At 65.1% G+C, this 56,161-nt stretch carries 56 protein-coding genes (2 of these 56 only partly in view); 29 read left to right on the top strand and 27 right to left on the bottom strand.

The genetic code is table 11. The features are described 5' to 3' along the window. Positions 1-1,010, bottom strand: partial view of a glucosamine kinase gene (locus ACZYYX_RS20760; protein WP_463816472.1) — the 5' portion only. 208 nt of this gene lie to the left of the window's left edge; the window shows 1,010 of its 1,218 coding nt (coding positions 1-1,010); the start codon lies at positions 1,008-1,010; the stop codon falls past the left edge of the window. Beyond that, a complete protein-coding gene (locus ACZYYX_RS20755) occupies positions 1,007-2,311 on the bottom strand; it encodes a glycosyltransferase (protein WP_463816471.1) in 1,305 nt (434 codons plus the stop codon). Before ACZYYX_RS20755 ends, ACZYYX_RS20760 begins: the two co-directional genes overlap by 4 nt. 172 nt (positions 2,312-2,483) lie before the next feature. Here ACZYYX_RS20755 and ACZYYX_RS20750 point away from each other — a divergent pair, with 172 nt between their 5' ends. Further along, positions 2,484-3,308, top strand: a complete 825-nt coding sequence (locus ACZYYX_RS20750; protein ID WP_463816470.1) for an alpha/beta fold hydrolase — start codon at positions 2,484-2,486, stop codon at positions 3,306-3,308. 107 nt (positions 3,309-3,415) lie between these two features. After that, positions 3,416-3,721, top strand: coding sequence for a hypothetical protein (locus ACZYYX_RS20745; RefSeq protein ID WP_463816469.1), 306 nt, complete (start codon positions 3,416-3,418; stop codon positions 3,719-3,721). A 137-nt stretch (positions 3,722-3,858) separates the two neighbouring features. Here ACZYYX_RS20745 and ACZYYX_RS20740 read toward each other — a convergent pair whose 3' ends face one another. From ACZYYX_RS20740 to ACZYYX_RS20715, 6 genes are read right to left on the bottom strand one after another with little or no spacing between them, the layout of a single operon-like run. After that, on the bottom strand, positions 3,859-4,374 hold the full coding sequence (locus ACZYYX_RS20740; protein WP_463816468.1) for a DoxX family protein: 516 nt from the start codon (positions 4,372-4,374) through the stop codon (positions 3,859-3,861). Further along, positions 4,371-5,888 (bottom strand): acyl-CoA synthetase, encoded by a 1,518-nt coding sequence (locus tag ACZYYX_RS20735; protein WP_463816531.1) that lies wholly within the window; start codon positions 5,886-5,888, stop codon positions 4,371-4,373. The genes ACZYYX_RS20740 and ACZYYX_RS20735 overlap by 4 nt, the downstream gene beginning before the upstream one ends. Further along, complete coding sequence (locus tag ACZYYX_RS20730; RefSeq protein ID WP_463816467.1) at positions 5,885-6,658, bottom strand: SDR family NAD(P)-dependent oxidoreductase; 774 nt, start codon at positions 6,656-6,658, stop codon at positions 5,885-5,887. The genes ACZYYX_RS20735 and ACZYYX_RS20730 overlap by 4 nt, the downstream gene beginning before the upstream one ends. A gap of 1 nt (position 6,659) precedes the next feature. Continuing rightward, a complete protein-coding gene (locus ACZYYX_RS20725; RefSeq protein WP_463816530.1) occupies positions 6,660-8,240 on the bottom strand; it encodes an AMP-binding protein in 1,581 nt (526 codons plus the stop codon). A 51-nt stretch (positions 8,241-8,291) separates the two neighbouring features. Continuing rightward, entirely contained in the window at positions 8,292-9,029 is a 738-nt protein-coding gene (locus ACZYYX_RS20720; protein ID WP_463816466.1) for a GntR family transcriptional regulator, read from the bottom strand. Further along, on the bottom strand, positions 9,026-10,603 hold the full coding sequence (locus ACZYYX_RS20715; RefSeq protein ID WP_463816529.1) for a virginiamycin B lyase family protein: 1,578 nt from the start codon (positions 10,601-10,603) through the stop codon (positions 9,026-9,028). Before ACZYYX_RS20715 ends, ACZYYX_RS20720 begins: the two co-directional genes overlap by 4 nt. A gap of 200 nt (positions 10,604-10,803) precedes the next feature. Between ACZYYX_RS20715 and ACZYYX_RS20710 the strand changes: the two genes are divergently transcribed. The 6 genes from ACZYYX_RS20710 to ACZYYX_RS20685 are packed head-to-tail and all read left to right on the top strand — an operon-like array spanning position 10,804 to position 18,158. Beyond that, positions 10,804-11,649 carry an SDR family NAD(P)-dependent oxidoreductase gene (locus ACZYYX_RS20710; protein WP_463816465.1) on the top strand — a complete coding sequence of 282 codons (846 nt, stop codon included), beginning with the start codon at positions 10,804-10,806 and terminating at the stop codon, positions 11,647-11,649. A gap of 25 nt (positions 11,650-11,674) precedes the next feature. After that, complete coding sequence (locus ACZYYX_RS20705; RefSeq protein WP_463816464.1) at positions 11,675-13,060, top strand: aromatic ring-hydroxylating oxygenase subunit alpha; 1,386 nt, start codon at positions 11,675-11,677, stop codon at positions 13,058-13,060. A 1-nt stretch (position 13,061) separates the two neighbouring features. Further along, positions 13,062-14,243 carry an LLM class flavin-dependent oxidoreductase gene (locus ACZYYX_RS20700; RefSeq protein ID WP_463816463.1) on the top strand — a complete coding sequence of 394 codons (1,182 nt, stop codon included), beginning with the start codon at positions 13,062-13,064 and terminating at the stop codon, positions 14,241-14,243. After that, positions 14,240-16,090, top strand: a complete 1,851-nt coding sequence (locus ACZYYX_RS20695) for a flavin-containing monooxygenase (protein WP_463816462.1) — start codon at positions 14,240-14,242, stop codon at positions 16,088-16,090. Before ACZYYX_RS20700 ends, ACZYYX_RS20695 begins: the two co-directional genes overlap by 4 nt. Next, a complete protein-coding gene (locus tag ACZYYX_RS20690; RefSeq protein ID WP_463816461.1) occupies positions 16,087-17,007 on the top strand; it encodes an SDR family NAD(P)-dependent oxidoreductase in 921 nt (306 codons plus the stop codon). Before ACZYYX_RS20695 ends, ACZYYX_RS20690 begins: the two co-directional genes overlap by 4 nt. Then, positions 17,004-18,158, top strand: coding sequence for a CaiB/BaiF CoA transferase family protein (locus ACZYYX_RS20685; RefSeq protein ID WP_463816460.1), 1,155 nt, complete (start codon positions 17,004-17,006; stop codon positions 18,156-18,158). Before ACZYYX_RS20690 ends, ACZYYX_RS20685 begins: the two co-directional genes overlap by 4 nt. 4 nt (positions 18,159-18,162) lie before the next feature. Here ACZYYX_RS20685 and ACZYYX_RS20680 read toward each other — a convergent pair whose 3' ends face one another. From ACZYYX_RS20680 to ACZYYX_RS20665, 4 genes are read right to left on the bottom strand one after another with little or no spacing between them, the layout of a single operon-like run. Further along, positions 18,163-19,179 carry an acyl-CoA dehydrogenase family protein gene (locus tag ACZYYX_RS20680; protein WP_463816459.1) on the bottom strand — a complete coding sequence of 339 codons (1,017 nt, stop codon included), beginning with the start codon at positions 19,177-19,179 and terminating at the stop codon, positions 18,163-18,165. Beyond that, on the bottom strand, positions 19,176-20,366 hold the full coding sequence (locus tag ACZYYX_RS20675) for an acyl-CoA dehydrogenase family protein (RefSeq protein ID WP_463816458.1): 1,191 nt from the start codon (positions 20,364-20,366) through the stop codon (positions 19,176-19,178). The genes ACZYYX_RS20680 and ACZYYX_RS20675 overlap by 4 nt, the downstream gene beginning before the upstream one ends. Beyond that, complete coding sequence (locus ACZYYX_RS20670; protein WP_463816457.1) at positions 20,363-21,301, bottom strand: acyl-CoA dehydrogenase family protein; 939 nt, start codon at positions 21,299-21,301, stop codon at positions 20,363-20,365. The genes ACZYYX_RS20675 and ACZYYX_RS20670 overlap by 4 nt, the downstream gene beginning before the upstream one ends. Continuing rightward, the gene (locus ACZYYX_RS20665; RefSeq protein WP_463816456.1) at positions 21,298-22,446 is read right to left on the bottom strand and encodes an acyl-CoA dehydrogenase family protein; all 1,149 of its coding nucleotides are present in this window, start codon (positions 22,444-22,446) and stop codon (positions 21,298-21,300) included. Before ACZYYX_RS20665 ends, ACZYYX_RS20670 begins: the two co-directional genes overlap by 4 nt. Before the next feature lie 45 nt (positions 22,447-22,491). Here ACZYYX_RS20665 and ACZYYX_RS20660 point away from each other — a divergent pair, with 45 nt between their 5' ends. Next, positions 22,492-23,295, top strand: a complete 804-nt coding sequence (locus ACZYYX_RS20660) for a FadR/GntR family transcriptional regulator (protein WP_463816455.1) — start codon at positions 22,492-22,494, stop codon at positions 23,293-23,295. Here the strand turns inward: ACZYYX_RS20660 and ACZYYX_RS20655 are convergent. Next, on the bottom strand, positions 23,265-24,335 hold the full coding sequence (locus ACZYYX_RS20655; protein WP_463816454.1) for an NAD(P)H-dependent amine dehydrogenase family protein: 1,071 nt from the start codon (positions 24,333-24,335) through the stop codon (positions 23,265-23,267). The two genes, ACZYYX_RS20660 and ACZYYX_RS20655, sit on opposite strands and share 31 nt — an antisense overlap. A gap of 91 nt (positions 24,336-24,426) precedes the next feature. Here ACZYYX_RS20655 and ACZYYX_RS20650 point away from each other — a divergent pair, with 91 nt between their 5' ends. Next, the gene (locus tag ACZYYX_RS20650) at positions 24,427-24,921 is read left to right on the top strand and encodes a nuclear transport factor 2 family protein (protein ID WP_463816453.1); all 495 of its coding nucleotides are present in this window, start codon (positions 24,427-24,429) and stop codon (positions 24,919-24,921) included. A gap of 158 nt (positions 24,922-25,079) precedes the next feature. After that, positions 25,080-26,534 carry an aldehyde dehydrogenase family protein gene (locus ACZYYX_RS20645; protein WP_463816452.1) on the top strand — a complete coding sequence of 485 codons (1,455 nt, stop codon included), beginning with the start codon at positions 25,080-25,082 and terminating at the stop codon, positions 26,532-26,534. A gap of 26 nt (positions 26,535-26,560) precedes the next feature. Here the strand turns inward: ACZYYX_RS20645 and ACZYYX_RS20640 are convergent, their stop codons facing one another. The 3 genes from ACZYYX_RS20640 to ACZYYX_RS20630 are packed head-to-tail and all read right to left on the bottom strand — an operon-like array spanning position 26,561 to position 29,210. After that, a complete protein-coding gene (locus ACZYYX_RS20640) occupies positions 26,561-26,863 on the bottom strand; it encodes a hypothetical protein (RefSeq protein ID WP_463816451.1) in 303 nt (100 codons plus the stop codon). Then, positions 26,860-28,365: a class I adenylate-forming enzyme family protein gene (locus ACZYYX_RS20635; RefSeq protein WP_463816450.1), complete on the bottom strand. Its 1,506-nt coding sequence runs from the start codon at positions 28,363-28,365 to the stop codon at positions 26,860-26,862. The genes ACZYYX_RS20640 and ACZYYX_RS20635 overlap by 4 nt, the downstream gene beginning before the upstream one ends. Further along, positions 28,362-29,210, bottom strand: a complete 849-nt coding sequence (locus ACZYYX_RS20630; protein WP_463816449.1) for an SDR family oxidoreductase — start codon at positions 29,208-29,210, stop codon at positions 28,362-28,364. Before ACZYYX_RS20630 ends, ACZYYX_RS20635 begins: the two co-directional genes overlap by 4 nt. 218 nt (positions 29,211-29,428) lie before the next feature. On the opposite strand from ACZYYX_RS20630, the gene ACZYYX_RS20625 reads away from it, so the two are divergent. From ACZYYX_RS20625 to ACZYYX_RS20610, 4 genes are read left to right on the top strand one after another with little or no spacing between them, the layout of a single operon-like run. Beyond that, positions 29,429-31,021, top strand: coding sequence for a methylmalonyl-CoA mutase family protein (locus ACZYYX_RS20625; protein WP_463816448.1), 1,593 nt, complete (start codon positions 29,429-29,431; stop codon positions 31,019-31,021). A 31-nt stretch (positions 31,022-31,052) separates the two neighbouring features. Beyond that, positions 31,053-31,454: a cobalamin B12-binding domain-containing protein gene (locus ACZYYX_RS20620; RefSeq protein WP_463816447.1), complete on the top strand. Its 402-nt coding sequence runs from the start codon at positions 31,053-31,055 to the stop codon at positions 31,452-31,454. Continuing rightward, positions 31,454-32,410 (top strand): LLM class F420-dependent oxidoreductase, encoded by a 957-nt coding sequence (locus ACZYYX_RS20615; protein ID WP_463816446.1) that lies wholly within the window; start codon positions 31,454-31,456, stop codon positions 32,408-32,410. Before ACZYYX_RS20620 ends, ACZYYX_RS20615 begins: the two co-directional genes overlap by 1 nt. Then, positions 32,407-33,498, top strand: a complete 1,092-nt coding sequence (locus tag ACZYYX_RS20610) for a CaiB/BaiF CoA transferase family protein (protein ID WP_463816445.1) — start codon at positions 32,407-32,409, stop codon at positions 33,496-33,498. Before ACZYYX_RS20615 ends, ACZYYX_RS20610 begins: the two co-directional genes overlap by 4 nt. Here ACZYYX_RS20610 and ACZYYX_RS20605 read toward each other — a convergent pair. After that, entirely contained in the window at positions 33,486-33,821 is a 336-nt protein-coding gene (locus tag ACZYYX_RS20605) for a 2Fe-2S iron-sulfur cluster-binding protein (RefSeq protein WP_463816444.1), read from the bottom strand. The two genes, ACZYYX_RS20610 and ACZYYX_RS20605, sit on opposite strands and share 13 nt — an antisense overlap. Before the next feature lie 99 nt (positions 33,822-33,920). Here ACZYYX_RS20605 and ACZYYX_RS20600 point away from each other — a divergent pair, with 99 nt between their 5' ends. The 4 genes from ACZYYX_RS20600 to ACZYYX_RS20585 are packed head-to-tail and all read left to right on the top strand — an operon-like array spanning position 33,921 to position 37,997. Further along, the gene (locus ACZYYX_RS20600) at positions 33,921-35,351 is read left to right on the top strand and encodes a class I adenylate-forming enzyme family protein (RefSeq protein ID WP_463816443.1); all 1,431 of its coding nucleotides are present in this window, start codon (positions 33,921-33,923) and stop codon (positions 35,349-35,351) included. Beyond that, positions 35,336-36,151 carry an acyl-CoA dehydrogenase family protein gene (locus ACZYYX_RS20595; protein ID WP_463816442.1) on the top strand — a complete coding sequence of 272 codons (816 nt, stop codon included), beginning with the start codon at positions 35,336-35,338 and terminating at the stop codon, positions 36,149-36,151. The genes ACZYYX_RS20600 and ACZYYX_RS20595 overlap by 16 nt, the downstream gene beginning before the upstream one ends. Next, positions 36,138-37,226 carry an acyl-CoA dehydrogenase family protein gene (locus tag ACZYYX_RS20590; RefSeq protein ID WP_463816441.1) on the top strand — a complete coding sequence of 363 codons (1,089 nt, stop codon included), beginning with the start codon at positions 36,138-36,140 and terminating at the stop codon, positions 37,224-37,226. Before ACZYYX_RS20595 ends, ACZYYX_RS20590 begins: the two co-directional genes overlap by 14 nt. Before the next feature lie 6 nt (positions 37,227-37,232). Further along, entirely contained in the window at positions 37,233-37,997 is a 765-nt protein-coding gene (locus ACZYYX_RS20585; protein ID WP_463816440.1) for an enoyl-CoA hydratase/isomerase family protein, read from the top strand. Between the two features lie 10 nt (positions 37,998-38,007). Here the strand turns inward: ACZYYX_RS20585 and ACZYYX_RS20580 are convergent, their stop codons facing one another. Then, entirely contained in the window at positions 38,008-38,772 is a 765-nt protein-coding gene (locus tag ACZYYX_RS20580) for an SDR family NAD(P)-dependent oxidoreductase (protein WP_463816439.1), read from the bottom strand. 75 nt (positions 38,773-38,847) lie between these two features. On the opposite strand from ACZYYX_RS20580, the gene ACZYYX_RS20575 reads away from it, so the two are divergent. From ACZYYX_RS20575 to ACZYYX_RS20555, 5 genes are all read left to right on the top strand, one after another. Continuing rightward, complete coding sequence (locus ACZYYX_RS20575; RefSeq protein WP_463816438.1) at positions 38,848-39,999, top strand: thiolase family protein; 1,152 nt, start codon at positions 38,848-38,850, stop codon at positions 39,997-39,999. An 11-nt stretch (positions 40,000-40,010) separates the two neighbouring features. Further along, positions 40,011-40,892: a methylmalonyl Co-A mutase-associated GTPase MeaB gene (gene meaB / locus ACZYYX_RS20570; protein WP_463816437.1), complete on the top strand. Its 882-nt coding sequence runs from the start codon at positions 40,011-40,013 to the stop codon at positions 40,890-40,892. Positions 40,893-40,971: 79 nt separating this feature from the next. Next, positions 40,972-41,385 (top strand): Zn-ribbon domain-containing OB-fold protein, encoded by a 414-nt coding sequence (locus tag ACZYYX_RS20565; protein WP_463816436.1) that lies wholly within the window; start codon positions 40,972-40,974, stop codon positions 41,383-41,385. A 43-nt stretch (positions 41,386-41,428) separates the two neighbouring features. Next, positions 41,429-42,574 carry a thiolase family protein gene (locus ACZYYX_RS20560; protein ID WP_463816435.1) on the top strand — a complete coding sequence of 382 codons (1,146 nt, stop codon included), beginning with the start codon at positions 41,429-41,431 and terminating at the stop codon, positions 42,572-42,574. A gap of 55 nt (positions 42,575-42,629) precedes the next feature. Continuing rightward, positions 42,630-43,532 carry an enoyl-CoA hydratase gene (locus tag ACZYYX_RS20555; RefSeq protein WP_463816434.1) on the top strand — a complete coding sequence of 301 codons (903 nt, stop codon included), beginning with the start codon at positions 42,630-42,632 and terminating at the stop codon, positions 43,530-43,532. A gap of 93 nt (positions 43,533-43,625) precedes the next feature. Here ACZYYX_RS20555 and ACZYYX_RS20550 read toward each other — a convergent pair whose 3' ends face one another. Both ACZYYX_RS20550 and ACZYYX_RS20545 read right to left on the bottom strand, forming a co-directional pair. Continuing rightward, complete coding sequence (locus ACZYYX_RS20550; protein ID WP_463816433.1) at positions 43,626-44,465, bottom strand: mycofactocin-coupled SDR family oxidoreductase; 840 nt, start codon at positions 44,463-44,465, stop codon at positions 43,626-43,628. Between the two features lie 198 nt (positions 44,466-44,663). Further along, positions 44,664-45,320 (bottom strand): TetR/AcrR family transcriptional regulator, encoded by a 657-nt coding sequence (locus ACZYYX_RS20545; RefSeq protein WP_463816432.1) that lies wholly within the window; start codon positions 45,318-45,320, stop codon positions 44,664-44,666. Positions 45,321-45,504: 184 nt separating this feature from the next. Here ACZYYX_RS20545 and ACZYYX_RS20540 point away from each other — a divergent pair, with 184 nt between their 5' ends. Next, positions 45,505-46,677 (top strand): acyl-CoA dehydrogenase family protein, encoded by a 1,173-nt coding sequence (locus ACZYYX_RS20540; RefSeq protein WP_463816431.1) that lies wholly within the window; start codon positions 45,505-45,507, stop codon positions 46,675-46,677. 27 nt (positions 46,678-46,704) lie between these two features. On the opposite strand, the gene ACZYYX_RS20535 is transcribed toward ACZYYX_RS20540, so the two are convergent. Genes ACZYYX_RS20535 through ACZYYX_RS20505 form a run of 7 tightly spaced genes read right to left on the bottom strand, consistent with a single transcriptional unit; the run spans position 46,705 to position 52,479 of the window. Further along, positions 46,705-47,478: an acyl-CoA dehydrogenase family protein gene (locus ACZYYX_RS20535; protein WP_463816528.1), complete on the bottom strand. Its 774-nt coding sequence runs from the start codon at positions 47,476-47,478 to the stop codon at positions 46,705-46,707. Positions 47,479-47,501: 23 nt separating this feature from the next. Continuing rightward, a complete protein-coding gene (locus ACZYYX_RS20530; RefSeq protein ID WP_463816430.1) occupies positions 47,502-48,632 on the bottom strand; it encodes an acyl-CoA dehydrogenase family protein in 1,131 nt (376 codons plus the stop codon). Next, positions 48,629-49,075 carry a nuclear transport factor 2 family protein gene (locus ACZYYX_RS20525; RefSeq protein WP_463816429.1) on the bottom strand — a complete coding sequence of 149 codons (447 nt, stop codon included), beginning with the start codon at positions 49,073-49,075 and terminating at the stop codon, positions 48,629-48,631. The genes ACZYYX_RS20530 and ACZYYX_RS20525 overlap by 4 nt, the downstream gene beginning before the upstream one ends. Further along, positions 49,062-50,291: a metal-dependent hydrolase family protein gene (locus ACZYYX_RS20520; protein ID WP_463816428.1), complete on the bottom strand. Its 1,230-nt coding sequence runs from the start codon at positions 50,289-50,291 to the stop codon at positions 49,062-49,064. The genes ACZYYX_RS20525 and ACZYYX_RS20520 overlap by 14 nt, the downstream gene beginning before the upstream one ends. 2 nt (positions 50,292-50,293) lie before the next feature. Next, positions 50,294-50,623, bottom strand: a complete 330-nt coding sequence (locus tag ACZYYX_RS20515) for a hypothetical protein (protein ID WP_463816427.1) — start codon at positions 50,621-50,623, stop codon at positions 50,294-50,296. Further along, positions 50,616-51,947: an aromatic ring-hydroxylating oxygenase subunit alpha gene (locus ACZYYX_RS20510; protein ID WP_463816426.1), complete on the bottom strand. Its 1,332-nt coding sequence runs from the start codon at positions 51,945-51,947 to the stop codon at positions 50,616-50,618. Before ACZYYX_RS20510 ends, ACZYYX_RS20515 begins: the two co-directional genes overlap by 8 nt. A gap of 4 nt (positions 51,948-51,951) precedes the next feature. Further along, positions 51,952-52,479: a carboxymuconolactone decarboxylase family protein gene (locus ACZYYX_RS20505; protein ID WP_463816425.1), complete on the bottom strand. Its 528-nt coding sequence runs from the start codon at positions 52,477-52,479 to the stop codon at positions 51,952-51,954. 338 nt (positions 52,480-52,817) lie between these two features. Between ACZYYX_RS20505 and ACZYYX_RS20500 the strand changes: the two genes are divergently transcribed. The 4 genes in view from ACZYYX_RS20500 to ACZYYX_RS20485 are tightly spaced (at most 10 nt apart) and all read left to right on the top strand, a layout consistent with a single transcriptional unit that may run on beyond the window. Next, entirely contained in the window at positions 52,818-53,984 is a 1,167-nt protein-coding gene (locus tag ACZYYX_RS20500) for an acyl-CoA dehydrogenase family protein (RefSeq protein ID WP_463816527.1), read from the top strand. Beyond that, positions 53,984-54,748, top strand: coding sequence for an SDR family NAD(P)-dependent oxidoreductase (locus tag ACZYYX_RS20495; protein WP_463816424.1), 765 nt, complete (start codon positions 53,984-53,986; stop codon positions 54,746-54,748). The genes ACZYYX_RS20500 and ACZYYX_RS20495 overlap by 1 nt, the downstream gene beginning before the upstream one ends. Positions 54,749-54,758: 10 nt before the next feature. Further along, positions 54,759-55,976, top strand: coding sequence for a CaiB/BaiF CoA transferase family protein (locus ACZYYX_RS20490; protein ID WP_463816423.1), 1,218 nt, complete (start codon positions 54,759-54,761; stop codon positions 55,974-55,976). Then, positions 55,973-56,161, top strand: the 5' end (the start) of a protein-coding gene (locus tag ACZYYX_RS20485; protein ID WP_463816422.1) for an enoyl-CoA hydratase/isomerase family protein. Its footprint extends 654 nt past the window's final position; the window shows 189 of its 843 coding nt (coding positions 1-189); the start codon lies at positions 55,973-55,975; the stop codon falls past the right edge of the window. The genes ACZYYX_RS20490 and ACZYYX_RS20485 overlap by 4 nt, the downstream gene beginning before the upstream one ends.

Below are 56,161 nucleotides of genomic sequence, written 5' to 3'. Positions count from 1 at the left end.
ATCCCCCGCATCGTCGATTCGACCGTGTGAAGCTCTCCGGGGTCCAGCTCGGTGTACCGACGGGCCACGATCGCCACGTGCGCCAAGGACTGCATCATGCCGGCGACGTCGACGACCGCCGGGATGGGGTACATCCGTTCGGGCGCGGTGAGCACCGGATTGCCGTCGAAATCGGTGACGACGAGCCTCTCGTCGCTCCGCAGGATCTGTCCGACGTGCAGATCGCCGTGCCCGTCGATGACCGTGGTGCCTGTCAGTGACGACAGGACCGCCAGCTCTGCGGCCACCTCCTCCCGACGTGTGCGCAGAACGGCAACGCTCTCGGATTCGGTGAGCGCACAGGCTGTGTCGAGCGTGGTGAGCGCAGCGGCGTGCCACCGGTCAGCGTCTGCGGAGCTGGCGGTCGATGCGGTGGACGCCAGCGCGGCGTGCATGTCGGCGATGAGCACTCCGAGCTGACCGGCCGTCGCCGCGGCCTCGCCCGGGCCGCCTCCGAGCGCCGCAGTGGTCATCACCTCCACGGCCCAGGTCCATCCGTCGAGCGCGCCGGGAAGGTACTGGTCCACATAAGCCGCCACGGTTTCCGCGCCGTCGGGCGGCTGCCATGTGATCAGGCCCCACGGTTCCGGAATCCCTGTGAAGCCCGCTGCGCGGAGCGCGGTGATGCGTCGCGGCGCGGGGTGCGGGCCCTCCTGCAGGTGGACTGCCCATTTGACGACGGCCGCATCACCGACGATCACCGACTCGTTGGTCTGGTCGACGTCCATCGGCCGCTCACCGTCGGCCGAACGTGCTGTCCACGATCGCACCCGGAAGTTCCCGTGCTGACGTTGTCCCGGTTGCGCAGCAAGCACTTTCAACAACGCAACCGACGTGCCGTCGCCGGGACGTGCGCGCCGGGAGCTGTCGGTCATCGGTAATGCGGACCGGGCGGATCCGTCGGCTACGATGGCGAGTCGATGGCCGTCCGACAGGTCCAGCCAGTCCACCGGGTCGGGCAGCGCGGTCACCGGTGGGTGTTACCCACCCGTTCGATGACATCGGCGCCGACCCGCAGCCCGTCGCGCTGCCGAATCGCCTCACCGAGCGAGGCGAGGCGTTCGCGGAGTGCCGTGTCGGCCAGCAGACGGTCGGCGGCGGAAATGAGTTCGTCGTCGCTGAACCGGTAGGTGTCGAGCCGGATGCCCCAGCCGAGTTCGTCGACCCGCTGCGCGTTCTCGTACTGATCCCAGAACAGGGGAAGCACGATCAGCGGTTTGCCGAAGTGCAGTGTCTCGGTCACGGTGTTGTTCCCGCCGTGCGAGATGACCAGGTCGACCTGGGGGATGACCTTGGTCTGCGGGAGCATCTGCTCACCGACCATGTTGTCGGCCAGAGCGATTCGATCGGCTTGTGGCCCCTTGCTGACGATGTAACGATGCCGGGTGGTGCCCAGGACATCCACGAGCCGCTGCATGAGGTCGACGTCGGCACCGCCGAGAGACCCCAGGGACAGATAGATCAGCGCGCTGTCGGCAGGCCGGTCGGCGACCTGCGCGGGAATCACGTAGGCCTCGTCGGTCTCGCGGACGCTGGAATCCATCCGGGTCCAGGTGCCGTCGAGCGGGCGCAGGTCCACGTAGTCGGCTTCGGCGGGATAGACGTACAGGTTGGCCGCGTTGTCGCGCGGCATGAACTCCAGCTCCGGCAGGGCTGCGGCACCCTGGTCTCGCGTCCAGGCGTCGAACTCGGTCCACATCGGCCGCAGGGTCCGATCGAATTCCTCACGGTAGGAACGCCATTGCGCGGGATCGTTGCTGGGCAGCCCGGAGAACGGCGGCGGTACATCGGCGCCGGGGACCTCCAACGGGCTGCAGGACACGATGCGGACGAACGGAACCCCCGCGGTCGTCAGCGCGGGGAACAGCACCACGTTGTCCTCGACGATGACGTCCGGGCGGTGCGTGGCGATGATCTCGCGCAGCCGCGGTTCGCAGTAACGGGCGCCGTCGATGAGCGCCTGGAACGTCGGTGCGATGAAGCTCGACAGCTGATCGATCGTGGGCTTGCGGAACTCGGGAGCCGTCTCGGCGATGAACTGGGTCCAGAAGGCGCCGGCGTCCTCGTCACCGGCATCCGGTGCGGGTTCGGCGAGATCGACGAGTTCCTCGACGAAACCGAGCGGCGCGATCTTTCCGGCCCAAGAGGTTTCGGCCGCGAAGACGATCCGGTGTCCGCGGTCGCGCAGAATCGACGCCAGACCGATGCATTGATTGGTCGGGCCGTAGGCCGACTCCGGCCAGAACATGATGGTCAAAGGGAGCGGTGCCATGTCAGAGAAAGTACCCGGGGGTGCCCCGTGAAGGTCGGTGACGCGACGCTGCGGGTGATAGATCGCCGTCGTGGTCCCCATAGGAATCGTCAATGACCGGGCTACAGCGCGCCGATCTCAGAACGGGTTTAATGCAAGGACGCCAACAACCACACCGACGAAATGGACGTCAATGCCGATCATCACCACCTCCGACGGTGTCGAGATCTACTACAAGGACTGGGGATCGGGGCAGCCCATCGTGTTCAGCCACGGCTGGCCACTGTCGGCGGACGACTGGGACGCCCAGATGATGTTCTTCCTCGGTCACGGTTACCGCGTCATCGCCCACGATCGGCGTGGGCACGGCCGCTCGAGCCAAGTCGGCGACGGACACGACATGGACCACTACGCAGACGATCTCGCGGCTGTCGTGCAGCATCTGGATCTGCGCGAGGCCATCCATGTCGGGCATTCCACCGGTGGCGGTGAAGTGGTGCGCTTCCTGGCCCGCCACGGGCAGGACCGCGCGGCGAAAGCGGCGCTGATCGCCGCGGTCCCGCCACTGATGGTGCAGACCGACGCCAACCCCGGCGGGTTGCCCAAATCGGTGTTCGACGACTTCCAGACACAGGTCGCGACCAACCGGTCCGCGTTCTACCGGGCGGTGCCCGAAGGGCCGTTCTACGGGTTCAACCGCGACGGGGTGGAGCCCATCGAGGCGGTGATCGCCAACTGGTGGCGACAGGGCATGATGGGCGGCGCGATCGCCCATTACGACGGCGTGGTCGCCTTCTCGCAGACCGACTTCACCGAGGATCTCCGCCAGATCACGCTGCCCGTGCTGGTCATGCACGGCGATGACGATCAGGTGGTGCCCTATGCCGACGCGGGACCGCTCTCGGCCGAGCTGCTGCCCAACGGGATCCTGAAGACCTACCCGGGGTATCCACACGGGATGCCGACCACCCACGCCGACGTCATCAACGCCGACCTGCTGGACTTCATCCGCTCCTGAACGCGAGCGCGGTCTGCGCACGCCCGTCATCCGGAGGCCTATTTGTCTACGCCCACTGTGGTTCTCGTCCACGGCGCTTTCGCCGATGCGTCCTTCCGGCGGCACTGGTGCAACGGCCGTTTCCGGCGACGGCGGGCGCGGGCGACGGAATCGATGTCACCGTCGCGCCGGACCGATTCGCGGCAGTGGTGGGCGCCGACGTCGATCCGAAGCTGATGGCGGTGCTCGCGGTGTCTCAGCGGCCGTTGGCCGCGGTGGCGTTCACCGAGCCCGCACCCGTGGCAGCGTGGCGGTCGCGGCCCACCTGGGCGGTCGTCTGCACATCGGACACCGCGATCAACCCTGAGGTGCAGCGCTTCGGATATCAGCGAGCCAGCGCGACCGTCACCGAAATCGACTCCTCCACCTGGTGATGCTGTCGCACCCCGGCGAGGTTGTCGCTTTGATCGAGACGATCGTGTCCGAACTGACAAGCTGAGCGGTCAGCGGCGCCAGACATCGAACGGGTCGCGTCCGGGCCGGAGGCCGTTCGGCCGACCGGGTCATCGGCCTATGTGCCAGCGGGTGGACGGAAGAAGATCACCAACTGGCCGATGCCGCCGGCCAGACCGAGCGCCACCGCGATGAGAAGACCCGGCCAGCCCTGGAGGTAGTCGAGCGCTCCGGAGTGCCCGAATATCGCGTAGTCGGCGCTGAGCTTGCCCGGCCCGACGCCTGCGACGGCTACCGCCGCGACGGCGAGGATCAGGTTGTACTCCCACCCCTCCTTGACGATGAAGAAGCCGTTGCGGCGGTGCACCGTCCACGCGGCCACGAGCATGAGTGCGACGAAACCCGCCGCGGGCACCGGCGTCAGCAAACCCACAGCAAGGCCGAGACCGGCGGCGACCTCGGTGGTGGCGGCGACGCGGGCATGAAACATGCCCGGCCGCATGCCGATGCTGTCGAACCACCCGGCGGTGCCCGGCAATCGCCCACCGCCGAAGAATTTGTTGTAGCCGTGGGCGGCCATCGTCAGGCCCAACGCGAGGCGAAGCAGAAGGACACTGGCGTCGAAGGCGGTCATGTATCTCCAATCGGGCGACGACTTCCGTCGAGGTCGGTCGAACGGGTAAACGTCTGGCGTAGAACGCGTTTGAGCACCTTGCCGTAGGAATTCTTGGGCAGGTCGTCGAGGTAGGCGTAGTGCTTGGGGCGTTTGAATCGGGCGATACGGTCGAGCAGGTGGGCGTCGAGGTCAGCCGCGGTGGCGGTTCCCACGATGAACGCGACGAGGATCTCGCCCCACTCGTCGTCGGGCACGCCTACCACCGCGGCCTCTTCGACCGCGGGGTGCTCGAGCAGTACCTCCTCGACTTCGCGCGGGTAGATGTTGCTTCCACCGCTGATGACCACGTCCTTGGACCGGTCGCGCAGGGTCAGGTAACCCCGGGAGTCGAAGCACCCCATGTCACCAGTGAGCAGCCAGCCGTCTCTCAACGTGGCTTCGGTGGCGACTGGGTTGTTCCAATACCCGCTCATGACCACGTCGCCGCGACAGACGATTTCGCCGATCTCGCCGGCGGCTGCTTCGGTACCGTCGGCGCGCTGGACGGCCACATCCACACCGGACCTGGCGTATCCGACCGAGCCGAGAGTTGCGTCATCGGCCTGCACGTGGTCGGCCCGCCGCAGGCCGGTGATCGTCATCGGTGCCTCGCCCTGACCGTAGAGCTGCACGAACACCGGACCGAACGCCCCCATCGCCTTCTTCAGAGAGTCCACGTACATGGGCCCACCGCCGTAGATGATCGTCCGCAGATTGGCCGGGCGGTCGCGGCCGGTACGGATCAAACGGCCGACCATCGTCGGGGCGAGAAAGCAACTGCAGCCGGGGTGCTGCTCACACAGGTCGAGAAACTCCTCCGGCTCGAAAGACTTCGATTGGGGAATCACCTGTCGCGCACCCCGCAACACGTAGGGAGCGATGTAGAGGCCGGAGCCGTGTGACATCGGTGCCCCGTGAATCAGGCTGCAATCGCTGTCCGGATCGTCGAAGTCTGCGAGATGTGAGACCGTCATCGCCATCAGATTGCGGTGCGACAACATCGCGCCCTTCGAGCGACCTGTGGTACCGCTGGTGTAGAACAGCCAGGCCAGCGACGTGGGATCGGTTCGCCGAGGTGATTCGACAGGTGTCGACGCCATACGGCGTCGAAAATCGTCGGAGCCGATCACCTCCACGGGAACAGCAGTTGTCCCAGCGAGCTCGGCGGCGATCCTCGGTGACGCGAATACCTGTGACACACCGGCGTCGTCGAGGATCTGGTGCATCTCCCGAACATGCAGCTTGTAGTTGATCGGCACGATCACGCATTCGGCCGCCCATGCCGCGAACATCAGCTCGACGATCTCGGGGCAGTTCTCGCTTGCCACCGCGACACGTGACCCGGCAGGCTGAGTGTGTCGCAACGACCCGGCCAGTCGCAGTGAGCGCTCGCGAAGTTCGCTCCATGTGTGGCACTGCTCAGTCCCGAGAAAGACTGCACCCCGTCGACCGTATCGGGCAGCGGCCTGGTCCAGGACGGTGAAGACATTCACCGCGGCAGCCATTCCGACGACAGAGCGAAATCGGAAAGATACTTGGTCGAGCTCCAGCCGCCGTCGACGACGATGGTCTGACCGTTGATGAAACTGCCACCGGGAGAACACAAGAACTCGATCGTGCTCGCCACGTCTTCGACAGTTCCCAGACGCTGATGCGGTGTCATCTCGGTGTTGATCTTCCGGAAGCGATCGTCTTCGAGTCGCTCGGCGACCATCGGGGTCAGCGTGACGCCGGGAGCCACGGCATTGCACCGGATGCCCTGGGCGCCGTACTGACACGCGATGTGGGTGGTCAGGGCAGTCAGACCGCCCTTGGCTGCGGAGTACGCCCCGCCTCGCAGTCCGCCTACGACGGCGAAGGTCGACGTGACGTTGATGATCGCCGATCCGGGGGCGAGGTGTGGGATCGCCTCTCGCGCGAGTCGAAAGGGGGCCCGCAGCATCAAACCCAGGAACGCGTCGAGGGATTCGTCATCGGTCTCGTGCACAGGCTTTGGTTTTCCGACGCCGGCATTGTTGATCACGAAGTCGATTCGGCCCCATCGGTCGATCGCGGCGTCGACGATGCTTCGAGGACCGTCGTCGGCGGTGAGGTCTACGGCCACAGCGGCCAACCGACCGGAATCGCCGACTGTGGCGGTCAGTTCGTCGAGGCGCCTCCGATCCCGGCCGGTTCCCAGGACTGCGATGCCGGCGGCAGCCAGCTTGACAGCAGTGCCGAAGCCGATTCCGCTGCTCGCGCCTGTGACGATCGCAACCTGCATCTCATCCACCTTCATGACCTAGCGTCGACCTGATCTGTTGCTTGAGCACCTTGCCCGCCGCGTTCTTCGGAAGCTCCGCCCAAAATTCCACCCGCTCCGGAACTTTGAAGGTGGACACCCCGCGATCGCGGAGGTAATCCCTCAGCTCGGTCAGGCCCGGCGCCGTCGTGGCTGTCGATGGCACGATCACCGCACAGGCTTGCTCGCCGGTCTTCGCGTGAGGCACACCGACGATCGCGACCTCTGCGATGCCTTGGTGACCAACCATGACGTCCTCGATCTCTTTGGGAGAAATGTTCTCACCATTGCGGATGATGATGTCCTTGGCTCGACCGGTGACCACCAGGTGGCCGTCGGCCCAGGTCCCCAGATCGCCGGTCCGGAAATAGCCATCGTCGTCGAAGGACTCTGTTTCGTCTTCGATGTGCAGGTAACCGACCAGCATTTGAGCCCCGCGGGCACGAATCTCGCCCGAACCCGATGTCGCCGCGGCGTGCTCGGCCAGGCGGATCTCGGCGATCCCCGGACGGCCGTCGGTCTCGGCGGCGAGGTCGGCATCGTGGGGCGAACCGACGGTGGTCACCGGTACTTCGGTGGAACCGTAGACGCGCGTCACCATGGCGCGCTCGAAATAGGCATTTGCTCTACGGATCAGAGACGGCGGAACAGACGCACCCCCGCAGATGAAGACTTTCAACTCGGGCAGCCTCGTGTCGGCGTTCTGCGCGGCGGTCAACAGCTGCTCGAGGAATGGTGTGGCGCCGGCCATGTGGGTACATCGTTCGGCAGTGATCAGCTCGACCCCAGCGGCGGCGTCCCACCTCTCCATCAGTACCGCGGTCGAGCCCAGTAGCAGCGGCGCCTCGAACGCGTAGATGGAGCCGCCGATATGGGCGATGGGGGAGGGCACCAGGAAGGTGTCGCCGGGATCGACCCGCCAGTGGTCACGAATCTGGGTGAGCAGTGCGTGCAGCGAATTGTGCGTGTGCATGACCCCTTTGGGTCGTCCGGTGGTGCCGGAGGTGTACAGGATCATCTGCACGGCGTTGGCGTCGAGCGTCGGTCTCGACGTCAGGGCCGGTTCGGTGAGAAGGTCGGCGTAGGCAATGTGGGGGCCGGGGTCACCGCGTACCACCACCACCTCGGGTGGGTGATCGCGTCCCTCCGTCACGCGAGTGAGCATGGCCGAGTGATCGTAGCCGCGGAATACGCCGGGTACGAATATCATTCGGATATCGGCGTCGTCTATGATGAACCCGACCTCGCGGTCGCGCAGCGACGGCAGAATCGGCGTGACAACCATGCCGGCCAGGGTCGCCCCGAGGTAGACGACCGCCGCCTCGTGCCAATTCGGAAGAGCGAACGCAATCACACTGCCTTCGGGCATTCGCGACCGCAGGACACCGGCCAGAGATTCGGCCCGCGTCTTGAGCTCCACGCAGTTGACCCGGACGTCCCCGTCCACGATGAGCGTGCGCTCGGGTGTGAGGCGGGCGGCCTCGGCGACCGCGTCTGCGAGGGTGTCATGCACCCAGAGGCCGTCGGCATGGGCACGCGCGGCGAGTTCGTCATCCCAGCGGATCGACCGCTGTCCCACTGTTTTGCGTGAGACGCCAGACTCGGGCACGCGTGACTATCCCTTGACCCGGCGCAACGTGGTCGAGTGCCGGAACCGAGGCGCGGCATGGGTGTTGATGGTGACCTGCGCGATGCCGCCTTCGGAGGTGCGGTACACGCGGCGCACCTCGAGTGCGGGGGCACCCGCATGAACCTTGAGGTGTGGCGCCAGTTCCGGTGTGACCGCCACCGCCCCGATGTCCTGCTGAACTTCGACGACGCTCACTCCGAAGAGATCTTCGATGAGGGGGAATACCGGACCGGTGTGGCGTCTGAGCATGCGGCCGACAGCAGCGTAGGACCGGTTGATGTAGTACTCGGTCCAGCAATACGTGTCGTCGGCATCGATGGCCTGCCGAAAGCCCAGCACAGCCAGCCAGTCTTCCCCCTGCGGCAGGGTGGTCCTCGCGGCGAGTTCGGCATCGACGACGGTCATCTGGATCGACTTGATGTCGAGGTCGGCCCCGCTCGCGACGGCGAGCAGGTCGTTGATCGTCATACTGTCCTGCGCATACGAACTCGTCGAGTCACGCGGTACCACCGTCGTGCCGGCGCGCGGGCGTGACGTCACCAGATTGTCGTCGCGCAAGCGGCGCAGGGCCTCGCGGACGGTGTAGCGACTGACTGAGAAACGTTCGCAGAGCTCGTGTTCGGTGGGTAGTTGCGATCCGATGGGGAACACCCCATCGACGATCTCCTTACGCAGAGTCTGCGCGACCTGGAGGTAGCGGTGCTCACTACGGGCCGCGGTCATGGCCGTGGGTCCGGGCGGAGTGCGACGACACTGCCATCGCCGTCACACGAGACGTACAGCACGCCATCGGCTCCGGCGGCGATCCCTGCGAACGGACCCTGCGGGCCGGAGAAGGGCGGCATTCCCTTGAGGGGTTTCGGGGTGACACCTGGCGGTGGCCCGATGGCCAGTCCGGTGGCGATCGTCGAGCGTTCACCGGTCGTGAGGTCCACAGCAATGACCGTTTTCTGGCCGGCATCGGTGATGAGGACTCGGCCGTCGACGACGACCAGACCTTGCGGTCGCTCCAAGCCGTCGACGACCGTCTCAGTTCCCGACGGGCTGACGCGCAGAACTCGACCTGCGCCGGATTCGGCGACCAGCACCGCACCATCGGCCGTGCTCGTGACGCCTACTGCGGTGTCGAGCCCTGTTGCGATCGTCGAGACACCGCCGGAGTGATCGATCAACAGAACCCGCCCCGTGCCTTGCTCGACGGCGACCACCCCACCCAGGGCGGGGGTCAGTCCGTAGAGTTGGTCGAAACCATCTGCGAGGACGTCGCTTTCGCCTGATGTGGGGCGATAGCGCGCAATTTGTCCACCCGATGTGGTGACCATGAATTCATCGATCGAGGCCGCGGCCACTCCGCGGATGAAGCCCGGATAGCCGGGTGTGAAAAGCATACCGACCGTCGTCAGTCCGCCGTCGTGGTCGTGCACGTAGAAATAGGTACCGTCAGCTACATACAGGCGACCGTCCGCTCCTACCGTCAGGTCCAGTGGCCAGTTCAGACCGCCGGGCAGTGCGGTGTGGACGGCGCCATCGGAGTGGATCTCGCTGATCTCGCCGGTGAAGTTGGACACGAACAGGCGTGCCCCCGCACCCGCGCCGACGATCGTGCAGTTGTCCAGGCCCGGTGTCAGTTGGGCGAGAACGGTGTGGGTACCGGTCCGCGGGTCGATTCGCAGCACCTGCCCCGTCGCCACCTGCGTCGAGACGATGAACCCCTCAGCGTCGAACTTCACCGAATCGGGAACGCCGAGACCCGTTGCGACGGTGTGCACTTCGCCGCCGCCATCGGGGTCTATGCGCCAGATCTCGTTCGCGCCCATCACCGGGAAGTAGAGCAGCCCGTCCGGACCGACCTCCATGGCGTTGGGGGAAGGGACGTTCTCCAGGAGGACCCGCGGTGGCCCGCCCCCGAGGTCGAACTCCAAGAGCCGTCCGCCTTCGCGGCACTCGCCCACGAAGAGCCGGCCGCGGTGAAAAGTGATGCCGTTGGCTGACGGCATGTCGTCGCGCAGCACCCGCGTCTCGCCGGTCGGATGGCGCACACTGACCCGACCGTCCATCACCTCGGTGGCGTAGAGGTTTTCGAAGTCGTCGAATGCGACGTCGTCGGGCGCGACGATGTCAGCACCGGTGCCGCTGATCGTCGTCAGCTCGCCGTTCGTGATGTCGAGCGCGGCGATCTGACTGCCCGTGACCTGAGCGATGTAGACGCGTCCGTCAGGTCCTGTGCGCAGGCCGTTCGCGCCGAAGAGGCGGCTCGGCGCAGTGAGCTGCCGCACCTCCCACCCTTCGGCCGCCATCGGGAACGCCGACGCCCCGTAGCGATCACTGTGTCTGCCGGTCACAGCACGGACCATAGCAATCACGTGTAGTCCAGACAATAACTACATGCTCGAGGGGATCGACCTTGACGGGTGCATATGCGCTGCGGAATAGTATTCTCTGAATGCAAGAGCGCCATATGTTGTCCGGACAATTGACGAAAGCGATTATGTCTGCGGTGAACGGCCTACTCGGCCTCGACGGTCGCATCGTCGTGATCTCGGGAGCCGGCGGTGGCGGCATCGGTACCGCTACAGCAGCCATTGCGGCCGAAGCCGGAGCCACTGTCGTCGCCGTCAGCCGCTCCGCCGAGAATCTCGCTGAGCAGATGGGCCCCTTGATCACGCGTGGGCTCTCTGTCGTTCCCGTGGCGGCCGATATGTCAACGGACGACGGCATCGCCGCGGCGATGGACGTCGTGCGACGAACGGACGGCGAGCTGTACGGCCTCGTCAACGTCGCGGGCGGCGCGGCACCGTCGACGTGGATGCCGTCGACCCGGGTGAGGCGATCGGACTGGCGGGATCTCTTCACCGCGAATCTGGAAACCGCCTTTTTCGCAAGCCAGGCCGTTGCCGCCGAACTGCGTGCCCGCGGCAACCCAGGCTCGATCGTGTCGATCTCGTCGATCAGCGGCATGAACACCGCGCCGTTCCACATCGCGTACGGAACCGCGAAGGCCGCTGTGGTGGCGATGACCCGCACGATGGCACTGGAACTCGCCGCCGACGGTATCCGCGTCAACGCGATCGCACCGGGTGTCACCGAGACCACGGCGTCGGCGACTTACGTCGACGCCGACCCTGACCGGGACCGTGCCGCCATCGCGATGGGCCGCCGTGGACGCCCCGACGAACAGGCGGGGGCCATTCTGTTTCTGCTCTCAGACCTGGCGAGCTACGTGACGGGCCAGACGCTCCTTGTCGACGGTGGCCTGGATTTGAAGTGGAGCCATCTGGCCGCCGATCACACCTCGCTGTTCCTGGCCGACGATTCATTTCGCGCAGAGATCAGCCGACCATGACCACGGGCGAAGGAGACACACAGCGATGACCGACACCAGAGACGACGCAGTCCGCGAAGTCGTCGAGGAGCTGTCGTCACCGATGACGATCGGCGTCGACGCCTATGTCTCCGAGTCCTACGCCAGAGCCGAGCGGGACAAGTTGTGGCGCAAGGTATGGCAGCAGGTGGGGCGGGTCGAGGAGATCCCCGAGGTGGGCAGTTACCTGACCTACGACATCCTCGACGACTCGGTCATCGTCGTGCGCACGGGCCCCGACACGTTTGCCGCCCACCACAACGTCTGCATGCACCGCGGTCGCAAACTGGTGGACGTTCCGGACGGCGCCAAGAACGCCTGCGGCCGCACCAGAAAATCCTTCGTCTGCGGCTTCCACGGCTGGAGTTACGGTCTCGACGGCGAATGCACCCACATCCGTGAGCAGGATGATTGGCAAGGTGCACTGACTCCGGCCAACACGCGCCTTGCGCGGGTCCACGTCGACACCTGGGGTGGCTGGCTGTTCGTCAACATGGACACCGATCCGGAACCGTTGGCCGATTTCCTGTTCCCGGCGGCGAAGATCCTCGATCCCTTCGGACTCGAGAACATGCGGTTCAAATGGCGCAAGTGGCTGAACTTCGACTGCAATTGGAAGGTCGCGCTGGAAGCCTTCAACGAGACCTACCACGTCTTCACAACCCACCCGGAGTTCAACAAGTTCGGCGAATTCAAGGGATGGGCCAAGGCGCAGGGCCGACACAGCAACATCGGTTACGACGCACCGAAGGGGATGGACGAGACCAAGTCGAAGATTCGACTCGGGTCGGGTGATCCGCGCATCTCCACTGCCGAGATGCAGGTCTACACCATGGAGGAGACGAACGCGACCACCACACGGACCCTGGTCGACGCGGCGAAGCGTCTGGTCGACGAACTCCCTGAAGGCACTCCGGCCGACAAGGTCCTGGAACACTGGCTGACCTCAGCACGCAATGACGACGCGGCCCGCGGTGTCATCTGGCCGACCATCCCTGCCGAGATCCTCGGACAGAGCGGCACGGCGTGGCAGCTCTTCCCCAATTTTCAGATCGGCCAGGGCCTGACGAGCGCGCTGTGCTACAGCGCGCGGCCCGACCCGAGCTATGACCCCGACAAGTGCATCTTCGAGGTTTCCGTTTTCGAGCTGTTCCCGAAGGGCGAGGAGCCGGAGACGCAATGGGTGTACACGCCGGTGGGTGACCCGAACTGGCTTTCCGTACTACCGCAGGACTTTTCGAACATGGCCGCGGTGCAGAGGGGGATGAAGTCTCTCGGGTTTCCCGGCACCAAGCCGAACCCGTACCGCGAGCGCAGCACGGTGAATTTGCATTATCAGTTGTCAAAGTACATGGGCACGGGAGCGCCCCGAGAACTCAACGAAGGAGCTTGACATGAAGGTGAATCTCGGTACGGGAGCGCAGAATTCCCACGACTGGGACCGTGTGCTCGCAGGCAATTACTCCAGCCCGCCCGACACGCCGGATTGGCAGTGCGTCGAAGGAGCGCTCGCCCTCGGCGACCTCGCGGAGCCGCTCGGCTTCGACGGCATTTGGTTCCCCGAGCACTGCGGCACCCCCTATGGCATGACTCCCAACCCCATTCAGGCATTGACGTACTTCGCCGGCCGTACCGAGCGCGTCGGTCTCGGGACATTCGTGGCGGTGGCGCCGTGGTGGAATCCTGTGCGTCTGGCACACCAGATCGCCTACCTCGACATCGTTTCCAAGGGCCGGTACAACACCATCGGGATCGGCCGCGGTGTGTCGAAGTCGGAGTTCGACGCGGTCGGCGTACCGCGGGAAGAAAGTCGCGAACGGTTCAACGAGTGTCTGGACATCCTCGAGCTGGCCTTTAGCGGTGAGCGGTTCTCCTACGACGGGGAGATCTTCTCCTTCCCGGAGATGTCGCTGCGGCCCGAACCCGTCAGCAAGGACCTGTTCTCGCGGATCTACAGTTCTTCGTCCACCGCGGAGTCGCTGGAAATTCTGTCCCGACGGGGGATGGTGCCGTTGTTCGTGGGGAACAAACCGATCTGGGATGCAGGCGCGGAAGTTCGGAAGGTCAACACTTTCCGTCAGGAAGAGGGGTACGCGCCCTGCCAACCCAAGAACGTGATGTTCATGTACTGCACCGAGCACGAGCCCGATGCGGCGCAGACCGATGAATGGATCTGGACGGCGAACCGGGACGTCACCGTCCACTACGGCTTCGCCGATGCGTCGAACTTCAAGGGCGTGAGAGGGTATGAGGCGTACGCGGCTCGCGAGGCAGGCGCCACGGCCGTGTTGGCCGAGGCCGTGCAAGACAAGCCGGAACCGGGTACCAAGAAGATGCCGGGTTACCACGCATCGAACTTGCTGATCGGCACACCCGAGACGATCTTCGCGAAGTTGCAGGCCGCACAGGAAGCCTGCTCCTTCTCCGAGGTGACCCTCGTGCCGCAGTTCGGCACGATGCCGTACGCCGATGCGATCGAAAGCGTCAAGTTGTTCGCTCGGGAGGTACTGCCTGCCGCACACGAGATGGCCGCCCCGCTGCACGAGGCGGCGCTACCGGCGCCGGCGCTGACGTGACTGCCGGTACCACGAACTGCGGTCCCACTCCGACGCCGGATGACATCGACATCCCGGCGCTGCGGGCGAAGTACGAGGCCGAGCGAAAGAAGCGCCTTCGCTCCGAGGGCTCGAACCAGTACGTCGAGACCGGTGGGGAATACGCGGAATTCGCCGAAGTAGACCCACACGCGCCGCGGGTGGAGCGCGAACCCATCGACCTGGACATGGACGTCGCCGTGCTCGGTGGGGGCTTCGGTGGTCTGCTGTCGGCGGTTCACCTGAAAAAGGCGGGCGTGGAGGACGTCCACGTCATCGAGATGGGCGGCGATTTCGGCGGGGTCTGGTACTGGAACCGCTACCCCGGTATCCAGTGTGACAACGAATCCTATTGCTACGTACCGCTGCTCGAAGAGCTCGATTTCATCCCCAGCAAGAAGTTCGCCGACGGTGCCGAGATCCAGCAGCATTGCCGCAACATCGGCAAGCATTTCGGCCTCTACGACGGCGCCATCTTCTCCACGCAGGTGCGCACCCTGATGTGGGACGACGACATCGAGCGTTGGCGCATCACCACCGATCGCGGTGACGACCTTCGAGCACGATTCGTGGTGATGGCGTCCGGCCCGTTCAACAGACCCAAGCTGCCGGGCATCCCAGGAATCAACGACTTCACCGGACACAGCTTTCACTCCTCGCGGTGGGATTACGACTACACCGGTGGCACGCCGGCCGACCCCGTGCTCGACAAGCTCGCCGACAAAACCGTCGCGATCGTCGGCACCGGTGCGACCGGCGTGCAGATCGTGCCCTACCTCGGCAGATACGCCAAGCACGTCTACGTCGTCCAGCGCACACCGTCGACGGTCGACGAGCGCAACAACCACCCCACCGACCCTCAGTGGGTGCAGTCACTTCAGCCGGGATGGCAAAAGGAACGGCAACGCAACTTCCACTCCTGGACGTTCGAGGGCATGGCCCTCGGCCAGCCAGATCTGGTCTGCGACTTCTGGACAGAGCTGGGGCGCAACACCGCCGCGCGTGTTCTTGCTCTCGAGGATCCGGCGTCGATGAGTCCCGAGCAGTTCATGACTCTGCGCGAGGAGGAAGACTACAAGCTGATGGAGCGGCTTCGGCGCCGAGTGGCCGACCTCGTCGAAGACGAGGCGACTGCGGAGGCGCTCAAACCGTACTATCGATTCCTCTGTAAACGGCCGTGTTCCAACGACGATTACCTCCCGACGTTCAACAGGCCCAACGTCACATTGGTCGACGTCTCCGAGAGCAAAGGCGTCGAGAAGCTGACCGAGAACGGCTTCGTGGCCAACGGCGTCGAATATCCGGTCGACTGCATGATCTATGCGAGCGGATTCGAGATCACCACAGAGATCAGCAGGCGTTACAGCATCGATGCGATTCATGGGCGCGACGGCGTGTCCCTGTACGACTACTGGCGCGACGGGTTCAAGACCCTGCACGGCATGACCAGTCGCGGCTTCCCCAACCAGTTCTTCACCGGATTCACTCAGGTCGGAATATCCGCGAACATCGCTGCGAACTACGAACTCCAGGGCGAACACATCGCGTACATCATCGCCACGGCGCTCGCACGCGGGATCACCACTGTGGAACCCGCCCAGGAGGCTCAGGACGCGTGGTGCGCCACCGTCAGGGAGACGGCGATCGACAACTCGGCCTTCGACAACGCCTGTACACCAGGCTATTACAACAACGAGGGCGGCGGCGGAGGCCAGGGCATCGTCAGCCATCTCGGCGAGCCTTACGGACCGGGCTTCTACGCGTTCGGAGATCTGCTGGCAAAGTGGCGCTCGGACGACGCGATGGAAGGCTTGGTCCTGGGCCGATGAGCTCCGAGCTCCGATACGACGACCGCGTCGCCGTCGTCACCGGCGCCGGCCGGGGCCTGGGCCGGGCGTATGCACTCATGCTGGCGTCCCGCGGGGCGCAGGTGGTCGTCAACGATGTCGGTGGCAGCCTCACCGGGATGGGGACAGATCACCGGCCCGCCGAGGATGTGGCCGGCGAAATCAACGCCCTGGGAGGGGAGGCCATCGCGTCGACTGAGTCGGTGGCCACCCCGGCCGGTGGTCGTGCGATCGTCGACGCTGCACTCGAGCATTTCGGCCGCATCGACATCCTCGTTCACAACGCCGGAAACGTCCGTAGGGCGCCGCTGCGCGACATGTCATACGACGACTTCGACGCCGTGCTGGACGTGCACCTGCGCGGGGCGTTCCACGTACTCCGGCCGGCTTTCCCGGTGATGTGCGATGCGGGCTACGGCCGCGTGGTGTTGACGTCCTCGATCGGCGGGCTGTACGGCAATCACGGTGTGGCCGGTTATGCGGCTGCGAAGGCCGGGGTGATCGGCATGGTGAACGTGGCGGCGCTGGAAGGTGCGGAGCACGGTGTGACATGTAACGCGATCATCCCGGCGGCAGTCACCCGAATGGCGCAGGGGCTCGACACATCGGCCTACCCGCCCATGGATCCCGAGCTCGTCGCGCCCGCCGTGTGCTGGCTTACTCACGAAACATGTTCCGCTACAGGGGAATTGTTCATAGCTATCGCGGGCAGGATCGCCAGGGCCTTCATCGGGGAGGCCGCAGGCGTGCACCGCCCATCGTGGACCGTCGAAGAGGTAGCCGAGCGCAGCGACGCCATCCGGGACGCCACCCAGCCGGTGGTGTTCCCCGTCGTCCCGTCCGGGCACGACGACCACATCGGCTACAGCTTCGCTGCCGCGACGGCCGCCGCACGATGAACAGCGGACCGCTCGCGGGCGTTCGCGTCATCGATCTCACTGCCGTGGTGATGGGGCCCTACTGTACGCAGATCATGGCCGACATGGGTGCCGACGTCATCAAAGTCGAACCGGCCGACGGCGACAATGCGCGCTACATCTCGGTCGGCCCCGCCCCGGGGATGAGCGGCGTGTTCGTCAACGTGAATCGTGGAAAACGCTCCGTGGTGCTCGATCTCACCACCGACGACGATAAGTCCGCTCTGCGCGCGTTGATCACTGGAGCGGACGTCTTCATCCATTCGATGCGTGCCCGGGCCATCGCGAAGCTCGGCTTCTCGTATGACGACGTGGTCTCCCTCAACCCGGCAATCGTGTACACCAATTGCTATGGCTATGGCCGACGCGGGCCGAGCGCCGATCTTCCCGCCTACGACGACACAATTCAGGCCCAGTCCGGGCTCGCCGCTGTTCAGGGACTCCTGACCGGTCAGACCACCTACGTCGGAACGATCGTGGCGGACAAAGTCGCGGGGCTCACCGCGCTGTACGCCACGATGATGGCTCTGTTTCACCGGGAGCGCACCGGCGAGGGGCAGGAGGTCGAGGTGAGCATGTTCGAGACGATGGCCACCTTCATGCTCGTCGAACACGCCAACGGCGCGATGTTCTCGCCGCCGCTGAGCCCGGCGATCTATCCGCGGACGGTGGCACGTAATCGAAAGCCCTACGCCACCAGGGACGGCCACGTCGCCGTCTTGATCTACAACGACAAGCACTGGAATGCGTTTGTCGACCGCGTGAAGCCACCCTGGATCGCGGAGTACGGCGAGGCGTTTTCTTCTCTGGAACGTCGAGCCAAACAGATCGACCTCATGTACGGACTCATCGCCGAGACCCTGCTGGAGCGCACGACCGCAGAGTGGTTGACCTTGTTCCACGAGCTCGAGATCCCGGCTGCACCCATTCAAACGCCTGCGGAGCTCTTCGACGATCCGCACCTCCAGGCCGTCGGTCTGTTCGAGACGGTGCAGACGCCACACGGGCCGCTGCGGATGCCCGGGGTGCCGACCTGGTTTTCCCGCACACCCGGTCGCATTGCTGGGCCCGCGCCGGAATTGGGCGCCGACACCGCAGAGGTTCTCGCGGAATTGGCGGCGAAAGAAACGTGAACGGTCAGCGGTACCGGCGGGACAATCGTCGACGGTGTTCCGCGGGAGCGCCGAACAGCGCCCGATTCAGTGCCGCTCTCTTCAGGTAGACGTGCAGCCCGCTCTCCCACGTGTATCCGATGCCGCCGTGCAGTTGCATCGCCTTTCCTGCCACATCGACCGCCGTTTCGCACGCATACGACTTAGCCATCGAGGCTGCGACCGATGCGTCGACGTCGTCGGCCACCTGCGTGACGGCTGCGTCGACCAACACGCGCGCTATCGACAGCCGGACCAGCATGTCGGCGCACGCGTGCTTCACCGCCTGGAACGATCCGATCGGTCGGCCGAATTGTTGACGCACCCCGGCGTAACCAACCGTCGCAGCGAGCATCGCCTCACCGATCCCCAAACTGTCACAGGCGATTGCGACAGCTGCTCGATCCCGCAGTCGGGCGGCGGCAGCCTCACCGTCGAGCCGCCACACCGACGCCGCGTCGACGAACATGTCGTCGGCTCTGACGACGCCCACGCTCCGTGTCTCGTCGAGCAGGGGCTGTGGGGCGACGGTGAGTCCGCCGGCGTCGATGAGCACCGATGCTCCGTCGTCATCGGCGAGGACCAGCAGATGGTCGGCGCCGACTGCGTCGAGTACGAAATCGGCCCTGCCGGACAACCGAATTCCAGCGGCGTCGCGACGAAGCCGGAACAGATCACAGACCAGTGCCGCCGTCGACGTGCCGGCGCCGACCGCAGTGAGTAGACCGTCTCGAGCGTCAGACGGTGCCGACAACTGCAGAGCACCGACGGCGAGCACGGTTCCCAGGTACCTACTGGGTGCGGACGCCCGGCCCAACTCCTCGAGCACGATCGCCGTCTCGAGGAACGACGCCGCAGCGCCACCCAGGGCTTCGTCGATTTCAAGGCTCAGCCAACCGGCGTCGGCGAATCTGGGCCATTCGACCTCACCGCCGGTCGAGGTGAGAATCTCGCGTGCGACTGCGCGAAGCTCGTCGTGAAGCTCGGTGAATTCCGAGGTCATGAGCTCACCGGTTCACGCGGGAGGCCGAGGCCCCGTTCCCCGATGATAGTGCGCTGAATCTCGCTGGTGCCTCCGGGAACAGTCCACTCCCAGGAGCCGATGAAGTCGAGCATCCAGGCACCTGATTCCCATCCGCTCGACATCGGCTTCGTCAGCACGGTGTGGGCTTCGAGGCCGCTGACGTCGGCCGCGAAATCGGTCATCCGCTGCAGCAATTCGCTGTAGTAGAGCTTGACGATGGACGGGTCTGCTGGCCCGCCACAGCCGTTCTCCGAGTTGTGCACCACCGCGCGGCACATCGCTCGCAGCCCGGTGAGTTCGGTCTCGAAACGAGCCAGGGAGTCGCAGACGGAGCCATCGTCGATCAGTCGAGAACCGTCCGGCTGGATGGACCTACAGTCCTCGACCAGCCGCCGGAAGCCGGCGTTGCCGAGACGCTCGGCGAGCTCCAACATGGTCATGCCGCGCTCTGCGCCCAGGGTCGCCTGTGCCACAGCCCATCCCGCGTTCTCGGCGCCGACGAGATTCTGAGCGGGAACGACCACGTCGTTGAGGAACACCTCACAGAAATGTGAGTCACCCATCGCGTTGCGGATCGGTCGCACCTCGACACCTGGGGTCGTCATGTCCATCAAGAAGTACGAGATGCCCTTGCGTTTCGGGGCATCGGGATCGGTGCGGGCCAGCAGCAGGCACCAGTCGGCGTAGGCGCCGCCGCTGGCCCAGAGCTTCTGCCCGTTGACGACGAAGTCATCGCCGTCGCGCCGCGCCGACGTGCGTAGGCTGGCGAGGTCGGATCCCGCCTCGGGCTCGGAAAAGCCCTGAACCCAGATCTCACCGTCGAGGATGGCCGGCAGATGTCGCTGACGCTGGGCGTCGGTGCCCGCCATCAGCAGGGTGGATGCAGCGTGGTGGATTCCGACGAAGGCCAAGACGAGTCGTGGGGCGTCGTGTGCAGCCAATTCCTGATACAGCACGATTTGTTGGTCGACCGGCATACCACCACCCCATGCCGCCGGCCAGTGCGGTACGGCGAAACCCGCGCGGTGCAGCTCGGCGAACCACCATTTCTGAAACGCCACGAATTCACTGTCAGCGGCGCCGGTTTGGGACGTGCGCCAATCGGTGGGTACGTGCTCGACACACCACTGGCGCACGTGCGTGCGGAAAGCGTCGAGATCGGTCACCGGACGGATTCCCCGACTGTGTCGTAGAGGCCCACCAGGCCGGTCCGCCGGACGCGCGAGGTCAGGATGTCGCGGGTCGCCGAGAGCCCTAGCGGCAGGCGCCGAAGTGGTTGACTGTGACGCGAGAGCCACGACAGCGTGGTCTCGTCGCAGAACCCGATGGCGCCGTGCAGCTGGTGGGCGACGCGGAAGACTACCTCGGCCGCCTCCAATGCGGCGGTTCGCAGCGCGAGCGCATCATCGAGGGCCTCGGCCCGCATCTCGCCGATGCTCCACAGCGTGTACTTCGCCAGCATCTCCAGCCCAGCCCGTTCCACCTCTGCGTCGGTGAGCTGGAATTGCACGCTCTGGAAGCGCGACAGAGGTTGTCCGAACTGCTGACGCAACTGAACGTGGCCGATGGTGAGTTCGATTGCCCTGTCGAGCATCCCAAGGAGTGTCCAGCACGGCAGAGTCAGTGCCAGGGCGAGGTCGGCCGTGCCGTCGTCGTCCAGCGGCGCAAGGTCCACGGTGCTGACGAAAGCGGCACCGGGCGCCGACTTGGCGGTGACGAGATGGCGGTGGCCGTCCAGCGACACCGCAGCCCACCGCATGTCTGTTCCGCCGATGACAGCAGCCGGCCGGGCGCCGGCGACGACGGTGAGACCGGCGACGTCGAGATCGGGCGGGCGGGCCAGCCGCCCGGCGACGGGATAGGGCAGAGCCCAATGCCCGGCGCTGCGGCACACTGCCGCAGCGGCTTCCAACGAATCGGCGTCGTCGCGTGGCGCAAGGTCGAACACGCCGAGCTGCTCGAGGACCGGTCCGACCAGCGCCCCGCGGCTGTACGGTTCCTTCTCGGCGCGCTGCACCAGCAGGTCTCCGCCCGCGGCTTCGAACGCGCGAAGAGCTTGGCGGCCGAACTCTCTCGCCTCGTCGCTCATGTCTACGATCATCGGGTCCTCAGCAGTGAACGAGAGAGAAGGATGCGTTGCATCTCGATGCTTCCCGAGGACACGGTCGACGCCTGCGCATACCGCCAGTGATCCTCGACCTCGGCGCGGAACAGCTCGGCGGTGTCGTCGGCCGCCGCCACGATTTCCATGAGCACTTCGGCGCTGTCCTGGTCGAGCTTTGTCACAGCTATCCGATAGGCGGCCGAGTCGGTGGGACTCACCTGCCCGCCGGCCTGCAGCGCGATGAGTCGGTAAGCGAGCAGCCTGGCGCGGCGGCAGTGTGTCAGCATTCGGGTCCACCGACCATGCAGCTCCGCGGGCAGGTGATCCCACTGGTTCCCCAGCGCCGACGGCGCGAGGTGCAGGAGCCGTTCGCATCGGGCGTAGCGGGCGATACCGACCCGTTCGAAAGCGAGTACATCGGAGACGATCGACCAGCCGTCGTCGACAGATCCGAGCACATCTGCCTCGGTCACCCGTAGGCCATCGAAGAACACCTCGTTGAGGTGGTGCGGCCCCATCATGCAGCCGATGGGCCTGACAGTGACCGCAGGGTTCGACATGGGCACGAGAAAAATCGTCAACCCGCTCTGCTTTCGGGCGCCGTCGGCGAGCTTCGTGGTGCGGGCGAGCAGAAAGCACCACTGAGCCATGGTCGCGTAGGACGTCCAGATCTTCTGACCGTTGACGATCCAACCTTCGCCGTCGCGGGTTGCGCTGGTACGCAAGGACGCGAGGTCCGACCCGGCCTCGGGTTCGCTGAAGCCCTGACACCAGATCACCTCGCCGCGCGCGATGGCCGGCAGGTGGGCCGCTTGCTGCTCCAGGGTGCCGTGGCGCATGATCGTCGGCCCCACCCAGTTGACCCCCATGTACTGCGCGCCCCGCGGTTCGTGATGGGCCCACATCTCTTCTCTCACCACGGTCTGCTCCCAGATCGAGGCGCCGCGGCCACCGAACTCGGGTGGCCATGCCATGCACAGGAGGTCGCGTTCGGCGAGCAGGCGGCAGAACGCTTGAGCCGTCTCGAGGTCGGCGGGGTCGGCGGTGAAGGCGCCGAGGTAGTCCTCGGCCACGTTCTCCTTCACCAGGCGCCGAAGTTCCTGACGCAACGTCGTTGCCGCGCCGCCTATTTCGAAGTCCACCTCACGATCGTAGGGCAATCCTTATAAGGATGGTAGTTTTCCACCGTGACATCCTTCGGTCGTGAGCGCACCCCGCGGGGCCGCGTCGCCGAAACTGTTGCGGCCGAATTACGGCAGCGCATCCTGGCCGGGACGACGACCACCCATTTGCCCACCCAGGACCACCTGGTCAACGAGTTCGGCGTCAGCTATCCGTCGGTACGAGAGGCGCTGCGGATCCTCGAGACCGAGGGCTTGATCACCATCAGGCGGGGGAGCCTGGGGGGTGCGCAGGTGCATCGTCCGGACCAAACCTCGGCCGCCTATCACCTCGGCCTGGTGCTCCAAGGTGCGGGCGTCGCCCTCGGTGACCTGGCCGAGGCCCTCCTGCGGCTGGAGCCCCAGTGCGTCGGAGACGTCGCGCGCCGACCGGATCGGATGGCCGTGGTCGTGCCGGCGTTGACCGCGAACGTCGATGCGTCGGCTGAGGTGGTCTCCGATGGCGTCGCGTTCACACGCATCGCGCGAGAGTTCCACGACCTCGTCGTCGCATTCACGCCGAACGAGACGATGCGCTACGTCGTGAGCAGCCTCGTCGCGCTGTGGTCTGCTCAAGAAAGACAGTGGGCGGACGTGATCAGCAGTCGCGGTAGGTATCCCTCGCCAGCCGCCGCCCGCGGCGCCGTACGAACCCACCGCCGACTGGTCGACGAGATCGCCGCCGGCCGGCCGCAGGAGGTGGAGCGACTGAGCCGGCGCCACCTCGCCGCCGCTCAAGCGATTGTGCTGGAGCGCCGCACCGACGACATCGTTCTCGCCGCTCCGGCACGGGATGCGCGTCAGTCGGGTGGACTCGGCACGACGCCCTGAGCCCGGGTGAGAGGCAGGTCGTTGTAGGTCGCGATACCGGGTGCTGCAGCGACGACGGCCGGAATCGCATGAATCGGCGGCATCGCCGTCATGATGTGGCCCAGCACCATGAACTCCTCGAGTGTCGTCGCCTCGAAGTAGGGGGGTGGGAGGAAGCCGACCTGCATGGTGACCGTGGGTCGCCCGTCGATGGTGATTTTCCAGCCGTCCGGGCCGAGCTGCCAATCCGGTGTCAACGATTGCCCTTTACGCCAACGCACATTGACGTCGACGATGGTCTCCCCTCCGCGAAGACCCTTCCAGCTTGCGTGCACGCCGGCGACACATCCGGCGGGAATGGTCCACGAGCCGAGATCGAGATCCTCTGTCGTCTGTGCATATTCGGCATCGCAGCGGATCTCGTCCAGTTCGACGCCCAGCGAATCGGCGATCAGCCGAACCGCTTCTCCGAAGATCGCGGTGCCCTGTGAGGCCTTTGGCGCCAGCCCGGGATCGTCGATGGGACAGCCGAATCCGACCGGCTTCTCCGTTTCGGGGGAGTCGTAGAACGTGGTGTCGGCCGACTCCTGGATGGTGACCTTGTCGACGCGATCGCACGCGTTCGCTGCCACGATGGCCAGTAGTTCGGCAAAACCTGGGCTGACGCCTGACCCGAAGATCGTCGCGCCGCCTCGGGCACAGGCCTCGAGGATCTGATCACGGCCATCGCCCAGATTGTGCCCGGTGATGAAGGACGCAGTGGCCACGACGTTCACTCCCGCCGAGAGGATGCCCACCAATTCCTCGACGTTGGGCCACATCGCGTTGTACACCACGCAGTCAGGCTTCAGCGCGAGAAGTCCGGCGACGTCATCGGTGGCGGCGACTCCCAACGGCGGGCCGCCGCACAGTTCGCCGACGTCGCGGCCGACCTTGTCTTTGGACCACGCGTAGCACCCGACGAGCTCGAATGCCGGATTCTCGACAATCGCCTTGACCGAACTTTTGCCGACATTGCCGGTGTTCCACTGCACGATGCGATAGCGTTGACTGCTGGGCACTTGCTCAGCATAGGGACCGGCGGGCCGTGACGACGTCAATCCGACGAATTCCACGCTAACGGCACGACATGAGTATCCGGGGAGACCCGCCATGGACGACGCAGCGCGCCTACTCGAGATCGAAGCGATTCACCAACTCAAGGCTCGGTACTGCCGCTATCTGGACGGCAAGGATTGGCTCATGTGGCGAACCGTCTTCGTCGACGACTTCATCAGCGACACCAGCGCGGCGGGGGGCATAGTGATCAACGGTGCGGACCGTTTCGTGTCCTATGTGCGGAGCACTCTCGGGAAGCCTTCGCAGCTGACCGTTCATCAGGTGCATGCCCCCGAGATCGATCTGCTCTCCGCCACGACCGCGAGCGGGGTGTGGGCCCTCAACGACATCGTGCGGCTGGCGCCCGGGCTGAGCCTGAACGGATTCGGCCACTACCACGAGACCTACGAGAAGGACGGTCAGTGGCGGATCGCGTCGTCACGGCTGACCCGCCTCCGGGAAGACGTGGTCACGCCTTTCGTGTCGATTCACGTGTCCGAGCGGCTCAGGAACCTCGGAGCGAAGGCCGCTCGGCGGGCGGGTCGGTGATCGGGGTGTTGACCGCTGCCCCTCAGCGATGCTAAGCAGGTGCTCAGCAAGCGGTGATTTTCGTGTCGCACGTCTGGCACCTCTACATTCTGTGATCCACCAAATCGCTTGCACGAAACGGTTTCAATGAAACGTCGAGTCAGAAAGTGGAGGCCAGAATGACTTTGGTGTCAGTGTTGGACCAGATTCGGAATCGACCGGGCACGGGCGAGGTGATTCCGATCATCGATCCGGTGACGGAGGAACAGATCACCGAGTTCACCGACTGTGGTGCCGGAGCGGTCGACGACGCGGTCGTCCGTGCTCGAACTGCTTTCGACGCGGGGGTGTGGTCGGGACTGCCCGGGCGCGAACGGGCCAAGATCATGTGGCGTATCGCGGACTTGATCGACGAGCACGCCGCCGACTTCGCCGAGATCGATTCCGCCAACACCGGCATGATGAAGTTGCAGTCCGAAATGGTGGTGCCCACGTGCGCCGAGTTCTTCCGTTACTACGCCGGCTGGTGTTCCAAGGTCAACGGCACCGCCTATGACGTGAGGACCACAGGAATCGCCACGGACAGCTATGTCGATTTGCATGCATACACGCTCAAGGAGCCGTACGGCGTTGTCGGGCTGATATTTCCGTGGAACGGGCCGATCTTCAACGCGTGCGCCAAAATTGCACCTGCCCTGGCGGCCGGCTGCAGCAGCCTGGTCAAACCCGCTGAAGAGACCCCACTTTCGGCCTTGTTGCTGGACCGGTTGATTCACCAGGCCGGGGTGCCCGAAGGTGTGGTCAACCTCATCACCGGGTACGGCCACACCGCTGGCGCGGCTATCAGCGCGCACCCTGGTGTCGAGAAGGTCGCCTTCACCGGGTCCACTGAGGTCGGCAAGGAGATCGTGCGGGCCTCGGCAGGCAACCTCAAGAAGGTGATGCTCGAACTGGGCGGCAAATCGCCGGTCCTGATCTTCGACGATGCCGACCTGGATCAGGCCATCTTCGGGGCGGCGATGGGCATCTTCGTCCACTCCGGGCAGGGGTGCGTCTGCGGTTCGCGGATATTCGTCCAGCGCGGTGTCTACGATCGCGTCGTCGAAGGTATTGCGGGAGTGGCGAACTTCATGAAGTACGGCGGTCCGACTGAAGAGGGCGTCATGAGCGGACCGCTCATCAGCGCCAAGCAACTCGATCGGGTGATGGGATTCATCGAGGAGGGCAAGCGAGACGGCGCCGAGGTGGTGACGGGAGGTCACCGGCTCGACAGGAAAGGCTATTTCGTCCACCCCACCGTGCTGACCAATGTGACTCCCGACATGCGCCTGTACCGGCAGGAGATCTTCGGCCCCGTGGTGTCGATCATCCCGTTCGACGACGAGGACGAGGCCATCGCGATGGCCAACGACACCGACTACGGACTGGCGGGCACGGTCTGGACGACCAACATCAGCAGAGGGCATCGGTTGGTCAAACGACTGCAGGCGGGCAGCGTACAGATCAACTGCCAGTTGATCTTCGACCACGATGTGCCGTTCGGTGGCTACAAGCAGTCGGGTTGGGGCCACGAATTCGGCAAGGAGGGCCTCGAGGGCTACCTGAAGACCAAGTCGGTGTGGACTCAGCTGTAGCGGAAGCGCCGTGGGCGCCGCTGACGTCAGTCGCTTGCAGGCAGCGGCTTTGCTTCTTTGATCGTCAGCGGCGTTCCACCGATGCTCAACGTGCCTGCCCCAGCTTTCGTGACCAGGACCTCGGCACCGGTGTCGTCGACGTAGCGCTTGCCCATGAGGGTCCCGTCGGACAGATCGGGATCGATTGTCAGGCCGGCGTCGACATCGCCGCCGAGCGGCACCACAGGGGCGCCACCGACGCGAAGGTCCTCGAGGCTCTCGGCGCTGCGAACCACGATCACCTGGGTGTCGCACACCTGGCTCTGCAGGCGGGTGCCGTTCTTGATCATGCTGACTCCTTGGTGTGGGCGGCTAGTTCGTCGACGAGTACGCGGCGGAGCACCTTACCGGTTGCGTTCGTGGGGAGTTCGTGACGGAACACTACGCGGTCGGGGGTCCTGGAGCCGCGGAGTCGGGCACGAACGTATGCCCGTAGGTCGTCGCCATCCGGGGTGTGGCCGGGCGTGGCGACGACGACCGCGACGATGATCTGTCCCCACTCGGGGTCCTCCAGACCCACCACGGCGCAATGGCTTACGTGCGGGTGCTCGACGAGGACGTCCTCGATCTCGGCGGGCGCGATGTTCTCACCACCGCGGATGATCGTGTCGTCGGACCGTCCACCGAGGAACAGATAACCCCCGTCGTCGAGCATCGCGCGGTCTTTGGTGGGAAACCATCCCTCGGCGTCGAGCAGCGAGCCGACATCGGTGTAGCGGCCCGATACCTGCTCGCCGCGCACGTAGAGTTCACCCGTCTCGCCCGCGCCGAGCACGGTGCCGTCCTCGGCACGAATCTGTACCTCGATGCCGGGGACCGGGCGGCCCACCGAACCGAGACGACGCAGCACGTCGTCGTCGGTCGCGGCGAGCGCCGCGCGGTGGTCCTCGGGGGTGAGCACTGCGATCGTCGAGCTGGTCTCGGTGAGCCCGTAGGCGTTGACGAGCCCCACGCCGGGAAAGACGGACATTGCCCTGCGCACCAGCGGCAGCGCCACCTTCGAGCCGCCGTATGCGAGGGTGCGCAGGCTCGAGGGGGCCGTGAGTTCGGCTGCCGATTCCTCCAGCACGTCGACGATCCGATCCAGCATGGTGGGTACGACCGTCGCGGACGTCACCCGTTCCTCGTTGGCCAGGCGGATCCATTCGCGAGCGTCGAAGTTCCTCAGAAAGACCATCTTTCGACCGGCGTACACGTTGGACAGTGCCGCGCCGACACCGGCGATGTGGTAAGGCGGCACGCAGACGAGTGCGGCGTCACCCGCCTCCGCAGAGTCGAACTCGACCGTCCCGGTGACGTAGCTGGTCAGGTTGTTGTGCGTGAGTTCGACGGCCTTGGGTGCCGACGTCGTGCCCGAGGTGAACAGGACGACGGCCACCGAATCCGGATCGGCGAAGCCGGAAAGCGGTTCGGCGACTCGGGCGGCAGAGAGGAAGTCGGTGGACGTCATGACTCGTTCGCCGTCGACGACGTCGCGGTATTCCTCGTCGACCACGATGAGTGGATCGGGCAGCCGTTCGATGAGCGCGCGAACACCGTCGGTGGAGAGCCGGTAGTTCAGCGGCGTCACGGCGACGCTCGCGCGCGCGGCGCCGAACAACAGAAGGGGGAGCATCTCCGCGCCCGTACCGACATAGGCCACATGCCGGGCGCCGGCGCCGCTGATCACGCTCGCGGCCCCGTCGGCGAGTCGGCTGAGTTCGGCTGTCGTCCAGCGGACGTCGCCGGAAACGAGCGTTTCGCGGTCGGGCTGCGAGGACTCCGCCATTTCCAGCAGCAGCGAGATGGTCACGGGGTGCCCTCCACCTGCGGTGGGTCGACGAAGATGTCCCACTTCGGGTCGTCGCCACCGCCGTAGGGCGACAGGTCGGTGATACCCGACTCGACGAGCACGTCGGCGTCGATGAAGCAGCGACCGTTGGCGCGAGCCGGGGGCATCGTCAGGATGGCGGCCGCGGCGTCGGCCATGATCTGCGGGCTGCGCGACGAAGCCAGCAAGACATCACCGTTGGCGAGGTTCGACACCGCCGACGTCGCGATGTACGTCTGCGGCCACAGGCAGCTGAATCCGATTCCGGCGTCGGCATTTTCGGAGGCCCAGCCGAGTGAGAGCAGTGTCATTCCGTACTTGGAGAGCGTGTAGGCCGGATGCGCGCCGAGCCAGTGGCTACTCATGTTCAGCGGCGGTGCGACTGTCACCACGTGGGCGTGGGCGGACTTGCGCAGGTGGGGGAGTGCCGCCCTGGTCAGGAGGAATGCGCCGCGGACGTTGATGTCCATCATCAGGTCGAACTTCTTGGTGGACAGCTGTTCGGTGGGATCGGTCGCGATGGCGCTGGCGTTGTTGACGACGATGTCGACGCCGCCGAAGTGTTCGACGGCCTCGTCCACGGCACGCGCGACGTCGTCCTCGTTGCGAACGTCACCCACGACGGCGAGTGCTTTGCCGCCCGCCGCCTCGATGTCGGCGACGGCGGTGTGCACCGTCCCAGGCAGCTTGGGGTGCGGCTCACTGGTCTTGGCGAGCAGAACGGCGTTGGCGCCGAGTCTGGCTGCGCCGAGGGCGACTGCCAGACCTATACCGCGGCTGCCGCCGGACACCACCAGCGTCCGGTCGGCCAGTGGAAGCGGACTCACCCTTGCATCTCCCTCAGCTCGTTCACCCTTGATGCTAGCAAGATGATAGTGGCATTCTCATTTCTGAAAACACAATGCTCGCTATCGACCATGCCGAGGGTTGGCTGTTCCCGGCGTGATGTCCGCGATGCGCTGAACCTGGCGATGCGAGTGCGCCGGGGCCATCATGACTCCTATCGGTATTGGCATTCTCATTTTTTGCAAGTACGTTATCCTCGATGAGCGAGCATGCCGGCCCGCGGGTGGAGACCCCGTCGGGCATCCCGCTGGAGGCCGTGTACGGCGCTGCCGACGTGGCGTCGGAACCACCTCCGCCCGGTGAATACCCCTTCACCCGAGGCAACTTCGCGTCCGGCTATCGGGGGAAGACCTGGACGTTCCGTCAGTATTCTGGGTTCGGTACCGCGGAGGAGTCGAACGAGCGATATCGGTACCTGCTGGATCAGGGTGGCACCGGCCTTTCAGTAGCGCTCGACCTGCCGACCCAATGTGGCTACGACTCCGACGACGACGAGTACGGCGAGGAAGTCGGCCGCGTCGGCGTCGCGGTGGACACCCTGGCCGACGCAGAGGTCCTGTTCGACGGGATACCACTGGACCAGATCAGCACCAGCTTCACGATCAACGGCACCGCCGCGATCCTGTTGGCGTTCTACGTCGCGGCCGCCGAGAAAAAGGGCGTTCCCCGCGAGAAGCTCACCGGCACCATCCAGAACGACATTCTCAAGGAGTACGCGTCGCGCGGCACATGGATCTGGCCGCCGGAACCGTCGCTGCGGCTGATCGCAGACACCATAGAGTTCTGTGCAGCCGAGGTGCCCCGCTTCAACGCGATCTCCGTGGCCGGCGCGCACTTTCGAGATGCGGGCGCCAATGCGGTGCAGGAGATGGCATTCACGTTGGCCGACGGCGTTACGTATTGCGACACCGTGGTCGAACGAGGCCGGATGACGATCGACAAGTTCGCCCCCCAGATCTCGTTCTTCTTCTACACGCACGGCGACTTCTTCGAGGAGATCGCCAAATACCGGGCAGGCCGTCGCAGATGGGCCACCATAGTGCGCGAGCGCTACGGCGCAACCACCGATAAGGCGTCGATGTTCCGCTTCGGTTGCGTGGCCGGCGGGGCGTCGCTCTATGCGCCACAGGCGCAGAACAACCTGGTGCGCGTTGCCTACGAGTCGATGGCTGCCGTACTCGGTGGTGTCCAGTCGATGTTCACGGCGGCGTGGGACGAGCCTTTCGCGCTGCCGAGCGAGGAGTCGGCGACACTGGCCTTACGCACCCAGCAGATCCTCGCCTACGAAACCGGTGTGACGAAGGTGGCGGATCCGTTGGGCGGGTCGTACTTCGTCGAGGCGCTGACCGATGCGACCGAGGCCAGGATCGTCGAGATCATGCACGACCTCGAAGAGCACGGGGGGATGGTGCGTTGCATCGAAGACGGCTACCTGCAGGGCCTGATCGCTGACGAGGCGTTCAAGATCCACCACGAAGTCGAATCGGGCAGCAGGCCTGTGGTTGGGGTGAACAGGTTCGTCACCGACGAGGCCGCTCCTGACATCGACACCTACGAGCTGAATGCCGACGGCCGCGATCTGCAGTTGAAGCGGCTGGCGAGGGTGAAGGCCGAGCGCGATCCCGGGGCTGTGCGGGACACGCTGGCCGCGCTCTCGCGTGCGGCCGAGCGCAGCGACGACAACCTGATGCACGCGCTCATCGATTGCGCGAACGCGTACTGCACGATTGGTGAGATGGTGGCGGCGCTGAAGGCGGTATGGGGAGAGTTCCAGCAACCGGTGGTGTTCTGATGAGCGCTTGCGCGAAGAGGAGACAGGCCTGATGGGCACGCGTGTACTGGTGGCCAAACCCGGTTTGGACGGTCATGATCGGGGCGCGAAGATCGTCGCACGCACCCTGCGCGACGCCGGTTTCGAGGTCATCTACACCGGTATCCGGCAGCGCATCGAGGACATCGTGTCGATCGCGCTGCAGGAGGACGTGAAGCTCGTCGGGTTGTCGATCCTCTCGGGTGCACACGTGGGATTGACTGCCCGAGTGGTCGACGCCTTGCGTGCCGCTGACGCAGGCGACATCGCAGTCGTGGTGGGGGGCACCATCCCGCAGGCCGACGTTCAGAAGCTGCTCGATGCCGGTGCAGCGGCGGTGTTTCCGACAGGAACCCCACTCGACACCCTTGTTCGCGACGTGCGTGCGCTCACCGAGAACGACGGAGAACTGTGATGCGCCTCGGCGTGATGATCGGCGCCGAGCGCGGCGACTCGAACCGTAAGGTCGCCAAGCTCGTCTCCGACATCGAGTGGGCCGAGTCCGCTGGTTTGGACACGGCGTGGATGCCGCAGGTGCCCAATGACTTCGACGCGCTGACAATGGTGGCGTTGATGGCCGGCCGTACCACCCGGATCGAACTGGGTACCGCCGTCGTGCCGCTGCAGGCGCAACATCCGATCGCGTTGGCGCGCCAGGCATTGTCGGTGCAGGCGCTGGCCGGCGGACGGTTGACGTTGGGCGTGGGGCCGTCGCACCACTGGATCGTCGGCGACATGTTGGGCCTGCCCTACCAAAAGCCCGCCTCCTACACGCGTGACTATCTCGAGGTGCTGCACGCTGCGTTCGACAATCCCGGTCCGGTCGACGTCGAGAACGAGACGTTCACGGTGCACAATCCGCTTGATCTACCACCGGTCGCGCCGATGCCCGTTCTGGTGGCGGCGCTCGGCCCGGTGATGTTGAAGATCGCCGGCGAACATGCTGACGGCACCGTGCTGTGGATGGCAGACGAGCGAGCCATCGGTGATCACATCGCGCCGAAGATCAATCACGCTGCAGCAGGGGCGAACAGGCCGCCGCCGCGGATCGTGGCAGGTATCCCCGTGTGTCTTTGCGCGACCTCCCAGATCGAGGAGGCGAAGGAGCGGGCCAACAGGATTCTCGCCGAGGCGGAGACGTCGCCCAATTATCAGAAGCTGCTCGACAGGGGCGACGCGCGAACCGTCGGGGATCTCTGCGCAGCCGGTGACATGGAGGACATCCTGCGGCGCTTCCGCTCCTTCGCGGACGCGGGGGTGACCGATCTCTCGGTGCGGTTGCTTCCGATCGGAGACACCCGTGAAGAACTCATCGCATCGAAGTACCGGACCAGGGAGATGATCGGCGAACTCGCCCAGGCTGTGCGATGAGCTCGACGGACAGCCGGGCGGAGACGCTGCCCACTGCCGGTCCGCTGGCGGGCATCCGGGTACTCGAAGTCGGCCACATGCTGGCCGGCCCCTATGCCACGATGATGCTCGCCGACCTCGGCGCCGAGGTCACCAAGATCGAACCACCGGGCGGGGACATCTCACGACAGGTGGGGGACAGTTACTTCGCGAGCCTCAACCGAGGCAAGCGCAGCGTATGCCTCGAACTGGGCAGTGACGCAGGACAACGACGGCTCGGTGAACTGGTCGCGGAATCCCATGCGCTGCTTGTGAATCTGAAGCCATCGAGTATCCGCAGGCTCGGGCTGACCTATGACGCGCTGCGGTGCCACAACGACAAGATCGTCTGCGTGGCGTTGACCGGTTACGGACTCGACGCGGCCGACGATCCTGCCTTCGACTATGTGATCCAGGCCGTGACGGGAATCGCCTCGCTGACGGGGGATCCCGATGGACCCCCCACGTTGCCCGGCTATTCGTCTGCGGACAATTCCACCGGCCTGACGGCGGCGATCGGCTTGCTCGCCCAGATCGTGTCGGGGCGTGGCGGACAGATCGACGTGTCGTTGCGCGACGTGATGCTCTCTCAGTTGAACTATCGCGCGTCCGCGTATCTCAACGACGGTGTCCAACCGCGCCGTCAACCGAACGGTGCACATTCGTATTACGTTCCTGCGCAGTTGTTCGCGACCGCGGACGGCTATCTGGCGCTCTTCGTCACGCACGACGCGTTCTGGCGTTCGTTCTGTAAAGAGGCCGGAATCGCGGGCTTTTCGACGATGGCCGAGCGGGCGGCGCACCGCGAGGAGGTGCTGGCGGTGGTCTCGGCCGTACTGGCGACGGATTCCGCAGCGGGATGGGAGGTACGGTTGCGGCCACTCGGCATCCCGGCCGCTGCGGTGCGCACCTTGCCCGAGGCGTTGCGGGACACGCCGGAGGTCATTGTTCGCTCAGGGCAGTTCGACCTCGTGCGTAGTTCCATCCGGGTCGTCGGCCACGATCCGCAGTACGGTCCACCGCCGACGTTGGGGCAACATTCAGGTGTCGCCGAGGCTCAGTCCTCGTAGTCGACGGTGACGTGGCCTTCGTCCGGCACGGCCTGGCAGGTGAGCACGTAGCCTTCGGCGACCTCGTCGTCGGTCAGTGCGTCGTTGACGCGCATCGTGGCAGTGCCGTCGGTCAGTCGGGCCATGCACGTGCCGCAGTTGCCGGCCTCGCAAGAGAACGGCGGGGTCAGGCCTCCCCGACGTGCGCACTCGAGCAACGTTTCACCGGCCTGTCTGGACATGGTCGTCGTCTTGCGGTCCAGGAGGATCGTCACATCCCCGGCGGCGAGTTGCGCCGCGTGTTCGCCACCGGTGTGGGGGGTGGGTACGGATTCTGCAGTCATCGAGACACTCCTGGCGTCGTCCTTCTGGTCGAATGAGAATACTATTCTCTTTTCAGGATAGGATATTCTCAACGGGTTGAGTCGGGAGGTCGGGCTGAGGTGATCGAAGGATCGCACGCCATCGGAGCGCCCGTGCTCGCTTTCGGTGATCGTCGATACTCCCGCGCTGACCTCGACGCACTGGTCGGCGGAATGGCGACCGAACTGGAACATCGTGGAGTGCGCGCCGGGGACCGCGTGGCTCTGATGTCGTCCAACCGGCCGGAGTTCGTCGTCGCGGTGCGGGCCATCTGGTCGCTCGGGGCGGCAGTCGTACTCGTCAGTGCGTCATGGAAGAGGACCGAGGTGAGTTACGCGCTGTCCCTCACCAGTCCGTCGCACGCAGTCGGGGACCACGAGGTGCTGGCAGAGCTCATGCCGATGCTGCACCTCGATGACCATGTCACTGCGAGATGTCGGGAGTTCGCGCCGGTGGATCCGTCGTCCGACGCGCTGCTGGTGTTCAGTTCGGGGACCACCGGTATGCCTAAGGCGGTCAGGCACACTCACGGCGCATTCAGTCAGGCCGTCGCCCATTGGCGGACAGCGCTGGCTTTGTCGTCGAAGGACCGGATGCAGATCCTGACTCCGCCCTCGCACATCCTCGGTCTGCTCAACATCGCCACCGCACTCGACGTCGGTGCGTGGATTCGCCTGCACCCCCGGTTCGATGTCGATGTGATGTTGCGCCACATCGAGTCCGATCGCATCACCGTCGAGATGGCCGTCGCCCCGATCGCTCTGGCGCTGGCTGCGCATCCGAGGCTGGAGGACTTCGACCTGTCGTCACTGCGCTACCTGATGTGGTGCGCGACGCCCGTCGCGCGCAGCGTGGCTGACGAGGTGACCCGGCGCACGGGCGTGCGTTGGGCTACCGCCTACGGCGCAAGCGAACTGCCCGTCATTTCCTGCAACGCGCTAGATGGGGGACACCTCGACACCGTGGGTCGCGCCGTTCCGGGAGTTCAGATCCGCGTGGCTGCAGCCCAATCCGCCGACCCGGCAGTGCCTGTAGAGGTGGGGCCTGGAGAGGTCGGCGAAATCGAGGTGCGCTCACCCTCGGTCATGGCGGGCTACCTGCCCGACGGGGAAACTGCCGCAGTGCTGGTCGACGGCTGGTACCGCACCGGGGACGTGGGTTACCTCGACAGCGAGGGCTGGCTCCGTATCACCGACCGCGCGAAGGAGATGATTAAGGTCCGCGGCTTTCAGGTCGCCCCCGCCGAGATCGAGAGCGTGCTGCACGAACACCCTGCCGTCGCTGACTGCGCTGTGTTCGGGGTACCCGACGCGGCACACGGTGAGGCGATCGTCGCCGCCGTGTCACGCTGCGCGCCCGTGGAAGACCACGACCTGATCCGGTTGATCGCCGATCGGCTGGCTTCCTACAAGCGGCCGAGCCGCATTCTCTTCGTTTCCGACATCCCCCGTCTCCCCTCCGGAAAGGTGTTGCGCCGAGTGCTCAAGGAGCGTTTATGGACGTCCGACTGACAGCTGAACAGCGACAATTGCGCGACGCCGCGGCCAAACTGGCGGACGATCTCGGGCCGGGCTCGGTGGCTGATCTCGCGGACGACGGCCGCATCGCGCGGCTCGAGCGCGCGGTGAACTCGACCGGATGGCGATCGCTGCGGTCCGATGGGGCGACAGGAGTCGAGGTCGCTCTCGTCGTCGAGGAGTTCGCCAGGCGACTCGTCGACGTCCCTTTCGTCGGCCCGGTCCTCGACGACGACCTCTCGTACCGGCTCGGTCGCGAAACTGAACGTCTCGCAGGTGAAGTCGACACAGTCGATGTGACGAAGAGCTTCGTGGGCGCGGTCGAGTCGCCCCCCGAGCTCGCCGAGCTGGCGCCCGAGGACGCGGCCCGGTGGTACGCGCTCGCCCTCACGGCGACGACCGCAGATCTGGTGGGCGTCGCCCGCGGCGCACTGACCTTGGCCGCGGACTACGCAAAGGTCCGCGAGCAGTACGGATCGCCCATCGGTTCATATCAAGCGGTGCGGCATCTGCTCGCAGAGGGTCTCGCACTCATAGAGGGAAGTGTCAGCGTCCTTCGCCACGCCGCGTGGGCTGTCGATGAACTGCCCTCGGCCGAAGCCGTCGAGGCGGCGAGGATCGCCAAGCTCTACAGCCAGCGTTCGGCGCGCACGGTTTGTGAGACGTCGATTCAGGTCCACGGCGGGATCGGCAACACCTGGGAATGCCTTGCGCACGTGTATCTGCGCCGGGCGCTGGTCGCGACGGAATCGTGGCCCGTGAAGCTGGAGGAGTTGACCATTGGACTTTCGTGACTCACCAGCGGAAGCCGCTTTCAGGGATCGGCTGCGGCTCTGGCTCAACGAGCAGAAAGGCCGATTCCCCACCTCGGGCGACGAGTACTGGGCCAAGGCGGCGGAGTGGCACCGGGCTCTCTACGCCGCGGGGTTCTTCGGCATGACCTGGCCCAAGCAGTATGGCGGGCAGGATCTTTCGGCTGTGTACGACGTGATCGTCGACGAAGAGATCGCCAAGGCCGGGGCACCCGCCCGGCCCAGCCTCGGCTACCTCGTCGTCGGACTGAGTCACCACGGAAGTGAAGCTCTCGCCCGGCGTTTCCTTCCCGGCATGATCAACGGCACCGAACGGTGGTGCCAGGGGTTCAGCGAACCAGGCGCCGGTTCGGATCTCGCGTCGTTGACGACGACGGCGGTGAAGGACGGCGATGAGTACGTCATCAGCGGCCACAAGATCTGGACCAGCTACTCCGATATCGCGGATTGGTGCCTGCTGTTGGCCCGCACCGACAAGACCGTGCCCAAGCACAGGGGTATCTCGGCGTTCATCGTGTCGATGCACCAGCCCGGCGTCACACAGCGTCCGTTGAAGATGATCAGCGGTGTGACCAAGGAGTTCGGCCAGGTGGAGTTCGACGGTGCGAGAGTGTCGGCCGACAACATGGTCGGCGAGCCGGGGGACGGGTGGAAGCTTGCGATGACCGTCGTCAGCCACGAGCGTGAACCCTCGACGCTGGGCTTCTCCGCTCGCTACGGAAAGTTGGTGCGGCAGTTGTCGATGCACACGGACGGACCGGCATCCGACGAGTTGTCGTGGGCATGGGTGCAAACGGAGATGCTGCGCCTGCACGTACGACGGCGATTGTCGGAGCAGATGGACGGCATCACGCACGGACCGCAGGGATCACTCGATAAGCTGTTGATGACGTGGGTTGAACAGTGTGTCGGGCATGCCGCGCTCGCTACGGTCGGTACGCACGACCCCGAGATGTTCGGCGCCTACATGTACAGCCGGGCCCAGAGCGTCATGGGCGGAACATCACAGATCCAGAAGAACATCATTGCTCAGCGCATTCTCGGATTGGGAGCTTAGGACGACATGTACGACCTGCCAGCAGAACTCGACGTCGCCGCTGACGGCGGACTACGCATCATCACCCTGAACCGGCCGGACGATCTCAATGCGGTCAACGACGATCTCCACGTCGGTTTGGCGAAGGTCTGGGCGGCTCTCGACGAGGACGCCGAGGCGCGCGCGGCAGTCATCACCGGCGCGGGGCGGGCTTTCTCCGCGGGCGGTGACTTCAATTACCTCGACGAACTTCGCAGTGACGAAGCGTTGCGACAGAAGACGATCAAGCACGGGCGAGAACTGGTGATCGGCATGGTGCGGTGTCGTATACCGGTTATCGCGGCTGTCAACGGCCCTGCCGTCGGGTTGGGGTGCAGCCTGGCGGCACTGTCGGACGTCGTCTACATCGCCGAGACGGCGTTCTTCGCTGATCCGCATGTGCAGATCGGGCTGGTGGCCGCTGACGGAGGACCGCTGGTGTGGCCGTCGCAGATCAGTCTGTTGCACGCCAAGGAGTTTGCGCTCACCGGTGTGCGCATCAAGGCGCAGCGGGCCGTGGAACTCGGTTTGGCCAACCACGTCGTCGCCGACCCGCTGACCGAGGCGATCGCGTGCGCGAGGAAGATGATGAGTTTGCCGCAGCAGGCGGTGGAAGCCACCAAGAGGTTGATGAACATTCAGCTCGAGAAGTCGGTGATGGCATCGCTGGACTACGCCAACCTGGCGGAGTACGTGTCCTTCGGCACCGCGGACTTCAACCGAATCGTCGACGGGTTGATCGCCAAGAAATGACCTGCCGCCCTCACTTCGGGGGGAAGCGCAGCGCGCCGTCGAGCCGGATGGTCTCACCGTTGAGGTAGTCGTTCTCGACGATGCTCACCGCGAGCTGCGCGTATTCAGAAGACCGGCCCATTCGCTTGGGAAAGGGCACCTGGGGACCCCAGTACTTCTCCAACTGCTCGCCGGCCTGGCCGTACGCCGGGGTGTTGATCGTTCCGGGAGCGATCGTGACGACGCGGATGCCTAGCGGCGAGAGATCGCGTGCGGCCACGAGCGTCATGCCGAGTACGCCACCCTTGGCGGCGGCGTAGGGGAGCTGGCCGATCTGCCCTTCGTACCCGGCGATCGAGGCGGTGTTCACGATGACGCCGCGGCCGCCCTCGTCGAGGGGTTCGGTCTTGGCGATGGCCGCGGCCGACAGCCGCATCACGTTGAACACGGCAGTCAGATAGAACTCGATGGTCTTCTTGAAGCCGTCCAGATCCAGTGCGGAGCCGTCTTTGCCGACCAAGCGCCCGCCGGTGGCGGGACCACCGTGGGTGTCCACCGAGATGCGGAGCGGGCCAAGAGATTGCGCCTCCGCGATGGCCGCGAGGACGGAGTCCTCGGAGGTGGCGTCGGTTTTGACGTAGCGCACGCCGAGTTCGTGTTCGAGCGCTTTGCCCTTGTCGTCGGCCATGTCGGCGACGACGACCTTCGCGCCCGCGGAGTGGAGACGGCGGACTGTCGCCTCTCCCAACCCTCCGGCCCCACCGACCACCAGCGCGGAGTTTCCTTCGATGTGCATGTGCCGCCTTTCGTGCAACTGTCGCTCTCGGAGTATGAGAATATCATTCTCATACTCCGTCGAAAGGGACAGACCATGCCCGAAGCAGTGATCGTTTCGGCCCTTCGCACGCCGATCGGCACAGCGATGCGGGGCACCCTGCGGGACACCGACGCCTACACCCTTGGCGACCACGTCGTGTGCCATGCAGCGGCAGGTCTCGACCCGGCTGCGGTGGATGACGTGATCCTGGGCGAAGGCCTGTATGGCGGCGGCGTCGTCGCTCGGCACGCCGCGATCACGGCGGGCCTGACGGGTGTGCCGGGGCTGGCGGTGAACAGACACTGCGCTGCGGGTCAGGCCGCCGTACAGGTTGCCGCCGCGAGCATCCGCGCCGGTATGGACCAACTCGTCATCGCCGGTGGAGTGAATTCGGCGTCAACCTCGCCACGCTTCACGCGCAAGGCGAGCAGCGCGAAGGACGCCGAGACGGTGGCGTGGTTTCCGCCGACACACCCGGACAGTCCCGAGGCTCCGAACATGGACATGTCGATCACGGTGGGGTGGAATTCCGCGGTCAGGGCCGGCGTGACCCGCGAGGAGATGGACGAGTGGGCGTTCAATTCGCACCGAAAGGCGATCACGGCGATTGACGAGGGCCGGTTCACAGCCGAGATCGTCGGGATCGACACTCCATACGGGTATTTCGACACCGATGAACACCCGCGCCGCGACACGAGCCTGGAGAAGTTGGCATCCCTGAAGGTCCTGCATCCGGAGATCGACGGGTTCTCGATCACGGCAGGCAACGCAAGTGGGGCGAACGACGCGGCCGCCGCGCTCGTCGTCGCGAGCGACCGGTTGGGTCTGCCCGCGCTGGCCACAGTCAGGGCGTGGGCGTCCGTGGGCGTGGACCCCGCCTTCACCGGACTCGCTCCGGTCGAGGCCATTCCGAAAGCACTCAAGAGGGCCGGGCTCTCGATCCCCGACGTCGACCTGTTCGAGATCAACGAGGCATTTGCCGCGATGACCGTGGCCACCGTCAAGATGCTCGACATCGATCCCGACATCGTCAACGTCGGCGGCAGCGGTTGCTCATTGGGGCACCCTGTCGCAGCCAGCGGCGCTCGCATGATCGTCTCGTTGGTCCATGAACTCAGACGCCGCGGTGGAGGCATCGGCGTCGCAGCGATGTGCGCAGGGGGCGGGATCGGTTCGGCGACGGTCATCGAGGTTCCGGCTCCTTAGACTCACGCCCGATGACCATCGACGATCTCGTGGCCGCGGCACGCAAGGGTTCCTTGCGTGCGGCGGGCCGGCTGTTGACCATGGCCGAAAGCAGCAGGCGCGACGAGGTTCTCGAGGCGCTGGACGCCCAACCCATTCGAGTCATCGGTATCACCGGTCCGCCGGGTGCAGGTAAGTCCACCACCATTGCCGCTCTGGTGTCCGCCTATCGGCAACAGGGAAAGCGGGTTGCGGTGCTGGCCGTCGACCCGTCGTCGCCGTACAGCGGTGGTGCACTGCTGGGGGATCGTATCCGCATGGCTGCGCACATCGACGATCCCGACGTGCTCATCCGCTCGCTGGCCACCCGGGGGCACCTCGGCGGCCTTTCCGAGGGTGTGCCCGCTGCCGTCAGGGTTCTCGCCGCACTGTCGTTCGACATGGTGCTGGTCGAAACGGTGGGCGTCGGGCAATCCGAGATCGAAATCGCGGCCGTTGCCGACCCCGCCATCGTCGTACTCAATCCTGGTGCGGGCGACGCGATCCAGGCCGCCAAGGCGGGTCTGCTCGAGGTGGCCGACATCGTCGTGATCAATAAGGCCGACCGCGACGGCGCCGATCAGACCGCGCGAGACCTGCGAGCCGAGACCGACGTGCCGATCCTCAAGATCGTCGCCGTGAAGAACGAGGGCGTGACCGCGTTGGTCGAAGCCGTCGACACACACCTGCGTGCCGACGATCCAGCGCGTCGCACCGCACGTGCTCGGGCCCAGCTGCTCTCTCTGGCCCAGAGCGTCCTGCGTTCCCACCCCGAGCTCGACGACCTCGCCGCCCGGGTCGCCACGGGCCGTACCGATGTGTACTCGGCAACGAAGTCGCTTCTGCGACAGTCGGATCCGGGGGGCAATCAATGATGAGAATGATATTTCCATTTATGAGAAGCGATGCTGTACGATTTCGCTAATGTGTTAGCCCGTAGTGTGAGGAGGCTTCGTGCGAAAGGCGCTGGATCCTGCGATCTCGACCTGGCCGGCCGACGAACCGCAGTTGATCGGAACTGAGTGCGGGGCATGCGGAGCGACGGTGTTCCCCCGCCAGAGTCACTGTCCGAAGTGCAGTCGGTCCGAAACCACCGACGTTCTTCTGCCGCGGCGCGGGACCGTCGTGGCCTGGACGACTCAGGGTTTCCCTCCGGGCGCGCCCTACATCGGCCCCACAGGTGAGGACTTCGTTCCCTACGGCGTGGGTCTCGTCGAGTTGGGCGATGTCGTACGCGTCGAGGGGCGGCTCACCGAAAACGATCCGGGGCAGCTGTCGTGCGGCATGGAAGTCGAGCTCACGATGATTCCGCTCACGACCGACCCCGACGGCAACGAGATCGTGACCTTCGCCTTCCGGCCGGTGTAGCAGTGGGCGGTTGCGCGAAGAGCAGAAAACAGGGAGAGATCGCATGACGAACGACGTCGCCATCATCGGCGTGGGCATCCACCCGTTCGGTCGATTCGACAAGTCCGCTGTCGAGATGGGAGCCGAGGCGATCCGGTCGGCTCTGGCGGACGCCGGTATTACCTGGCAAGACGTGCAATTCGGCTTCGGTGGCAGCTACGAGGTCTCCAATCCCGACTCTGTCACCCGGCTCGTCGGGCTCACCGGCATCACGTTCACCAATGTGTTCAATGCCTGCGCGACCTCGGCGAGCGCGATCCAGCAGACGGCCGACACCATCCGGCTGGGCAAGTACGACATCGGCATCGCCGTCGGACTCGACAAGCATCCCCGCGGAGCGTTCACTGACGATCCTGCGAAACTCGCACTGCCACAGTGGTATGCCGAAAACGGTCAATTCGTCACCACGAAATTCTTCGGGATGAAGGCCAATCAGTACCTGCAGAGGCACGGGATCTCCGAGGAGACGCTGGCCAGGGTCGCGGCCAAGAACTTTCGCAACGGTGCGCTCAACCCCAATGCGTTCCGGCGCAAGCCGATCTCCGAAGAAGACATCATGGCTTCGCCGGTACTGAACTACCCGCTGCGGCAATTCATGTTCTGCGCCCCGGACGAGGGTGCCGCCGCCGTCATCATGTGCCGGGGGGACATTGCCCACCGCTACACCGACAAGCCGGTTTTCGTACGCGGCAGCGAAATCCGGACGCGTCGCTTCGGTGCCTACGAGGTACACGCGACGTCCGCGCCGCTGGAAGAAGATGTGTCGCCGACGGTGTACGCCGCGCGGGCCGCCTACGAGGCTGCGGGGATCGGACCGGAGGACGTGGACGTCGCGCAACTGCAAGACACCGATGCCGGCGCCGAGATCATCCACATGGCGGAGACCGGGCTGTGTGCCGACGGCGATCAAGAGAAGCTCTTGGCTGACGGTGAGACCGAGATCGGCGGATCGCTGCCGGTGAACACCGACGGCGGCCTGATTGCCAATGGCGAACCGATCGGCGCATCAGGTCTGCGGCAGATGCACGAGCTGGTACGCCAACTGCGCGGCGAGGCCGGCGAACGGCAGGTTCCCGGCGCCCCCCGGGTGGGCTTGGCGCAGGTCTACGGTGCACCGGGCACCGCCTCGGCCACCATCGTGTCGTTGTGATCTCACCAAACACTCTCGGGCACAACGTCATCACATTCTGAAAGGCGCGTGGCCCATGGATGATTACCGCTTCATCACGTACGAGACGCTCGACCAGGGCACCATCGTCCGCATCATGCTCAACCGGCCGGAGCAGCGCAACGCCCAGCAGCGCGGGCTGTTGGTCGAGCTCACTGCGGCGTTCCTCGCGGCCGAGGCCGACGACACGGTACGCGTGGTGATTCTGGGCGGCAACGGACCGATGTTCTCCTCGGGTCATGATCTTGGATCGAAGGTGATGATGCAGGAGTATCAGCCCGGCCCCGGCCAGCATCCGAGCTTCACCGAGAACGGAGCCACCCGTGAAGGTGCAGAGAAGATGATGCTGCAGGAGTGGCACCACTTCTTCGAGAACACCCGCCGGTGGCGCAACCTCCGCAAGATCACGATCGCGCAGGTCCACGGTGAGGTGTACGCCGCGGCCTTGATGCTCATGTGGGCCTGTGACCTCATCGTGGCCGCCGAGGACACGACTTTCGCCGATGTCGTCGGGACTCGGCTCGGCATGTGCGGCGTCGAGTACTTCGCCCACCCGTGGGAATTCGGAGCTCGAAAGACAAAGGAGCTCATGCTCACCGGAGACTCACTGCCGGTGGACGAAGCGCACGCGCTGGGCATGGTGTCCAAAGTGTTCCCGGCCCACGAGCTGGCTGACCGAACCCTGGAATTCGCCCGGCGCATCGCCAAGGTGCCGACGATGGCGGCTCTGCTCGTGAAGGAATCGGTCAACCAGACTCAGGACAATCAGGGCTTCTACAACGCGCTCAACGCCTGCTTCACGTTGCACCAACTCAACCACAGCCACTGGTCGCAGGTGCACGGCGGCGGATTCCCGGTCGCCAACGAGAGCGACGGCGTGCCGAACTGGCGCGATGCGCCCCCTGTCGTACCCGCTGCCAAGAACAAGGTGAGGGACTAGCAGCTCGTATCAGTAGCTTCTCGTGACCGTACTGTGACGCCGAGACGCGCTGCGCGGTCTGCGATCTCGTGATCGCAGACCGTCAGGCGTCCGCTACTTCAGGCAGCTGCCGGCATCGATCGGCAGCGTCACGCCGGTCAGGTAACGGCCCTCGTCGGACGCGAAGAACAGCACGGCATTGCTGACGTCGATGGGGTCCACCCAGGGGATGGGCAGCGTGTGGAACATCTGACAGATCGGTGCCATGTCGTCGGCTCCCGGGTTCTCCAGGTCGGGCCGAAACATCTTGAACGTGGCGTCGTTGTGCAGCATCTGGGTGCTCACGTGAGTGGGATGCACAGAGTTCACCCGAATCATGTGTTGGCCCAGCTCCACTGCGAACGCACGCATCAAGCCGACGACGCCGTGCTTGGCCGCAACGTAATGTCCGGTGTTGGGATATGCCTTCAGGCCGCCCACAGAGCTCGTCAGAACGATGGAACCGCCTGCACCGCCTGCGATCATGTGGGGGACTGCCGCCTTGACGGTTTTCCAGACGCCCGTGAGGTTGGTGCCGATCATGTCGTTCCAGTCGTCTTCACCGGTCTGGTCCAGAGTCGCTCCGCCGTTGCCGATGCCGGCGTTCGCGACGACGATGTCCAGCCGCCCCAGCTGCTCGACGCCGCCGTCGACCGCCTCCTTCAAGGCTGCGTAATCGCGCACGTCCACCTCGGCGGTGACGATCCGGCGGTCGAGATTCTTCACCAGGGAGGCTGTTTCGGCCAGGTCTTCGGGCGTCGACGCCGGGATGCCGCCCGGCGCGGTCATCGGCTTGCAGACGTCGACGGCGATGATGTCGGCGCCCTCTTCGGCCAATCGCACCGCGTGGCTGCGGCCCTGGCCCCGCGCCGCACCGGTGATGAAAGCGACCTTGCCCGCCACCCGTTGTGACATCTGTTCCCTCGAATCCGTTGAAGATCGCACATGCTGTGCACCTGCTCAGCACTCTGTCACCGCATGTCGGGTCGTGTCAACGGCGTGGGACGATGAATTGCTGTTGTGACGTGATCGAGGCGCGGGCCAGCCGAGAGTGCTTCTCGGACAGGGGGTGACGCTACCGTCGGTGAATTCGCCGACGGTCGAATTCGAGAGTCAGTCCTCGGATGCGAATCCGTGCGACACGAAATCCCATACCTCATCGGCAGAGATCGGCGTCGTCGCCACGTCTTCCGAACCGCTGCTCTGAGCGACGAACATCACCGTCTGCATCGTCATCGCGGCAATCCGCTTGGGGTTCACGCCGGGGCGCAACTGACCGGCCGCCGCGGCGTCCTCCATGAGTTCGGTCAGCAGCATCACGAGTGGAGCGTGCGCGACCTTGACTTCGGACGGATGCGTGACGAGTAGGCGAGGTGCGAAATCCGTGAACAGGGGACGCTTCGCGACTGGGTCGGGCCGGGAGGATTCGAACAGGAGTTGGATCGCGACCTTCAGCCGCTCCAGCGGATCGGCATGATTGGTCGTCGCTGCGCGAATCTGCTCGGCCGAGCGGCTCAGCGCGTCTTCGAACAGGGCCAAGAGCAGTTCGTGTTTGCCGTCGAACTGGAGGTAGAAGCTGCGAAGCGACTGTCGCGAACGGTCGACGACCTCTTGCACCGTGAAGTCGGTGCTGCCCTTCTCGATGATGATCGCCTGAGCGGCATCGAGGAAGCGCTGAACCCGTTGCGCCGCACGCACTTTCGCTGTCTTGATGGAGCGTTCGACCGCGCGCTGCTTCCAGGCCGGCTCTTCGCTGGGGCTAGTAGTCATCGACGCCTCTGACCTGGGCCGATTCGGGAGAACATGGATGAACTATACCGGAGAACGGCATTGAACAGTGCGCTACGCCCAGCCGAGACCCGCGTGTCAGAGATTGTAACTTTCCCACAACGAGAATAGTATTCTCTGAAAGTCCGCAGGAAAAGACTGACGGTTAGGTACGGAATGGACGCTCGTGCAGCTGACCTTTGATGACGACGTCGAGGCCTACCGCTGCGAGTTCGCCGCCTTTCTCGACGAACACGCCCCGTCCGATGCTGACGGCGTCCTTCGACCGCATTCGTCTGCGCACATGCCGGACTGGGCTCGCGCTTGGCAGCGTCTGCTCTTCGACAACGGGTGGCTGGTGCCGGGGAATCCGCCGGCATTCGGCGGTCGTAACGCCACGCTGATGCAGCAGTACGTGCACCAGATCGAGCTGGCCCGTCGGCGGATGGTGTCGAGCTTCAACCCGCAGGGCGTGGGCATCATCGCCGCGTCTCTGTTGACGTTCGGCACTCCCGAACAGCAGGCGAAGTGGGCAGTGCCCATCCTTCGCGCAGAGATCACCGCTGCCCTCGGCATGAGTGAGCCGGGTGCCGGCTCGGATCTGGCGTCGCTACGCACGACCGCTGTGCGGGATGGGGACGAATTCGTCGTCAACGGCCAAAAGGTGTGGACCTCGGGTGCCCACGAATCCGACGTGATCCTGACTTTCGTGCGCACCGACCCCGCGGCTGTCAAGCATCGTGGCATCAGCGTTCTCCTGATCCCGACCGCCTCGGCAGGCGTGACATGTCGGCCGTTCGCCTCCGCTGCCGACCGCGACGACCTGGACTTCAACGAGGTGTTCTTCTCCGACGTCCGGGTGCCTGCGGCCAACCTCGTCGGTGAGCTGGGCAAGGGCTGGAGTGTCGCCACCGGGTCGTTGGGCCATGAACGGAACATGCTGTGGCTCAGCTACGCCGATCGGCTGCAGGACCTGGTAGACGACTGGCACCCGACGTCTGTGATCGAACGGGACCGGTACGCGACGCTGGTGATGGACAACCATGCGTTGCGGCTGATGGGCTCCGCTGCGCTCGCGCGCGCAGCTCGCGGTGACGAGGACGTCGCCTCGCTGTCTGTTCTCAAGGTTCACGGAGCTGATTCGGTGCAGGCCGCCACCGAGCACGCGCTCTCCGGGCAGGGCGCTGACGGGCTGAGGCAATCCGGCATGTCGGCGCCCTATGTACCGCTCAATCACGACCACTACTCGGGGAGTTGGGCCGACCGCTACATCCGGTCGTTCGCCGGAACCATCGCCGGTGGCACCTCGGAGATCCAACGCAACATCATCGCGCAACGCGTACTCGGTTTGCCCCGTTAGCGGCCCGCGCCGCCACCGGCGCCACCGCTACAGTTCGGCCAGCCTCGGCACCGAGCCGCGGGCACGCAGGCCGGCGCCGGCCTTGATGGTCAGTTCCCCCGAGCTGCCGAGCAATCCGTCGAGAACCAGCACCCGCTTCACGTGGTGGTGCAGAGCGTGTTCGGCGGTGAAACCGATGCCGCCGAGCACCTGCTGGCAGTGCCGGGCAGCTGTGAGGGCGGCCCGGCCGGCGGCCGCTTTGGCAAGTAACGCAGTCAGATCCGGGTTGTCGACTCCCGGCAGGGTCAGGGTCGCCTCGGCACCCTCGATGGCGACCAGCGTGTCTGCCAGTCGGTGTCGCACCGCTTGGAAGGACGCGATCGGTCTGCCGAACTGCGTGCGATCCAGGGAGTGGCGACGGGCCAGCGCCAGCATGGCCCGCGAACATCCAATCAGCCACCAGCCCAGCGCCCGACGGCCTTCTGCGAGGCGCAACAGCTCGCCTTCATCGGTCCGGCGCAGGGGTAGCCCACCCATGACCGCGCTCGCCGTGCCGTCGGCGTGCCGATCCCACACCACCTGAACATTTCCCGCGAAGGGCAGTGCGGGGGACCCGCCGAGCTCGCGACGGCTGGATCGCAACACCACGTCGTTCACTATCGACGCGTGCGCCCCTGTCTCGCCGAGCAGGCGGAAAACCACAGGAATGATCCTCTCCGCCGACTCGGTGAGCATCTCGGCCCAGCCCAACTTGGCGAGCGCGCGGTCCAGATCGCTGCCGGACGACGACTGCATCGTCTTGCGCAGGGTCGCCTCGAGCATCTTCAGTTCGTCTGGATCCACGATCACTCTTTCCCAAGGTCGAGCAGGCGACGCGCGACGATGTTTCGCTGGACCTCGGCGGTACCACCGTAGATGGTCGATGCGCGAGAGTAGAGGTACTCCGTGCGCCACTCCGTGTCATCCAGATCGATTGCCTCCGGGAGTAACTCGAACACGGTGTCGTAGAGGCGCTGCTCTGCGCCCGACAGCAGGAGTTTGTCCACGGAGGTCTCTGGACCCAGCTTGGCCCCGTCGTCCAATCGTCGTTGCGTGGCCAGAGAACGGCATCGGAGCGTATGAAGAGCCAGATACGCCTCTCCCATGTCGCCGTCGACATCGCGGCCCAGATGCTTGACGTCGAGGACGAGCGCATCGAGTCGGGAGTAGAGATAGGCGATTCGCTGCCAGAAGCAGGTCGAGCGCTCATAGGGCAGCAGGTCCATGGCGAGTTGCCAACCGTCACCTGGGTTTCCGAGCATGCGATCGGCGGGCACCACGACGTCGTCGAAATACACCTCGCAGAACTCGTCCACGCCGTGCATCGTCTGCAGCGGTCGAACATCGATGCCGGGGCTGTCCATGTCGACGAAGAACGCGGTGAGGGCCTGGTTCTTCGGAGTGTCGGTGCCCCCGGTGCGGGTCAGCAGAATGCACTTGGACGAGAACTGCGCATAGCTGGTCCACACCTTCTGTCCGCTGACCACCCAGGAGTCTCCGCGTTGCTCCGCTCGGGTGCTCAGCGAGGCCAGATCGCTCCCGGCGCCGGGCTCGGAGAACCCCTGACACCACGTCTCCCGTCCGGACAGCAGGCGCGGCACCATCTCCGCGGCCAACTCCGGGCTCGCGTAGTCGATCATCGTGGGCGCCAGTACTTCGAGCATCGAATAGGGGCCCGGTTCGTCGAGGCGCTGGCCCACGATCTCCTCGCCCACGACGGCGCGCAGAACAGCGGGTCCGCCGAAACCACCGGCCTTTTCAGGCCAGCCCCACCGCATCCAACCGGCGTCGTAGAGTGCCCCGAGCACGCGTGTGTGCTGCGCTTGATGAGCTTCCAGCGAGTGGTCGGCCGGGGGAGTCAAGTCGTTCTCATCGAGCCACTTGCGCAGTCCGGATCGGAACTCTGCGACGCTGGGAACGCCGGCGAACGTCGTCACCCTGCCTCCGGCCTGCCGATGGCGTGTGGACGGCCCGAGTCGTGGTCGCCGTTGCGCCGGATGAATGTCATGGCGCGGGCCTTCAGACGCCATCCGTCGTCTGTGCGGAGGTAGCTGTCACGGTAGTAGCCGATGCGCATGTCGTGCGTGGAGTGCTCGACGAAGCACAGTGGTTGGGTACCGGTTGCGGTGTCGGCGCCGTCGTCGAGGTCGACAAGTGCCGTCCCCGTCATGAACAAGCCGCTGGGGGCGGCCGCGACGAGCTCGGGAAACCGCGCCAGGCTGTAGGTCGAACCGAACGCGCTGTAGGTGCCGTCCGGCGTGAAGACCGTGACGAGTCCGTCGACGTCTCCCTGGGTGATGGTGACCGCGTACTTGGCCAACAGCTGATGGATTTCGACGAGGTCGTCGGTGCGCGACGGCCGGGTCCTAGAGGTTGTCATGTCGGAAGACCTTTCCGCCCTTCATAACGAAGCCGACGTGTTGGGTGACGCTGATGTCCTGCAGAGGGTCACCCGGGACGGCGATGATGTCGGCCAGCAGGCCTTCGGCGATGCGACCCCGGTCGGTGACGCCGATGAGGTCGGCGGCAACGACAGTCGCGGCCCGCAGCACGGCCGCCGCGGGCATGCCCCAGTCGACGAGCGTGACGAGCTCGTCGGCGTTGCGGCCGTGCGGGATGGCGGGCGCGTCGGTGCCGACCGCGATCTTCACGCCGGCCTCGTAGGCTGCGACCAGCGACGTGCGCGCCTTGGGGAACATCTCGGCAGCCTTGTCCTGCAGTGCTTTCGGAGCCTTCGACACGTCCATTGCCTCGGCAAGTCGACGGGTGGTGACGAGGAAGCGGTCGTGCTCGACGAGCATCTGAATGGCCTCGTCGTCCATGAGGAATCCGTGTTCGATGCAGTCGATGCCGACCGCGACGGCGTGCTTGACGGCCTCGGCACCATGTGTGTGGGCGGCCACTCGCAGTCCGCGTCGGTGCGCCTCGTCCACGATTGCGGACAGTTCCTCGTCCGAATAGTGTTGCGCACCAGCCTCTCCGGTCAGAGACATCACTCCGCCCGAGACGCACACCTTGATCAGCTGGGCGCCGTGCTTGATCTGGTAGCGCACCGCCTTGCGGATCTCGTCGACGCCGTTGGCAATGCCTTCCTCGACCGTCAGCTCGAGCGCACCGGGCATGAAGGCGGCGAACATCGTGGGGTCGAGATGCCCGCCCGTCGGCGTGATCGCATGGCCCGCGGGCACCACGCGCGGCCCGTCGATCCAACCGGCGTCAATGGCCTTGCTCAATGCGACGTCGAGCAGATAGCCACCCGTCTTGACGAACAGCCCCAGGTTGCGGACCGTGGTGAAGCCCGCTCGCAGCGTGCGGCGGGAGTTGCCCACGGCGCGAAGCACACGGGTGGGCGGGTCGTCCTGCACTTGAGAAAGACCCGGGTTCTCCCCGCGGCCACCCATGAGCAGGTTGACCTCCATGTCCATCAGACCCGGCAGCAGGATGGACTCTCCGAGGTCGAGCACCTCGTTATCCGAGCCGTTCGGGACGTCCCCGCCGATGCCGACGATCCGGTCACCCTCGATCCTGACGACGGCCGGTCGGATCACCTCACCCGCGTCGACGTCGACGTAACCCGCAGCCTTGACGGTCAGCACGACTAGACCACCGGCTCCTTGACCAATTGGATGTAGGCCGCGCCACTGTCGAGCACACGCGGTTGCTTCCACACCTCGATGGGGAAGCTCACCATGACGATGGACTGTCCGAGGTGGACCAGTGCTTTGGCGTCCTCGGGCATGCCCGCGAGAGGAAAGCGTTCGTCGACGTAGACCATGATGTCCTCGAGACGCGCCATGCCGGCGTCGTACAACTCCTGCATCTCGTCCATCGTCGATGCGAGACGCTTGGCGTAACGCTCCTCCTCGGTCGGCAGGCACCATTCTGCGAATCGTTCGAGATCGGCGAACTCCGCGGGCAGCTTAGACATGTACGCGATCCTTCTCGTCTGTCGTAGCGGCGTGCACGCCGTTGGTCTCGGCCAGAGATGCCTTGTACCGGTCCACGTACTTGTGAGCGGTCATGTGGAGATGTCGCAGCAGAATCTCCTGATCGCAGAGCGGGAACTCTGTGACGGCCCGGGTGCCGATCTGGGTCTGCGTCGCCTCGAGGGTGTTCGCATCCTGGAACGCGTACTCCTTGAAAGTGACCGCCGCGAGCTCCTGAGAAAGCCTCTGGCGCAGGTTCTTCGGCGGAACGAAGTACAGATCTGCCTCGAAGATGTGAGAATCGACGCCGGTCGGCCAGTAGTTGTAGGTGAGGTACCAGCCCGGTGCCCAGAACAGCAGCGTCCAGTTCGGAAAGAATTCGAACGAGTCTGTGCCCCAGGTCTTGTGCCGGCCAGGGTTGATGGCGGGCGGCAACTCGTCGGGCAGAATGCCCTTGATGTCCGGCCGGTCCCAGGGGCCGAAGAGACCGCTGTGCAGTATCTGCTCGATGGGCTTGACCATGTTGATGTCCTTGGGCGGGGACATGCCGCCCCACGACGACACCATCGAGTGATCGCCCTTGATGTCGTAGGCGAGCGCCTCGAATCCGAACTTGGCGAGTTTCTCGGCCTCCGCCTTCTCGGCCTGCTTCATGTGCAGGATCGGCGCGTGGTAGAACTCCGTGAACGCGTCGATGAACAGCTTCCAGTTCGCCTTGACTTCTGACCGGTAGCTGTAGTGCTCGGTCATCTCGTGGAACGGGTAGCCCTTCAGGCCCTCGCCGAACTCGCCCAGGTATTCAGCCAGGGGCTGGGCGTCGTCGTCGAAGTTGACGAAAATGAAGCCCTCCCACACCTCGCACCGCACCGCCTTGAGCGGGTAGTCGGCCTTGTCGATGTCGAAGAACTCGCCCTCTTGCTGAATGAAGGTCAGGTCGCCCTTCAGGTCGTACCGCCATGCGTGGTATTTGCAGACGAACTGGCGGCAGTTGCCGGAGACCTCTTCGCCCGGGTAGTCGTTCCAGACCAACTTGTTTCCCCGGTGCCTGCACATGTTGTAAAAGGCCCGGATGGTGCCGTCCTTGTCCTTGTTGACGATGATCGAGGTTCCCTTCCCCACCGAGGGTATCTCGCGCGTGAAGTAGCTGCCCGTCTTGGGAAGCAGCTCGACGCGACCGAGGTGCAGCCACGTCTTGCGGAAGATGGCTTGTTGCTCCAGCATCCAGTGGTCAGGATCGATCGAATCGGTGTAATCCACTGGTGCCGTGCCCAATTCTGGCCAGTTCTCGGTCCAGCTACCCGCCTCGGGTTTGGGGAAGAATGCCACGCGATCAGTTCTCCTTCTTGGGTTCCACACCGAATGTGTTCAGGGCCATGGCCAGCATGTTGTAGCCGCCAACTGTGAAGACGAAGTCCATCAACTCGCGCTTGCCGAGGTGTTCGGACAACGCTGCCCACGTATCGTCGCCGACACTGGCACCGTCGACGAGTTCATCGACCGCCGCCAACACGACGCGGTCGAAGCCTGCGGCGCCCCTGATGCCTTGTGCCGTCGCGATGTCGTCCGCGGTCAGCCCAGCATCGGTTCCGATCGCTACGTGCTCGTCCCACTCGTACGCACACGCGGTGCGGTGGGCAACCCGCAGAATGGCCATCTCGCGGACCCGCGGGTCGAGGGTCGAGCGCGTGAGCAGGTAGAAGCTGAAATTCAGGAACGGGCGGGTGAGGTCGGGATGATTGACCAGGGTGCCGATCGCGTTCCCTGCTGCTGTGGGGTTGCGGAGTTCTTCAGGCATCATCCGCAGTGCGGTCAACACGGCGTCGTCCCACTCGGCAGCAGGCAACGGCGGTATGCGCACGGCTTCTCCTTCGGGGAGTGTCGGGGTTACTCGGCGCTCCGAGAATTGCATTCTCATATTCGACTAACAGATTTTCACGTCGACGCTCGATCGTCAACGGTGGGGTGCGTCGAGTTCACCGCATCCGCTGCAGGCCGCACCCGGGAATCCCCAGGCATGTGCCCTTATGGACCGGCCTGGCGGTTGATTCTCCGCAAACGAGAGGATAGTTTTCGTCTACTGGTCGGGTGAACCCTGACCGCCGGCGTGGAGGTGCTGCGGCGTTCTCCGTCGGGCCGAGGTGGCCCGCGGCGGCATCGGACCGCCCTTCGACGAGGAGAGATTCAGTGACCGGTGGGATGAACTTCGCACTGACCGAGGATCAGGAGCTGATCCGTAAGTCGGTGGCCGAACTGGCGGGGCGCTTCGACGACCAGTACTGGATGGACAAGGACCAGCGTCACGAATTCCCCCAGGAGTTCTACGATGCCGTCGCCTCCGGAGGTTGGCTCGGCATGACCATCCCCGAGGCATACGGCGGTCATGGTCTCGGCATCACCGAGGCGACCATCCTCGCCGAGGAAGTGGCCCGCTCCGGCGGCGGGATGAACGCAGCCAGTGCGATTCACATGTCCATCTTCGGCATGCAGCCCGTGGTGGTGTTCGGGTCGGAAGAGATGAAGGCCGCGACCCTGCCCAGAATCGTCGACGGCGATCTTCACGTCTGCTTCGGTGTCACCGAACCCGGTGCAGGCCTTGATACGTCGCGCATCACCACGTTCGCCAGGCGTGACGGGGACTCGTACGTGGTCAACGGACGTAAGGTGTGGATCTCCAAGGCCATGGAGTCCGAGAAGATTCTGTTGCTGACCCGGACCACGCCCTACGACGACGTCGCCAAGAAGACCGACGGGCTGACGTTGTTCCTCACCGATCTCGATCGCGACCACGTCGACGTGCGGCCCATCACGAAGATGGGGAGGAACGCGGTCAGCAGCAACGAGTTGTTCATCGACGACCTCCGCATTCCGGTCGCGGATCGCATCGGCGAGGAGGGTAGGGGCTTCGAGTACATCCTGCACGGTCTCAATCCGGAGCGGATGCTGATCGCAGCGGAGGCGCTGGGCATCGGGCGGGTGGCCTTGGACCGTGCAGTCAGATACGCCAACGAGCGCGTCGTCTTCGATCGACCGATAGGCATGAACCAGGGCATCCAGTTCCCCCTGGCCGACTCGCTGGCACGACTCGATGCCGCGGAGCTCGTCTTGCGTAAGGCCACGTGGCTCTACGACAACGGTCGGTCCTGCGGCCGGGAGGCCAACATGGCCAAGTACCTGTGCGCGGACGCCGGATTCGATGCAGCCGACCGTGCCATGCAGACGCACGGCGGCATGGGTTACTCCGAGGAGTACCACATCTCGCGCTTCTTCCGTGAGTCCCGACTGATGAAGATCGCCCCGGTGAGTCAGGAGATGATCCTGAACTTCCTGGCCTCGAAGGTGCTTGGCCTGCCCAGGAGCTACTGATGGGTGCCAATCCGCTCTTCGACCTCACGGGTCGGTCCGCTCTCGTGACGGGCGCTGCCGGCGGGATCGGCTCGGCGGTCGCGGGAGCTCTCGCCACTGCTGGTGCGTCGGTCTTCGTGACCGACCTCGACGAGAACGCCGCGGCCGAGGTCGCCAACGGAATCAACGATCGGGGAGGCAGAGCCGGGAGCGCGGGACTGGACGTCGCCGACCGGGAATCCGCCGACGCCGCGGCCGCACGGGCGGCGGCAATGACCGGTGGTGTGCTCAATATTGTTGTCAACAATGCGGGAGTGACCGCGCCCGCGATGTTCTCGGACATCACCGAGGACAATGTCAACCGACTGCTCGACATTCACGTGATGGGCGCCTTCCGCGTCACCCAGGCGGCGCTTCCGTTCCTCGCAACCGATGGCACCGGGCGCGTCGTGAACGTGACCTCGGCGGCTGGTATCACCGGCACGCTCGGGCAGGTCAACTATTCGATGGCCAAAGCCGGAATCATCGGATTCACCAAGTCGTTGGCCCGCGAGCTCGCACGCAAGAACATCCTTGTCAATGCGTTGGCGCCGCTGGCTGCGACCCCGATGACCGAGACCATTCGCACCAACGAGAAATTCGCCGCGAACATGATGCGCCGAATCCCGTTGCAGCGCTGGGCTGAACCGGACGAGGTTGCGGGCGCCTTCGTCTTCCTCGCATCCGATGCCGCGTCCTACATCACGGGTCAGGTGCTGCCCGTGGACGGCGGCATGGTGATGTGACCGGCGCATCGTGACCAACCTCGGCCCCCTCGCGGGCATCACGATCGTCGCCATGGAGCAGGCCGTGGCGGCCCCCATCTGCACGCGGGTGCTCGCCGATTTCGGTGCCCGCGTCATCAAGGTGGAGAACCCGTCCGGGGGAGACTTCGCCCGCGATTACGACGACGTCGTCAACGGCCCGGGCGGTCTCGGTGCGCATTTCGTCTGGTGCAACCGGGGCAAGGAGTCGATCACGCTGAATCTGAAGTCGCCGAACGGGATCGACGTCCTGCACCGTCTTCTCGACGGAGCCGACGCGTTCGTGTCGAATCTCGCGCCCGGTGCCACGGCCCGGCTCGGGCTTGGCCGAGCCGATCTCGCAGCCCGCCATCCCAATGTCATTCCGGTGGAGATCGACGGCTACGGACCCGGTGGTCCCATTTCCCACAAGCGTGCATACGACCTTCTCGTGCAGGCGGAGTCGGGCTCCTGTGCGGTGACTGGCCACCCGGGTCTGCCGGCCAAACCGGGGCCGGCGATGGCCGACTTCACCACCGGTCTCTACGCCGCCCTGTCGATCATGGCGCTTCTCGTGGCCCGTGGGGGACGCGCCGAGGGGGTGGCGCCGGCGGTGGATTTGAGCCTGTTCGACGTCATGACCGACATCATGGGATATCAACTGACGTACACCCAGCACACCGGTGTCGACCAGGTGCCGTTGGGTGTCAGCGCACCGGCTGTCGCGCCGTACGGATCGTTCCCCACCGGAGACGGCCATACCGTCGTGCTCGGCACCACCAACGACCGCGAGTGGCAACGTCTGGCCAAGGACGTCATCGGCCGACCCGATCTAGCCCTTGATGCGCGATTCGCGACGAACGCCGGTCGGTGTGCGCACCGGGAGATCCTCGACGAGGCCATCGGATCATGGTGCGCCACACGCGAGCTAGAGGATATCCAGGAGATCGCGGACGCTGCGGGAATCGGCAATGCGCGGTACAACCTGCCATCCGACGTGCTGAGCCACCCCCAGCTGCGCGCACGCCGCCGCTGGCGTCAGATCGGCTCGCCCGTGGGCAGTATTCCTTCGCTGATGCCGCCGCCGGTGATCGACGGCTACGAGGCCCCGATGGGCGCGGTACCGGGGCTGGGCGAACACACCGATCTCGTTCTCGCCGAGCTGGGCCTGACCACTGAGGAGATCGCGGCGCTTCGGGACGAGGGAGCGATCGGCCCGGTGTACCGATGACCGATGAGCCCGTCCTCGTGGCCGACGACGCGAGGGGCGTTCGCACCGTCACGCTCAACCGGCCGCTCCGCAAGAACGCGCTCGACGCCCGCGCCTGGTGGGAGCTCGCCGACGCGTTGCGGGCCACTGCACGCGATCCCGCCGTTCGGGTCCTGGTGCTCACCGGTGCGGGTGGGGCGTTCTGC

Source organism: Mycobacterium sp. IDUB_1, from assembly GCF_055419625.1.
Note: the sequence above shows the minus strand (reverse complement) of the source record. Positions and strands in the feature narration are given on the sequence as shown.

What these genes read in the sequence shown, in the direction of transcription:
- ACZYYX_RS20560 (WP_463816435.1), top strand. Translation starts at nt 41,429, where the DNA reads ATGACGAACGACGTCGCCATCATCGGCGTGGGCATCCACCCGTTCGGT.
- ACZYYX_RS20595 (WP_463816442.1), top strand. Translation starts at nt 35,336, where the DNA reads ATGGACGTCCGACTGACAGCTGAACAGCGACAATTGCGCGACGCCGCG.
- ACZYYX_RS20720 (WP_463816466.1), bottom strand. Translation starts at nt 9,029, where the DNA reads ATGACCGCGGCCCGTAGTGAGCACCGCTACCTCCAGGTCGCGCAGACT.
- ACZYYX_RS20690 (WP_463816461.1), top strand. Translation starts at nt 16,087, where the DNA reads ATGAGCTCCGAGCTCCGATACGACGACCGCGTCGCCGTCGTCACCGGC.
- ACZYYX_RS20730 (WP_463816467.1), bottom strand. Translation starts at nt 6,658, where the DNA reads ATGCAGGTTGCGATCGTCACAGGCGCGAGCAGCGGAATCGGCTTCGGC.
- ACZYYX_RS20605 (WP_463816444.1), bottom strand. Translation starts at nt 33,821, where the DNA reads ATGACTGCAGAATCCGTACCCACCCCCCACACCGGTGGCGAACACGCG.
- ACZYYX_RS20645 (WP_463816452.1), top strand. Translation starts at nt 25,080, where the DNA reads ATGACTTTGGTGTCAGTGTTGGACCAGATTCGGAATCGACCGGGCACG.
- ACZYYX_RS20740 (WP_463816468.1), bottom strand. Translation starts at nt 4,374, where the DNA reads ATGACCGCCTTCGACGCCAGTGTCCTTCTGCTTCGCCTCGCGTTGGGC.
- ACZYYX_RS20585 (WP_463816440.1), top strand. Translation starts at nt 37,233, where the DNA reads ATGTACGACCTGCCAGCAGAACTCGACGTCGCCGCTGACGGCGGACTA.
- ACZYYX_RS20640 (WP_463816451.1), bottom strand. Translation starts at nt 26,863, where the DNA reads ATGATCAAGAACGGCACCCGCCTGCAGAGCCAGGTGTGCGACACCCAG.
- ACZYYX_RS20625 (WP_463816448.1), top strand. Translation starts at nt 29,429, where the DNA reads ATGAGCGAGCATGCCGGCCCGCGGGTGGAGACCCCGTCGGGCATCCCG.
- ACZYYX_RS20580 (WP_463816439.1), bottom strand. Translation starts at nt 38,772, where the DNA reads ATGCACATCGAAGGAAACTCCGCGCTGGTGGTCGGTGGGGCCGGAGGG.
- ACZYYX_RS20545 (WP_463816432.1), bottom strand. Translation starts at nt 45,320, where the DNA reads ATGACTACTAGCCCCAGCGAAGAGCCGGCCTGGAAGCAGCGCGCGGTC.
- ACZYYX_RS20715 (WP_463816529.1), bottom strand. Translation starts at nt 10,603, where the DNA reads ATGGCGGCCGAAGGGTGGGAGGTGCGGCAGCTCACTGCGCCGAGCCGC.
- ACZYYX_RS20555 (WP_463816434.1), top strand. Translation starts at nt 42,630, where the DNA reads ATGGATGATTACCGCTTCATCACGTACGAGACGCTCGACCAGGGCACC.
- ACZYYX_RS20680 (WP_463816459.1), bottom strand. Translation starts at nt 19,179, where the DNA reads ATGACCTCGGAATTCACCGAGCTTCACGACGAGCTTCGCGCAGTCGCA.
- ACZYYX_RS20700 (WP_463816463.1), top strand. Translation starts at nt 13,062, where the DNA reads ATGAAGGTGAATCTCGGTACGGGAGCGCAGAATTCCCACGACTGGGAC.
- ACZYYX_RS20495 (WP_463816424.1), top strand. Translation starts at nt 53,984, where the DNA reads ATGGGTGCCAATCCGCTCTTCGACCTCACGGGTCGGTCCGCTCTCGTG.
- ACZYYX_RS20650 (WP_463816453.1), top strand. Translation starts at nt 24,427, where the DNA reads ATGGACGACGCAGCGCGCCTACTCGAGATCGAAGCGATTCACCAACTC.
- ACZYYX_RS20550 (WP_463816433.1), bottom strand. Translation starts at nt 44,465, where the DNA reads ATGTCACAACGGGTGGCGGGCAAGGTCGCTTTCATCACCGGTGCGGCG.
- ACZYYX_RS20670 (WP_463816457.1), bottom strand. Translation starts at nt 21,301, where the DNA reads ATGATCGTAGACATGAGCGACGAGGCGAGAGAGTTCGGCCGCCAAGCT.
- ACZYYX_RS20620 (WP_463816447.1), top strand. Translation starts at nt 31,053, where the DNA reads ATGGGCACGCGTGTACTGGTGGCCAAACCCGGTTTGGACGGTCATGAT.
- ACZYYX_RS20615 (WP_463816446.1), top strand. Translation starts at nt 31,454, where the DNA reads ATGCGCCTCGGCGTGATGATCGGCGCCGAGCGCGGCGACTCGAACCGT.
- ACZYYX_RS20515 (WP_463816427.1), bottom strand. Translation starts at nt 50,623, where the DNA reads ATGTCTAAGCTGCCCGCGGAGTTCGCCGATCTCGAACGATTCGCAGAA.
- ACZYYX_RS20525 (WP_463816429.1), bottom strand. Translation starts at nt 49,075, where the DNA reads ATGACAACCTCTAGGACCCGGCCGTCGCGCACCGACGACCTCGTCGAA.
- ACZYYX_RS20755 (WP_463816471.1), bottom strand. Translation starts at nt 2,311, where the DNA reads ATGGCACCGCTCCCTTTGACCATCATGTTCTGGCCGGAGTCGGCCTAC.
- ACZYYX_RS20500 (WP_463816527.1), top strand. Translation starts at nt 52,818, where the DNA reads ATGAACTTCGCACTGACCGAGGATCAGGAGCTGATCCGTAAGTCGGTG.
- meaB (WP_463816437.1), top strand. Translation starts at nt 40,011, where the DNA reads ATGACCATCGACGATCTCGTGGCCGCGGCACGCAAGGGTTCCTTGCGT.
- ACZYYX_RS20685 (WP_463816460.1), top strand. Translation starts at nt 17,004, where the DNA reads ATGAACAGCGGACCGCTCGCGGGCGTTCGCGTCATCGATCTCACTGCC.
- ACZYYX_RS20610 (WP_463816445.1), top strand. Translation starts at nt 32,407, where the DNA reads ATGAGCTCGACGGACAGCCGGGCGGAGACGCTGCCCACTGCCGGTCCG.
- ACZYYX_RS20535 (WP_463816528.1), bottom strand. Translation starts at nt 47,478, where the DNA reads ATGCTCGAGGCGACCCTGCGCAAGACGATGCAGTCGTCGTCCGGCAGC.
- ACZYYX_RS20750 (WP_463816470.1), top strand. Translation starts at nt 2,484, where the DNA reads ATGCCGATCATCACCACCTCCGACGGTGTCGAGATCTACTACAAGGAC.
- ACZYYX_RS20705 (WP_463816464.1), top strand. Translation starts at nt 11,675, where the DNA reads ATGACCGACACCAGAGACGACGCAGTCCGCGAAGTCGTCGAGGAGCTG.
- ACZYYX_RS20575 (WP_463816438.1), top strand. Translation starts at nt 38,848, where the DNA reads ATGCCCGAAGCAGTGATCGTTTCGGCCCTTCGCACGCCGATCGGCACA.